Genomic DNA, 48,103 nt, shown 5'->3' with positions numbered 1-48,103 from the left:
TTCAAGAGCCTGGCCGGCAAGCACTCGCTGATGGTGGTGGAGCACGACATGGGCTTCGTCGGATCGATTGCCGATCATGTGACCGTGCTGCACCAGGGCAGCGTTCTGGCCGAAGGTTCATTAGAGCATGTCCAGGCAGATGAGCGAGTGATTGAGGTTTATCTGGGCAGATAAGCCCGATGGAGATTTGTATGCTTCAAGTTGAAAAGCTTCATCAGTACTACGGCGGTAGCCATATCTTGCGAGGGCTTTCTTTCGACGTAACCATCGGAGAAGTCACTTGTCTGTTGGGGCGTAATGGCGTCGGCAAAACCACCTTGCTCAAAGTACTGATGGGACTGCTACCAGCAAAGGAAGGCTCCGTGAACTGGGAAGGTAAAGTCATAACCACTTTCAAGCCGCACCAGCGTGTGCACGCTGGCATTGCCTATGTGCCACAAGGCCGTGAGATTTTTGGGCGACTGACCGTCGAGGAGAATCTGCTGATGGGATTGTCGCGCTTCCCCGGATCAGAGGCAAAGGAGGTTCCAGAGTTCATCTATGAGCTATTTCCTGTGCTTTTACAAATGAAGCATCGACGTGGTGGGGACTTGTCTGGTGGTCAACAGCAGCAGCTGGCAATTGGTCGGGCATTGGCCAGTCGTCCACGACTTTTGATTCTCGATGAGCCCACCGAAGGCATTCAGCCCTCGGTCATCAAGGAAATCGGTGCGGTCATCAAGAAACTGGCCGAGCGCGGCGACATGGCCATTCTGCTGGTGGAGCAGTTCTACGACTTCGCCGCCGAGCTGGCCGATCAGTATCTGGTTATGTCCAGAGGCGAAATTGTACAGAAAGGGCGCGGTGTGAATATGGAGGCTGAAGGTGTTCGAGGTCTTGTAACTATTTAAAAGACGGGGTTGCTAATGCCTCGCTGCAAATTTTCAGGTGAAGCACTATTCGTGCACTGCCTGCGTTGAAATGACTGCCAAACAATATTGGAGCCTTCTATTCCAGGGACGGCTTCGCCCAAAAAACTGTCTCAAGGACTCAGGCGCAATGAATACAGTCAAAAATTCAAGGGCCTTCTATGCATTGCTATTAATTATTGCCATAACGTTCGCATTTTTGGTGTATAGCTTTTACTCGATTTCACGCTCTTCAACCGAATTAATGGCAGTCAACGACAACCGCTATTATTCATACTTACTGGCAGATGAGCTGCGTCAAAGCTCAGATGATCTGACAAGGCTTGCTCGCACCTATGCTGTGACTGGTGACGCTGAGTATGAGCGCGAGTATCTGAAGGTTCTGGATATCCGTAACGGCAAAGCCCCACGTCCGCAGGATTACCATAGAATTTACTGGGACTTCATCGCAGCGGGTATGCCCAGCCCCCGCAATGACGGCGAGACTATTGCTCTTACTGAGCTCATGCGAAAGGCCGGGTTTAGCGAGGGCGAGTTCGGGCGGCTCAAACAAGCTCAGGATAACTCTGACGGGCTTGTTCAACTTGAAGTTAAAGCGATGAACGCGGTGAAGGGTAAGTTCGCTGATAGCCAAGGTAGTTACACGCTGACAGCTACACCGAATCTGGAGCTGGCTCGAAATCTTCTGCACAGCAAGGAATATCATCAGTTCAAAGGGCAGATCATGAAGCCTCTGGATGACTTCCTTGGAATGGTAGAGGCACGTACAAAACAGTCTGTAGTCGTTGCAAGCGACCGAATGCAGTTTTTTCAGGCCCTCTTTGTGGGGATATTGATTGCGCTAATCGCTGAGATTGCATTGCTGATATTGCTGGGCCGTAAGCAGCAATTGGCACAATTGGGCTGTAGCCCAGCTATGTTGGAACAAGTGCTCAATGAGGTCGCTGGAGGTAACTTGGCGATTGCTATCCCGCCTGCACCTGCTAACAGTGCCTTGGGCCGGGTCAACGTCATGAGCCAACAGCTCAAGGTCCTGATCGGGCAGGTGCTCGGGACCAGTCAGCAGTTGCACACCGCCATCGCTCAAGTATCGCAGGTGGTTGAAAATACTGCGCAGAGAGCCAGTCAGCAAAATGAAATGACGGACATGGTTGCCACTGCGGTTCATGAGATGGGCCTTACGGTTCAAGAGATAGCGCGCAATGCTGTCAGTGCAGCAACGGCCTCCCAAGGTGCCCACTCTGAAGCACAAGAGGCCAGTTTAATCGTAAGTAACTCCAGTCGTCATATTGAGCAGATGGCAGGCGGAATCGGCGACGCCGCAAACTCGGTAACAGAATTGGCGGCCCAAATCGCAACCATTGATAAAGTCCTTGCGGTCATACGAGGTATATCCCAGCAAACCAACCTGCTTGCGCTGAACGCTGCGATTGAGGCTGCTCGAGCAGGAGAAATGGGGCGAGGCTTTGCGGTCGTAGCAGATGAAGTACGTACCCTTGCAGGTCGCACTCAAGTATCTACTGACGAAATTCAACAAATCATCCAGGAATTGAAGCAGGGCGCAGACGCGGCAGTGGCGTCAATGGGGAAAGGCCAAGCGGCGACAAGCACCGGTGTGGAAGCGAGCCAGCAGACCAATCAGCTATTGGCGGGCATCTCAAACCAGATTGAACACATCAGTGATATGAACCAGCAGGTAGCTACAGCCACCGAGGAGCAGTCTTCTGTTACCGAAGAAATCAATCGCACAGTCCAGGGGATTGCCGACTTGGCGAACTCAACCAGCACTGATGTTCAGGGATGTCTGAAGGACTGTCGGAAGCTGCGTGAGCTCTCTGATGACCTGACAAAACACATGATGAGTTTCAGGGTCTAGTGTGGTGTTTCAGAAGTGCCAATGAAAATCTGGTTTATGCTCATTTGAAACCAATTCGTCGAGAGCTAAGCACTTATGGGCCGACCAGCGACTGTCATTAGCTTCTGAAACTGAAAACGCGGAGCTTCTACGCCGTCTCAAGCAGTGTAAGGGCACGCAGGATGCCTGTGTTCGTGCCGAAATCATTCTGGTGTGTGCAGAAGGAGAATCTGGAAATTCCATTGCCCAGCGCCTCAACGTCAGCAAGGAGTGGTCTCGCGGTAGCGGACGCGCTTTAGGGAATGTCAGATGGCGTTCTGGGCTGCGACGATTGATCGCAGGCTGGAGTTTTCCCGCGATTGGCCACTGTTAAACCTGGTGGTGCCGGGATATCGGTTGTTATCTGCGGGAGCTTGTCGCACCCGATTGCCCGCTATGTCATTGGTGGGGCGGGCGTGAATAAAGCCTTCGACTCGACTGCAACGGTCGCAGTGCTTGACCAGGTGCTTGCCGCGGTTGAAGGCGACTAATTGCCGTACTCCACGGCATTTACCCCATGTAATGCCAGCAGTGCGACTACCTGATCCCAGACCCATGCGCCTTGCCAGGCACCATGAACCAACAGGACATTCGTTCTTGCTTGCGGGTCCTGTTCTCTCTCGTGTCCAGTCGCGCCGAGCTCCTCTGCGCTGGGCGGCTTATCCGTGCTGGCAAGGGCTGCCTCTTTGCTAAGCGCCATCGCAGCGATAGCAACTCCTGCACTAGCCAGGAATTTGCGACGGGGCAGCATCCATAGCTGTGCATCGTCCAATGCTGCACGTTCCGTTGGAGATCTGAGCTGTTTGTCGGAGTTGAACATGGCCACCTCATTTGCTCAAAGGCAGAAAATCAGCGAATCGTAACGTTGTCGCTGCAGGCTGAGTTACCACTTGATTTCACCTGCTGCTACCTTCGCACCGATGTCCAGTGCTATACCCAGTCCGGCCTCGGGATAGGCCGCTTGCATAGCCTTGATCAGTGCGGCGCTGTTTGCGCCTTCAGACTTTTTCAACTCTATGTCCCAGCGTCGCAGGTACTCTTGCGTGTAACGCACTTGAGAAACGTCCTGCGCAGCTCCTGGTGCAGAGTGGCCTGGCACTACAACAATTGGCTGCAGTGCGGCGATGTCATCGAGCTTTTTCATCCATGCGGCACGATCCTCGGCGCTCGCAGCATCCGCTGTCCAAACATGCAGGCCAGCGAAAACATTGACCCCACCTACCACTGCTTTGATGGCGGGGATCCACACATAGCTTCGGTGAGGTAGACGGTCGTTCAGACCACGGATTTCTAGCGTATGCCCTTCCAGATCAATGGTGTTCCCGGCCAGCGGCTTGGGAATGCTGACGTGTTCGGGAGCGTTGGCTCCCATCCGTGGTAGCCAGAACTTGAGTTTTGTGGCCAATGTGTCTTCGATTTTCTTGATCGTAGGAGCCGTAGCAACCACCTCCGCCTTTGGGAAGTACGACTTCAGGATGTCGATGCCGAAGTAGTAGTCAGGATCAGGCTGGCTAATGTAGATGGTCTTCAAGGTCTTCTGACTATCCAAGACCATTGCAGCGATACGCAGTGCATCGGCTCGGGTAAAGCCGGTATCCAGCAGTACCGCATCCTTCTCCCCGGTCACCAGCACGGCGTTGACGTTAAAGCTGTCAGCATCAGCGTGATAGACCTTGAGATTCAGCGGCGCCGATTGCGCATTGACAACCGTAGTGGCCAGGATGAGAGCAGTAGCAGCGGCGAATCGTCGAAAAGCGCGTGAGATATCCATGATGATTTTCTCTTCAAGCAGCGGTGTGCTGCGTCTAGAGAAACTGTATTGGTTGCTAAACCGTGGATAAACTTCACCCTGCTTAAATGATTGTTAACTATTTCGGTGAAATGGATGGATCGTCTTACCTCAATGCAGGTATTTATCGAGATCGCTGAGCGAGGCAGCATGACTGCGGCGGCTGATGCACTGGAAATGTCCAAGCCGATGGTAAGCCGGTATTTCGACAGCCTGGAGGCGTAGCTAGGTGCGAGGTGCTCCTTGTTACTATTCATTCCTCCACTCCAAAGCATTCTCAAAGTTATCAACAGACATGCTTTCCTCCGTTGATCTGCTGCCCAGCAGATTCTCGATCCGCCCCGCACCACCGGCCAGAAAGCCCCGAGCCTGAAGGTTGCTCCGAACAAACTTTTCCTTGCCCTTTAGCCGTCATATTCGGCATAAAGTGCCACTATCCTCCCAATCAGATGCCCACTCATGATCAAAGCCAGTCTCCGTAGTCACCTGACCTTATGGTGTGCGGGCTTGTCGTTATTTACCCTCGTGAGTGTCGGCTTCTATGTCGGGCATATCGCCACTGAACAGATGAAGCAGGCGAGTGCCCATACGTCGTTGAGTACTGCCAAGTCGGCCGCTGCATTGCTGGGGGCGCAGCTCTATGAGCGGCAACTGGAAATGCACCTGCTCAGTCAGGAAACCCACATGATGAGCGGCAATCTGGACGATCCGGCCATCCTGCGGTCGATGGAGCTGCGCAGTCAGTCCCATTCCGAATATGCCTGGATGGGCGTTGCCGATACGGACGGGCGTGTGCGGCAGGCGGTGAATGGCCTGCTGGTCAATCAGTCGGTCAAGGAGCGCCCGTGGTTCAAGGCGGGTCTGCAAGGTTCCTACACCGGCGATCCTCATGAAGCAGTCCTGCTGGCCAAATTGTTGCCCAATCCCAGCGGCGAGCCTGTACGTTTCATCGATTTCGCTACGCCCATCCGCAATGCCGAAGGCACTGTCATCGGCGTGCTGAGCGCGCATGCCCACTGGAGCTGGATGGCCAGGATTGTCGAGGCGGCCGTCCTGCGCGAGGGCATGCTGGCCAATACCGAAGTGCTGATCGTCGATCAGGCGGGCAATGTTCTTTATCCACAGCAACGGGTGGGGGAAAAACATCCGGAACTGCTGCAGTCTCCGGAGCCGGGATGGTTCGTGGGCGATGGTTTCCTGACCAGTGTTGTGAAAATACCGACCCCGACGATTTCAGGGCTGGCCTGGTATGTCGCGGTTCGTCAGCCGCTGGCTCAGGCACTGCAACCTGCGCACAGCCTTTTTTATCGCTTGCTGGGGCTGGGGGTCATTGCTGCTGTGGCATTTGGTCTGGCGGCCTACTATCTGGCCTTGTACCTCAGCCGTCCGATCGAGCAACTGGCCAAGTCAGCCAGACAAGTGCAGGACCAGCAGCCCCACGTAAGCTTCCCGCTGAGCCATCCGGTACTGGAAATCGCCCAGCTCGGCCAGTCGATACAGAACATGACGCAATCCCTGCTCGGTAAGGAACGCGAACTGCAGGATGCCAACAGCTCGCTGGAAGTCACGGTTGCACAACGTACGGCGGCTCTTACCGAGGCCAATGCCGAGCTGTTGAAACTGGCCACTCACGATGCGCTGACGGGTGTGCATAACCGGCGCATGTTCGATGAGAAACTGATCGAGTGCAGCCAGCGCTTCGAACGGACCGGACGCCCGTTCGCCTTGCTGTTCATCGATGCCGACCACTTCAAGCGCATCAATGACACCTATGGCCATGCCATCGGGGATGAAGTCCTCTACCAACTGGCTCAACTCATCGAACAGAACACCCGCTCCACCGATTTCGTTGCCCGTTATGGTGGTGAAGAGTTCGCAGTGCTGTTGCCGGAGTTCGATAACCTGCGTAGCCCGGAAATCGTGGCCGAGAAGATTCGCGCCACCATTGCCGATGCCGACTTTTCCCTGGTCGGGCAGGTGACCGTCAGCATCGGTATCGGTCTGGCCGAGTCAACCGATGCCAACTCGACAGCGCTTATCAAGCGTGCCGATCAGCAGCTCTATCAGGCGAAGCTGTCGGGCAGGAACCGGGTTGTCTGTAATGCCAGCATGAGTGATTTGCAGTTATCCACATAACGTCAGTACGCAATGTGTTGATTCCTCGCCCGAGCGCTGTGGATAACTTTATCCTCAGCGCTGGGACTTCCGGTTAACGGGCCGCAATGCCCCGCGATAGCCCTTTTTATTCCCTTCCGAAATCCTCGGTTTTCCTGAAGCAGACCTTGCCAGCGCTGCATTCCAGAAATTTTTTCACACCTCTTTTTGACTTTTTGATCAAGTTTCAGGCCCGGTGGGCCGATATGCCTGTGCGCGAGTCTGCTGCTTAAAAAAATAAAACCTTCAGCTTTTGCATGGCCGCATCGAAAGAACATCACGGAGAGTTTTATGAACAGCAGTTTTGCGAATATCAGCGTCAACATGAAACTGGCCCTCGGGTTTGGCCTGGTTCTGGTTTTTACCGCGTTACTGGCTCTTGTCGGCTGGAACAGTCTGGACAGGCTGATTGACCGCACCGACAGAATTGGCGATATCACCGAACTGGGTAACAAGCTGACGGTGCTGCGCGTGGCCCGCTTGCAATACATGCTTGCCGATGGCGACGAAACCGCCGCCCAGAATGTTCAGACTCAACTGGATGCCTTCAAGAGCACCCGGCAGTCCATACTCCATAACTTCACTTCCCCGGTGAATACGCAGCTGCTGGAGCGCTTGGGCGAACAGCTCAATGCTTACGAAAAGGTTCTGAACCAGATGCGTACGGCCTATCGCAACAGTGCCACTGTGCGTGCCGAAATGGGTGTCAATGCGACGCGGGCCAATGAGCTTCTTTCGGCGATCAATGAGTCGGTAATGAAGATGGACTCTTACGATCCCGCGCGCTCCGATCTGCTGCAACTGATTGCCAGTGCCCGTATGGACGTGCAACTGGCGCGTTACGAAGTGCGTGGCTATACCGGCAATCCTGCGGAAAAGACCGAGCAGGCGGCATTCAAGCAGATAGACGCCGCCATCCAGGGTTTCGACAGGCTCAAGGCTGCATTCAATGCGACCCATGGCGACAAGGTTGCCCAACTGGAAACGGCGCTGCGTGCCTACAAGGCTTCTGTACAGGGTTTCAAGGATGCGGACAGCTCTATCAATGCCACGCGCAAGGAAATGACGGTTCTTGGGGATGCGATCTTCAAGGTGGGCACTGAACTCACAGCGCAACAGAAAACCCTAGTTGAAGAGGATACTTCCCAGGCACGCAACCTCCAGATTGCCGGGACTCTGATTGCCCTGCTGCTCGGTGCGTTTGCGGCCGTCATCATCACCCGCCAGATCACCCAGCCCTTGCAGGAAACCCTGGAAGTCGTGAACCGCATTGCTTCGGGTGATCTGAGCCATACCGTGGTGGTCACTCGTCGCGACGAACTGGGTGTGTTGCAACAAGGCATTCAGCGCATGGGTGCCACGCTGCGTGAGCTGATTACCGGGATTCGCGATGGCGTCACCCAGATTGCCAGCGCCGCCGAAGAGCTTTCAGCGGTGACCGAGCAGACCAGTGCCGGGGTCAACAATCAGAAGGTCGAGACCGATCAGGTGGCCACTGCCATGCATGAGATGTCTGCCACTGTGCATGAAGTGGCGCGTAATGCCGAGCAGGCCTCGGTTGCAGCTTCCACTGCCGACAACGAAGCCCGCGAAGGCGACAAGGTGGTGGGTGAAGCCATTCTCCAGATCGAAAAACTGGCCAGTGAAGTCCTGCGTTCCAGCGATGCCATGACGGTACTGGAACAGGAAAGCGACAAGATCGGCAAGGTCATGGACGTGATCAAGGCGGTGGCCGAACAGACCAACCTGCTGGCGCTCAACGCCGCCATCGAAGCGGCTCGTGCCGGTGAGGCCGGGCGTGGTTTTGCGGTGGTGGCCGATGAAGTGCGCGGTCTGGCCCAGCGCACCCAGCAATCGACCGAGGAAATCGAAAGCCTGGTTGCCGGGCTGCAGAACGGTACTCGTCAGGTCTCCGATATCATGCTCGGCAGCCGCAACCTGACCGACAGCAGTGTCGCCCTGACCCGCAAGGCAGGTATCTCCCTGGAAAGCATCACGCGCACGGTTTCCAATATTCAGGCCATGAACCAGCAGATCGCCGCCGCAGCCGAGCAGCAGAGTTCGGTGGCCGATGAAATCAGCCGCAGCATCATGAATGTTCGCGATGTGTCCGAACAGACGGCCGAAGCCAGCGAAGAAACCGCAGCTTCCAGCGTCGAACTGGCGCGGCTGGGCAACCAGTTGCAGATGATGGTGAGCCATTTCCGGGTGTAATCGAACCCTTTCGCTGATCAGTTAAGAGGCAAGGTCACAATCCGTGGGAGGGGCCTTGGCCGCGACGACTTGCTGACAGGCAACACATTTTCAGCGCCTGAAAGCTGGCTGTCGCGGCCAAGGCCCCTCCCACAAGTGTGAACTGCCTTAACTGATCGGCATTACCGTGTAGGAGCTCCGCTCATTCGCGAAGTTCTCCATATACTTTGGTATACGCAACTTATATATAAGTCTGTTAACGGGCTACTTTTGCAGGTTTCAAGTATTTCCCGGTCTTCTATAAACTTTCTCCTCACAAGAGCACAGTTGTTTAACTTATAACTTTTCGCTCAATGCTCACGGCCAGTTCTTTGAACTTTGCCGCCCTTGCCTGTACGCAATAGTTCGAGGTGAGCCATGAACTCTGTCTTTGAATCCGGTAAAAACCTGCCACCTCTCAAATACGGATCGACACGCAGCCATGTGTCCGGTCTGGCCGATTTTATCTGTGTGCTGCTTCTGGCAGTGATCGCGATACTGGTGTTTCACGGTGTCCATGAAATGGCACAACCCCTGGCAGCACTGGACAGTACACCCATGCTGCTCGATCCGGCGCAGTTGCCTGAGTATGCCTTGCGCACCACCCTGCGCATGTTTGCGGCGCTGGCGGCTTCGTTGATTTTCACGTTTGTCGTGGCCACTCTGGCAGCCAAGAGTCGCAAGGCCGAGATGATCATTATTCCGGCGCTGGACATATTACAGTCCGTTCCGGTTCTGGGTTTCATGGCATTTACCGTGACCTTTTTCATGGGCCTGTTTCCCGGTCGGCAACTGGGCGCAGAGTTTGCGGCCATCTTTGCCATCTTTACCAGTCAGGCCTGGAATATGGCATTCAGCTTTTATCAGTCCCTGCGTACGGTACCGAGCGATTTGAATGAAGTCAGTCGCCAGTTCGGTTTTTCGCCGCTGCTCAGGTTTGTCCGGCTGGAACTGCCGTTCGCCATGCCGGGGCTGGTGTGGAACATGATGATGTCGATGTCTGGCGGCTGGTTTTTCGTGGTGGCCTGCGAAGCTATTTCGGTGGCCGATACCCAGATCAACCTGCCGGGCATCGGGTCCTGGCTGGCCCTGGCCATTGCGCACAAGGACCCGGCGGCTGTGGCCTGGGCGGTGGGGGCCATGGCGCTGGTGATCCTGTGCTACGACCAGTTGCTGTTCCGGCCAGTGGTCGCCTGGGCCGACAAGTTTCGTTTCGAGCAGACCGCTTCGCAAAAGCGTCCGCGCTCATGGATGTACAGCCTGTTGGGGCGTTCACGTCTGGTTCCGGCTGTCTGTGCAGCGTTTACAGCGCCCTGGCGTGTATTGATGGCCGTGGACTGGGCGGCTTTGCGGCGCTCCCGCAAGACTGCGCCCAAGCCCGGGGTAAATCGCTTGGCTGACAGCCTCTGGCTGGTACTGGTGCTGGCCGGTTGCGTGGCCGCGAGTGTCTGGCTGATGCATTTCATCAGCCAGACACTGGGGATGGACGATGTGCTGAATGCTTTCGGCCTCGGGCTGGCGACCATGTTGCGTGTGGTCTTGCTGATTGTCATCGCCAGCCTGATCTGGGTGCCGATCGGCGTGTGGATCGGCCTGCGTCCTGTCTGGGCCGAGCGGTTGCAACCGGTCGCGCAGTTTCTCGCGGCGTTTCCCGCCAACGTGCTGTTCCCGTTTGCGGTCATTGCCATTGTCGGGCTGAACCTGAACCCGGATATCTGGCTCTCGCCGCTGATGGTGCTGGGGACTCAGTGGTACATCCTGTTCAACGTGATCGCCGGAGCCAGTGCATTGCCGACCGATCTGCGGGAAGTGGCCGGGATCTTCAACATGCGCGGCTGGCAGTGGTGGCGGCGCGTGGCCTTGCCGGGGATCTTCCCTTACTACATCACCGGCGCACTCACCGCTTCGGGTGGTTCGTGGAACGCCAGCATCGTGGCCGAGGCGGTGTCCTGGGGTGACAAGTCCCTGCAGGCCACCGGGTTGGGTTCGTATATCGCCAACGCTACTCAGGCCGGGGATTTCGCCCGGGTCGCCTTGGGTATCGTCGTGATGTCGGTGTTCGTAATTGCCTTCAACCGTCTGCTCTGGCGTCCGCTGTACGGGTTTGCCGAGCGCCGTTTGAGCCTGGTCTGAGGAGTGGAAAGCATGATGACTATCGAAAAACGCTGCCTGGTGGATGTCCGCGAAGTCCGGCATGTCTACGGCAAGGCCAGCAAGGAACGTCTGGTGCTGGATAACGTGACGCTCCAGCTCAATGAAAACGAGATCATCGGTCTGCTGGGGCGTTCGGGTTCGGGCAAGTCCACGCTGCTGCGCTCCATTGCCGGTCTGGTGGTGCCTACCGCTGGCGAGGTGAGCTTTCCCGCCGGGCCGCAAGGGCGGGCACCGACTGTGAGCATGGTTTTCCAGAGTTTTGCGCTGTTCCCGTGGCTGACGGTACTGGAGAACGTGGAAGTCGGGCTGGAAGCTCAGCGAGTGCCTGCGCATTTGCGCCGCAAGCGCGCCCTGGCGGCCATCGACCTGATTGGTCTGGACGGTTTCGAGAGTGCCTATCCCAAGGAGCTGTCGGGCGGCATGCGCCAGCGTGTGGGCATGGCCCGCGCTCTGGTGATCGACCCCGATGTGCTGCTGATGGACGAGCCGTTTTCTGCCCTCGACGTGCTGACTGCCGAAACCCTGCGCACCGACCTGCTGGACATGTGGTCGGAAGGCCGGATGCCCATCAAGTCGATTCTGATGGTGACCCACAACATCGCCGAAGCGGTGCTGATGTGCGATCGCATCCTGCTGTTCTCCTCCAACCCCGGTCGGGTGGTCAGCGAGATCAAGGTGGATCTGCCGCAGCCGCGCAATCGTCAGGACCCGTCTTTCAGGGCGCTGGTGGAGGAGATCTACGTGCTCATGACTCAGGACAGTGGCGCTGGCGAGTTGCGTCAGGGCGTCTTTCCGGGCACCGGGCTGGGCATGGTGCTGCCACAGGTTTCGATCAATGCGCTGACCGGGTTGATCGAGGCGATTCACGCGCCGCCTTATGGTGCCACGGCTGATCTGCCGGAGCTGGCCAGTGCGTTGCACTACAACGCCGATGAGTTATTCCCGATTGCCGAAGTCCTGCAATTGCTGCGCTTTGCCGAACTCAAGGGTGGCGATATCCGCCTGCTGCCTTCGGCGCGTCGCTATGCGCTGGCCGATATCGATGAGCGCAAGCAACTGTTCGCCCACCATCTGTTGAGTTTCGTTCCGCTGGTGGCACATATCCGTCGCGTGCTGGATGATCGCGCCACTCACACGGCACCGGCGCGACGCTTTCGCGACCAACTGGAAGACTTCATGTCCGAAAGCGATGCGATGCAGACGTTGCGTTGCGTCACCCAATGGGGCCGCTATGCCGAGCTTTTTGCCTATGATGAATCGCTGGATCAGTTCAGCCTCGACAATCCTTCATAAGCTTTGCACGAAACTGGCATATTCAGCCTTCACCCACCAGCGAGACACGGGCAATGCGTGAGTCGAAAACCTTTGGCAAGGCGGCAATGGCCCTTCGACTGGCCGCATTGCTAGCGCTGGCGGTGGCCATTGCGATTGCCGATACGCTGACGGACCTGGAAATTGCGGTAGGGGTTTTCCAGATCGCCGTGGTGCTCTTGGCGGCGCGTTTCATGCCCGCAGGTGGCGTGATCGCTGTCGCGCTGGGGTGTATGGGATTGACGGTCATCAGCTACGAATTGACCACCTCCCGCTCCAGTGAGTCGGGGTTGATCAACTGCGGCATCAGCCTTCTGGCCATCGCCATGACCACCTATCTGGCGTTGCGCCTGGCAGCGGCGATCCGCACGGCTCACGAGGCTCGTACCCAGTTGGCGCAGATTGCGCGGGTCAACATGCTGGGCGAACTGACTGCGTCCATCGCCCATGAGGTCAACCAGCCGCTGGCGGCGATTGTCACCAGTGGCAATGCCGGTTTGCGCTGGCTGGCCAACGAGCCGGCGAATCTGCCCAAGGCCCGGCAGGCCATCGAGCGCATGATCGGCGATGCCAATCGGGCCAGCGATGTGATCGTGCATGTGCGGGCGTTGGCAAAACCGGCCTCGACCCACAAGGAATGGGTGAGCGTGGCCGATGCCGTCGCCGAAATCGTTTCCCTCGCCCATAGTGAAATGAACCAGCAGGGCGTTACCCTGACGGTGGACATTCCCGACGGTCTGCCGCCGCTGCTGGCCGACCGGGTGCAGATCCAGCAGGTGCTGCTGAACATGATGCTCAATGCGATGGACGCCATGAGCGGTCTTGAGCCGGGTCAGGGTCGGTTGCAGGTGATGGTGGACTGGCGTGAAGGCGCGGATGTGCGGTTTTCGGTATCCGACAACGGTATTGGTGTTCCGGCGGAACATCTCGAACGGATTTTCGATGCCTTCTACACGACCAAGGAGCAGGGGATGGGGATTGGCCTGGCAATCAGCCGCTCCATTATCGAGGCCCATGGCGGCCGCATCTGGGTGACCCTCGGCGAACAGGCCGGCTCGACGTTTCACTTCACCCTGCCTACCGCAAAGATGGAGAGCTGATGAAAACAATCGTTCCGGCCCCGCAGGACGAAGAACCGATCATTTACGTGGTCGACGACGATCAGTCGGTGCGTTCGTCTCTGGAGGATTTACTGGCCTCGGTCGGGCTGCGTTCCATGCTGTTCGGCTCGACCCGGGAGTTTCTCGACACCCCGCGACCCGATGCGCCGGGTTGCCTGATTCTGGACGTGCGTATGCCGGGCATGAGCGGCCTGGATTTTCAGGGCGAGATGGCGAAGTGGGGGATCGGGCTGCCCGTGATTTTCATCACCGGGCATGGCGATATTCCGATGTCGGTGCGGGCGATGAAGGCAGGGGCGCTGGAGTTTCTGACCAAGCCTTTTCGTGAGCAGGATTTGCTGGACGCCATCCAGCAGGGGCTGGTGCGGGACCGGGCAAGGCGCCAGACCCGTGCGGTGGAAACCGAGTTGCAGCGGCGTCATGCAAGTCTGAATGCGGGGGAACAGCAGGTGATGGAGCTGGTGGTCAGCGGCCTGTTAAACAAGCAGATTGCGGACCGGCTCAATGTGAGCGAAATAACGGTCAAGGTTCGGCGCGGCTCGGTCATGCGCAAGATGCAGGCCGACTCTCTGGCGGATCTGGTCAAGTTTGCCGAGCGCATCCAGTCCTCGGGCGCGCCGCTGGATCAGTGACTGCTGCTCAGGCTGATGATCTTGGGGAAGTTGGTCAGCCTGATCGTGGTCGAGCAGCGGCTGGCCTGACACTGCCATGACTGCTTGCTGTCGATGCGGCCCTGTTCGGGGTTGATCGTATCGGTCAGCCTCACCGGTCCGCTCATGGGCCGTTCGCTGACGATCTGTTTATCCGTTGGCTGGCCGATGGCCCAGGCCACCAGGACCCGCTCATCACCCTTGTCGAAGTACAGCAGGTAAGTGCTGTCGCTCAGGATGCTGGCCCGGGCATCGTAGCTGTAACTGCTGATGATCGGTGCAATGGCCTGCATCATGTTGTAGGCGGGCTTGGGCGACAGGTCTTCATTGAGTACCCCGAAGTTATGCTCCTGGTCGTAGCGGTTCGGCCCGTCATTGAACAGGTCGTACCACCACAGGCCTTTGACATTGGGGATTGTGCGCGCCAGGAAAAAGATCCGCGCCATGTAGACGGCCTGCGTGATTTCGCTCTTGCCGCACGGGCCTTGATGGCTGGGCCAGCCCATTTCCGTGAGGTAGAGCGGTACAGCACGACCCACACGGGTACGGATGTCCTGCTCGTAGCGGGTCATCCAGCGCACCCAGGCTTCCGGTGTATTGCCGTTGGTGGCGGAGCAATGGGCGTAAGGATGCAGGGAAAGACCGTCCACCAGATCCAGCACGCCGTTTTCGATCAGGCCGTCCGCGAAACCGCCGTTCATGCCATCGCGGGTAATCGCACCTGCCAGAATCTTCGCCGGAGTGCCGTTGACGTTGCGGGTGTTCTGGCGAATCACCGGCACGGTGCTGGTGACCAGATCGGCATAATCCAGACTGAGCTTGCGATCTTTCGGTCCTTCCAGATCCCACTCGTTCCAGACCTCGTAGAAACTCACCTTGTTGCCCAGTTGTCGGCTGACGTAATCGACATACTTCAAGAACGCCGCTGTCACCTCGGGCGTGCGGGGCTTGGCGTTGCCATGAAAAGAGGTGCTGTAACCCAGGATGGCGGTTCGGTTGAGGTTCAGATCACTGGCCATGTTCAGGTAGTTGCGCCATTGCGGGATGATGCGCCACTGGTTGGGGCCGGGCTCGGCGGTGGACCAGAAGATATCGTCCCTGACCGCATTGAAGCCTGCCTGCCCGGCAAGATTCAGCGGTTGCCTCAGAGGTTGATCGAAATTCATCAGATGAGTGCCGATTCCCGTCAGAAAGACCGGCTCGGTCTGGGCCGATGCGTGACCGGCCAGGCAGCCAAGCAGCAGGCATGCAAGGGTTCTCATGGCGTGGCCTCAGTGCGGGACGGGCAGGGTGGTGATCTTCATGTGCGCGGGGCCGCTTGCCTGCGCCTCCTCTTCGCGCCGGGCGAACAGCACATGGCCTGCGGCCAGGCCGATGAACAGGTTGGCCACCGCCACCTCGAAGATATCCGTGGTCCAGCTGATCAGGCAGCAACAGAAACTGATCGCCAGCAACATGCGGCTCAGGGGGCTTTGCTCGTTGATCAGAGCGAAGAACAGGGGAATCTGTAGCGCATACAGCAACAGCCCGCTAATCCCCAGCATCACCCACAGGTAGATGACGCTGCTGTCGAGGGTCATGAACAGATCGGCACCCGGAACCGGAAACATCGTCAGCGTACTGCCGACCATGCCGAACCCCGCTCCGGTCATGCCCCAGCCAGCCAGGGTCATGGCCTCGACGATATTGGGCCAGGTATTGTTCAGCCGGTCGTACAGCGACGCCAGCGAGCTGCCGCCGCTGCTGACCGTTCTGGCATCGAAGTCATGCAGAAGGCCAAGCGTGGGCAGCAGCAGACCGGCCATGACCGCCAGGATGCAGGCCAGTCGGCTGGGCCAGGGCATCCGCTGGATCAGCAGCAGGCCGAGGGTCAGCATAAAGGCGACTGCGGGTGCCTTGCTGGTGGTCAGCACAATCCCATAGAGCGCCACTGCGCTCAGCAGCATGACGAGCGGCCGCGAGCGGATGAACATCAGCAGGTACAGGCTGTAGATGGCAATGATGATCGACAGCAGGCTCGACATCCGGGCGAAACCGGCAATCCGGTCTTCATCGTCCGAACTCCATGACATGTTGGCGCTGAGCTGCGTTTCGCCCACGCTGTAGCTGTAGCCTTTCCAGGGCACCAAGGTGTACTTGTCCAGCGCCAGTCCCGCCAGTGATGCCAGCAGGCAAAAGCCGACGGCCCAGGCGAGCAGCTTTCTGCGCCGGAACAGGTATTCACTGCACACCAGCCCGAAAAACAGCGGGCTCAAGGCGAACAGACTGAAGGCCAGATTGAACGGGCTGGCACCGTGCAGCATCCCCAGCGTCGCGAAAACCAGCCACAGCACCATGCACGTCCAGAACAGCCGTCCGGCCCTGAACGTGCGCAACTCCAGAGCAAACAACAGGACACAGGCCATCTTGGGCAGGTAGAGCAGCGGGCTGATGCCTGCCTTGTCGAAGTAGAAGCGCAGCACGCCGGAAAAGGTTTCGACCAGCATCAGGCCGATGACCACCCACACAACAACGGTCGATTTATCGAATGACAGGATCGACGGTTTCTCGGCCGTCTTGTCCGCAGGGTTCAACTCCATGATGTCGGCCTTCTGAAGAGCGTCAGGAATTTCGGATGGGCAAAGCTACCGCCCTCGACCGCGACAGGCGGGTCGATAAGGGAATAACCGAAGGAGGGGAGAACAGGTCTGGAGCGAATGCTCGCAACGGCGTGACAAGGGATATATCAGACGCAGTTCACGGAGCTGTCAACTCTGGAGGCGATCAAAACCGGATTGGAGGGGCCTTGGCCGCGACGACCAGTTGGAAGGCAACCCGTTTTCAGTACCTTGAACCTGCTGTCGCGGCCAAGGCCCTCCCACAGGAGCGCGCCTGGCCGCGACGGCGGTTTCAGAACATTACGGGTACTTGCGTCTGTCCGGAGCAGGCGGGAAGTACTGGTACAGCCAGGTCTCGCTGAGGGTGCGGTCCCCGGTGCGGATGAACATGCGCATTTCCACCGGCTCTACCGAGTCGCTGTCAGGCAGCCAGTCGAAGGTGATGCGGTAGCCCTTGATGTCTGGCAGCACCAGGATGTTGAAGTCCTGAACCTTGCCATGGGAAACCTTGAGCACCGGCTCGATACCTGTGCCTTCCGGCAGACGGTCCAGGCCGCCACCGTGGAAGTCCACCGCAAAGCGACGTGCCCAGTATTTCGGGTAGTGCTCGCCGGGTGCCCAGCCTTCGGTGAAGCCGCCCATGCCCGAACGGGTTGCGTTGACCTGAGCCAGCGGAGTGCTGACCGGTGGTAGCGGACTCCAGAACAGCTTGTAGCCGTAGTTGAGTGACTCGCCAGCCTTGACCTTGGCCTTGGGAGTCCAGAACACCACGATGTTATCCATCGTTTCGCCCGTGGTCGGGATCTCCAGCAGGCTGATCTCGCCTTCACCCCATGGCGTGGTCGGTTCGACCCACAGGCTCGGACGACGGTGGTACCAGACCACGGTGTCCTGATAGCTGGCAAAGTTGTGATCGTACTGGACCAGACCGAAGCCCTTCGGGTCCTTGTCCGAGAAGGCGTTGAACTGCAGTTTGGCCGGGTTGTTCAGCGGGCGACAGATCCACTCGCCGTTACCGCGCCACATGGACAGCCGGTCGGAGTCGTGCAGTTGCGGGTGAATCGAGTCGCACATGCGGCGCTCGTGGGTGCCGCAACTGAACATGCTGGTCATCGGCGTGATGCCCAGTTGCTCGATGTCGGCGCGGGCGTTGATGTGCGCGTCGACTTCCATCACCACCTGACCGGACTGGCAGTCGATGTCGAAGCGATAAGCACCGGTGGCGCTCGGCGAGTCCAGCAGGGCGTAGACCACGAAGCGGGTGGCATTCTTGTCCGGTGTTTCGAACCAGAACTTGGTGAAGTCGGGAAACTCTTCCTGACGCTTGGCGTAGGTGTCGATGGCCAGACCGCGTGCCGAGAGGCCGTACTGATTGTTGCCGTCCACGGCGCGGAAATAGCTGGCACCCAGGAACGACACGATGTCGTTGACGGCAATTTGCGGGGCCTTGAACAGCTTGAACCCGGCAAAGCCCAGGTCGCCCTTGACCAGATTCTTGTCGATGCCGCTGTTCTCGTAGTTGAACAGCTCATGACGGAAATGCACTTCCCGCGCCTGTTTGGTCTTGGCGTCGAGGCTGTACATGCGCACCGGGGTCTTGAAGCCCATGCCGACGTGGAAGAACTGCACGTCCAGCTGGCCTTTGACGTCGTTCCACAAGGAGTGCGCGGCGTCGTAGCGAATGGCGTTGAATTGCAGCGGCGTCATGTCCGCCAGTACCGGCGGCAGCACCTGCTTGGTGCTGACATAGGCCTTGCCGGCCAGTTGTTTGGCGTGAGCCTGCAATGTCGGGAAATCGAAATGTTCTATCTCGCCGTCCGCAGCGGCGGCAAGCGCTCGCGCAGCAAAAAGCCCCGAGGCCGGCAAGCTGCTGTAGGCGGCCAACGCCATGGAAGCTTTAAGGAGATTCCTGCGATTCATAAAAGTGAAGCCTCTGAGTAATTCTGTGCGTCCTGCACAAGAAAATGGCGCGCCAACGACTCCTTGCCGAACGCAAACTACCCACAACAGATAACAAAGACGAGATGCTGTTCCAAAATAGGTGCAAAAAAATGCCGCTCATCGTCAATGAATACGGCTCGAAAGAGGCTTCTGGCGAGGGATTCGAGAGCTGGGTCGACAGGCCCGTCATGGCCCGCCACCGCTTGGCACAAGGCTTCCAGAGGATTCGGGGGCGGCTGGAGAGCCTGCGGGATGAATTTACAGGGTGTGGGTAAGCTCGTTGCCGTGCAATATTCAGCAATCATTTTGCTAGTATCAGGTAGGCCTTATTCGCGAATGAATTCGCTCCCTCAGCCCTCCGGCAGTAGCCAATTCATTCGCGAAACCTACCTGACGAAAGTTTCACGATAAGCGTTATATCGTAACGCTATCATTCACGGCATTAGTCAGGTTCCGGGGTAGCGATGCGGGTTGATCTGGATGTAGGGCACGCTGACCTCGAAGGGCTGCCGCGCTTTCAACTGGCGGCACAACAGGCCCGACGCCTGAGTCGACTCAGGTACCTGGCTGTCGCCACAGGCATCACGGCGCTGGTGCTGGCGCTGTTCATCGATCTGTTTTCCCCCCGTTCCTTGTGGATGGCGGTGCTGGTCAACGGCGCGGCGGCCTTTTTGCTGCTGGCGGCGGGTCTGCAATCGGCTCTGTCCGTGGCACGCTGGCGCGCCGGGGCCATGGGTACGCTCGCGCCGTCGGAACAGAGCCAGACATTGCCGCAGATCGACGAAAGCGGCTGGTATGAGCGCCTGCTGACCCGCTTCAGCGATGCGGGCGAGTCCTTGCTTGACCATCTGGGCGCTTCGGCATTGTGGCTGGCGGGCTGGTCGCTGCTGGCGCTTATTTGCATCCGTCTGGTCTGGGACTTGAGCTTGCCCGGCACCGAGCTGTCATCTGTCGCCAACATGGTGGGCAGTCTCATGCTGCTGATGGCTTTCGGGTTGCTGGTGCTGGAGCGCCAGTTCAGCCATGAACAGACCGCCCAATGGCCTGAGGCCGGGCAACTGGCGCAACTGACCCGTATGGTGATCGGGGTCTTGCTGCTGGGGGCGCTGTGCCTGTTCTTCGCCAGTGCCGATCGTATCTGGCCGCCTCGGCTGGCCGTGCTGATCGGCATCCTGCCGATGCTGGTGGCCATCGAATTCCTGCTGCGCGCTGTGCTGTCGTTCTTCACGCCACGCAATGAGCGTCTTGAGCCTCGTCTGATGGCCAGCAGTTTCATGGCTGATCTGCTGCGCTGGCCGCCGCGCCCGCTGCTGGTGTTGCAGCACGAACTGCATAACCGCTTCGGTATCGACCTGCGCCAGATCTGGGCGCTGAGTTACATACGACGTGCCTTTCTGCCGGTACTGGCGGTGATTGCCGCGCTGGGCTGGGCATTGACCGGGGTGCATGAAATCCCGATGCAGGGGCGCGGGATCTATGAGCGTTTCGGCAAGCCTGTCGAGGTGTTCGGGCCGGGTCTGCAGGTCGGGTTGCCCTGGCCGTTCGGCAAGGTGCTGGCGGTGGAAAACGGCGTGGTTCACGAGATGGCCACCAGCGTTTCGGAGGCCAGTGCCGTGGAGCAGCTTCTGGACCCTGCCGAAGGTCCGCCGCCGGCCAGCGCCAATCGCCTGTGGGACGCCAGCCACATCAATGAAAAATCCCAGGTCATCGCCAGCAGTGCGGGGGACAAGCAGAGCTTCCAGGTGGTGAACATGGATGTGCGCTTTGTCTACCGTATCGGGCTGAGCGATGCCGCTGCGCTGGCCGCAACCTACAACAGCGCCGATGTACCGACCCTGATTCGCAGCACCGCCAGCCGTGTGCTGGTCCATGATTTTGCTTCCCGCACGCTGGATGAATTGCTCGGTGAACAGCGCACAGGGCTGGCCGATGAGATTGGCAAGGCGGTGCAGGCGGATCTGCAGCGTCTGGACAGCGGTGTGGAAATTCTTGCCACAGTGGTGGAGGCCATTCATCCACCTGCCGGTGCCGCCAATGCCTACCATGCCGTGCAGGCTGCGCAGATCGGTGCTCAGGCCTTGATCGCCCGTGAACGAGGCGCGGCCAGCGCACAAGCCAGTCAGGCGCAACTCAATGCCAGCGTTGCCCATGACCAGGCCAGCGCCAATGCCCGGGAGGTGCTGGCCACGGCACAAGGCGCAGACCTGCGCTTCAGTGCCGAGCGCCAGGCTTACGCCAAGGCCGGGCAAGCCTTCCTGCTGGAGCAATACCTGACCCAGCTCAGCCACGGTCTGAGCAACGCCAGATTGCTGGTTATCGATCACCGTCTGGGCGGCAACAGTGCGCCGACCATCGATCTTCGCACCTTCACCCCACCGGCAGACCCAACGGCGCCGCGTAAAGCCGCTCAGTAAGGAGTCGTCCCTTGAGTCTGTTCCATCATCACCATGATCATCACGACCACAGCGACCATGCCCATGGCGGGCATCATCACCATCATCACGATGAAGCCGCCGTGCCGGGCAAACGCACTTGGCTGCGCATGGGGCTGGCGGGGTTATTGATCGTCTTTGCCCTGGCGGCGGCGAGCCTGGTGCAGGTTCGCTCCGGGGAGGCGACTGTGATTACCCGTTTCGGCAATCCGTCCCGCGTACTGCTGGAGCCGGGCCTGAGCTGGCGCTGGCCTGCGCCGTTCGAAGCGACGATTCCCGTGGACCTGCGCCTGCGTACCACCTCCAGCGGCTTGCAGGACGTGGGTACTCGCGATGGTCTGCGGATCATCGTTCAGGCTTATGTGGCGTGGCAGGTACAAGGCGACGCGGACAACGTGCAGCGTTTCATGCGCGCCGTACAGAACCAGCCTGACGAGGCCGCTCGACAGATCCGCACTTTCGTCGGTTCGGCGCTGGAAACCACGGCCAGCAGCTTTGACCTGTCGAGTCTGGTCAACACCGATGCGAGCAAGGTGAACATCACCGCGTTCGAAAACCAGTTACGCCAGCAGATCGAACAGCAATTGCTCGCCACCTATGGCGTGAAAGTCCTGCAAGTGGGTGTCGAGCGCCTGACCTTGCCCTCGGTGACGCTCAACGCCACCGTCGACCGGATGCGCGCCGAGCGTGAAACCATCGCCACCGAGCGCACCGCTGCCGGCAAACGCGAAGCCGCACAGATCCGTTCGGCTGCCGAGCGTGATGCGCGGATTGTCGAAGCGGATGCCACGGTCAAGGCCGCGGATATCGAGGCGCAGTCCCGGGTCGAAGCCGCAGAGATCTATGGCCGCGCCTATGCGGGTTCGCCGCAGCTCTACAACCTGCTGCGCTCTCTCGACACCCTGGGCACGGTGGTGACGCCGGGCACCAGACTGATTCTGCGCACCGATGCTGCGCCGTTCCGGGTCCTGGTGGACGGACCGCCCACGCTGGACGGCAAGAGTGGATCGCAACCATGAGTGAGCCTTCAAGCCCATGGTTACAGGCCAGCCGCCTGGCGTTTCTGGGGCTGTATGGGGTGACGCTGCTGGCGGCCTTGGGCTGGGCGACATCCAACGTGCGGCAGATCGATCCCCAGAACCGCGCCGTGGTCATGCGCTTCGGTGAGCTGGAGCGGATACAGAACGCCGGTCTGCTGATCGCCTGGCCGCAGCCGCTGGAGCGGGTGGTGCTGCTGCCTTCGGCGGATCGGGTGATCGAGCGCCGGGTGGAAACCCTGCTGCGTTCGCCTCAGGCCCAGAAGGCCGATGAGGTTGCCACCTTTGCCGTGCCCATGAGCGATGCCCTGGCAGGCTCGGGCTTTCTGCTGACCGGCGATGCGGGTGTCGTGCAACTGGATGTGACGGTGTTCTATAAGGTGACCGACCCGTATGCCTTCGTGCTGCAGGGTGAACATGTGCTGCCTGCTCTGGATCGGCTGGTCAATCGCAGTGCCGTGACACTGACAGCAGGGCGTGACCTGGACACCATTCTGGTTGCCCGTCCCGAACAGATCGGAGTCGACAGCAACGCGGCGGAGCGACGTGAACGGTTGCGTGGCGATCTGGTACGCGGCATCAACCAGCGCCTGGCCGAACTGGCCGCGACAGGTTCTGGCGTGGGCATAGAAGTGGCGCGGGTGGATGTGCAGTCCAGCCTGCCCAAGGCCGCCGTCAATGCGTTCAATGCCGTGCTGACCGCCAGCCAGCAGGCGGATCAGGCCGTGGCCAATGCTCGCAATGAGGCGGAAAAACTCACCCAGGCCGCCAACCAGCAGGCCGATCGGACTCTGCAGGTGGCGCACGCCCAGGCGTCGGAGCGACTGGCCAAGGCCCAGACCGATACCGCGACCGTGGCCAGCCTCTCGCAGTCGGTTCAGAACCGTAACGATCCCGGCCTGTTGCAGCGCCTTTACCGCGAGCGCGTACCGAAAATTCTCGGTCAGGCCGGATCGGTCACCACGGTCAATCCCAAAGACGATTCCCGCCTGATCATTCAGGGAGCCGAACAATGAGTGGCGAAGCCGTCCACACCCATGCCAGACCCGAAGCCGCCAGCCTGTTGAGTCGTGCGGAGCAACGCAGCGCAGCACGTCAGTTGACCCTGGCCATGCTGGCCCTGGGCTTATTGGGGCTGGGTCTGATCTGGCGACTGATTGCGCCCGAGCAGACCGGTGTCAGCCAGTTGCTGCTGGGCGCGGCCTCGCTGCTGGTGGCGATCCCGGTGATCAGCGCCGGCTGGCACAGTTTGCGTCACCCGAGTCTGCACGGGATTACCGATCAGTTGATCGCTCTGGCGATGCTGGGCGCATGGGCGACAGGCGATCTCATGACGGCGGCCTTGCTGCCGATCATCATGATCTTCGGCCATGTGCTGGAAGAGCGCAGCGTCATCGGTTCCCAGGAAGCCATTGAGGCACTGGGCCAGTTGACCCGCAGCCACGCCCGGCTGATCAAGGCCGATGGCAGCGTGCAGGAAGTGGATAACTCGACGTTGCAGGCCGGTGATCAGGTCGAGGTCCGGGCCGGTGATCGGGTGCCAGCCGATGGTCGTGTACTTTCCGGTCAGGCCAGCCTCGACACTTCCTCCATCACCGGCGAGTCTGTACCGCTGGAAGCTCAGGCGGGCATGGAAGTCTACGGCGGCGCGATCAACCTCGATGGCCTGCTGCGTATTGAGGTGACGCGCACCGGCGACCAGTCCACGCTGGGCAAGGTCATTGCGCTGATGCAGAACGCCGAGCGCTCCAAGCCGCCTATCACTCGTCTGCTGGAGCGCTATGCCGGCAGTTACATGGTGCTGGTCCTGCTGATTGCGGCGCTGACCTGGTTCATCACTCAGGATGCCCAGGCGATGCTGGCCGTGCTGGTCGCGGCCTGCCCGTGTGCGCTGGTGCTTTCGGCTCCGGCGACGGCGATTGCCGGAATTGCCGTGGCAGCCCGTCACGGGATTCTGATTCGCAGCTCGGCCTTTCTCGAAGAACTGGCGGACCTGACTTCACTGGTTGTGGATAAAACCGGCACCCTGACGTTTGGCACCCTGCGCCTGCAATCGATACAGGACAGCGCAGGGCATGCCGACCTGCTGCCATTGGCGGCCAGCCTCGGCTCGGCCAGCAGTCATCCGGTCAGTCGCGCACTGGCCGGGCTTGTGGACAAGGATCAACTGCTGCCGCTCAGCGATATTCGTGAACGCCAAGGGCTGGGGGTGGTGGCTTCGACGGCCCATGGCGAAGCGGCATTGGGGCGTCCCGAGTTGTTCGAGCAACTGGGAATTGCCACCCCTGAGGTGCCTGGGCATGACGGTCCGCTGGCCGGGCTGGCGCTGGACGGCGTCTTTCAGGCCTGGCTGCTGCTGTCCGACACGCTCAAGCCCGAGGCGCACAAGGCGCTGGCCGAATTGCGTGAGCTGGGCCTGGGACGGCAACTGTTGCTGACCGGCGATCGCCAGACCGTGGCCGACACTCTGGCGCGGGAAGTGGGGATAGCCGATGTTCAGGCTCAGGCCCTGCCAGAGGACAAGCTCAACCGGGTCAAAGGTGAAATTGCCCACGGTTTCAGGCCTATGGTGGTAGGTGACGGAATCAACGATTCGCTGGCCTTGAAGGCCGGTGTCGTGGGCGTTGCCATGGGCGCAGGCGGTGCCGATATCGCCCTGGCTTCAGCGGATATCGTGCTGATCGGCAGCGACTTGCGTCGTCTCGGCACCTGCGTGCGCCTGAGTCGCCTGTGCCGCCAGACCCTGCAAGTGAACGTGATCATTGGACTGGGCTGGACATTGGCTATCGTTGCCCTGGCGGCCTTCGGTCTGCTGGGTGTTGCCGGTGCCATGCTGGCGGCGGTGCTGCATAACCTCAGCACTTTGCTGGTATTGGGCAATGCCGGGCGGTTGCTGCGTTTTCAGGAGCCCTTACTAAAATTGTAAGGCGGTGCTCAAGCCTGAAGAACTCCGTTACAAATTGATGGTCATTCAAGACTAGGGTGATCCATGAAAGGCTGCACGTTTGGCTCGAATCATTGGGCACAAGGCCGTTCCCTGTAATTTTTTCCCTGCCAATAGCCTCGGTTGCGGTTGAAACCGTCTGGACTGCCTTTTCCAGCTTCTGGACAGGGGAGCAATTGATATGAACGTGCAACTTCCATCGGCCTTGCAGAATCTTCACCTGCCATTGCGTCTCAAGCTCTGGGACGGTCATGAGCTGGATCTGGGGCCTGCGCCCAGCGTCACGATTTTCGTCAAGGACCCGCAACTGGTGTCCGACTTCAGTCACCCCAGCCTTGGCCTGCTCGGCAGCGCTTTCGTGGAGGGGCGGCTGGAGCTGGAGGGCTCCATTAGTGAGGTCATCCGGGTCTGCGACGAGTTGACCCGCGCTCTGCTGGACGATGAAGACTCCAGCTCTCCAGTACGAACTCGACACGACAAGGCCACCGATGCGGCATCGATTGCCTATCACTACGATCTGTCCAATCGCTTTTACCAGCTCTGGCTCGATCGGGAGATGGTCTATTCCTGCGCCTACTTCAAGACTGGCAGAGAAACGCTTGAGCAGGCGCAGCAGGACAAGTTCGAGCATCTGTGCCGCAAGCTGCGTCTCAAGTCCGGTGAGTATCTGTTGGATGTCGGGTGTGGTTGGGGCGGTCTGGCGCGTTATGCCGCCCGTGAGTACGGCGTGAAAGTGTTCGGTATCACCCTGAGTCAGGAGCAACTGGTGCTTGCCCGTGAACGGGTCAATGCCGAGGGACTGCAAGACAGGGTCGAGTTGCAATTGCTCGATTACCGCGATCTGCCTCAGGACCAGCGATTCGACAAGGTGGTCAGTGTGGGCATGTTCGAGCATGTGGGCCATGGCAACCTGCCGCTTTATACGCAGTGTCTGTTCGGCGCAGTGAAGGAGGGTGGGCTGGTGATGAATCACGGCATCACTGCCCGGCATACCGATGGCCGACCGGTGGGGCGGGGGGCCGGCGAGTTTATCGACCGTTACGTGTTCCCCAATGGCGAGCTGCCGCATCTGGCAATGATCAGCGGGCATATCAGCGACGCCGGGCTGGAAATCGTCGACGTCGAAAGTCTGCGCCTGCATTACGCCAGAACCCTGGAGCACTGGAGCGCTCGCCTCGAGGCGCGCTTGAGCGATGCCGCTGCTTTGGTGCCTGAAAACACCTTGCGTATCTGGCGTCTGTATCTGGCCGGTTGTGCCTATGCTTTCGCCAGGGGCTGGATCAATCTGCACCAGATTCTGGCGGTCAAACCCTTTGCCGATGGTGGGCATGGACTGCCGCTGACCCGTGAAGACCTTTATCGCTGAGGCTACAGGATCGGCGAGATCAGCCTTGCCACGCGCATGCCCAACTGGTGCAGGTGGCGGGTTTCACGGCTTTCCTCAAGGGAGATCTCGTGACTCAGGTTGAAGTCGTCAATCAGCATGGCTTCAACCTCGCGAGCGAAATTCGTATCGACGGTCAGCAGCATCAGCTCGAAATTCAGCCGGAAGGAGCGGTTGTCCAGGTTGGCGCTGCCGATGGCGGTGATTTCGTTGTCCACCAGCACCACTTTCTGATGCAGGAAGCCCGGTTTGTAGCGAAACACCCGCACGCCAGCCCGCACGGCATCGAAGGCGAACAGGGTGGAGGCGGCATACACCACGTAATGATCGGGACGCGAGGGCAGCAGCAGTCGAACATCGACACCGCGCAACACCGCCAGGCGCAAGGCAGCCGTCACGGCTTCGTCGGGGATGAAATAAGGGCTGGTGATCCAGACCCGTTCGGTCGCGGCGTGGATGGCTTCGACAAAGAACAGCGAACAGGTTTCCTGCGCGTCGGCGGGGCCGCTGGCCAAGAGTTGGCACAGCACGCCCTGTTCGGGAAAGGATTCGGGCAGGTTCATGGGCGGCAGCTCACGGGTGGCCCAGAACCAGTCTTCGGCAAACGACTCCTGCAGGCAGGCCACCACCGGGCCTATGACCTGCACATGGGTGTCGCGCCAGGGTGACAGCGGCGGCTTGAGGCCCATGTATTCATCCCCGACGTTGTGTCCACCCAGATAACCTTTCAACCCATCGACCACCACAATCTTGCGGTGATTGCGGAAGTTGATCTGGAAGCGATTGAGCCAGCCGCCATGGGTGGCAAAGGCTTTGATTTTCACACCGCCTGCGCGCAGCTTTTCGCTGTAGGAAGCGGGCAGGGCATGGCTGCCTATCCGGTCATAGAGCACGAAGATCGCCACGCCTTCGGCGGCCTTTTTCAACAGCAGGTTTTGCAGACGACGTCCGAGCTCGTCGTCATGAATGATGAAGAACTGCACCAGGATCGTCTGCCGGGCCTGCTCGATGGCAGCGAACATGGCATCGAAACTTGCCTGGCCATTGATCAGCAGTTTGACTTCGTTATTGGCCAGAGCCGGCATGCGCCCGAGTCTGGGCATGGCGCGCAGCGAGGCATAGGCATCCGAGCGCCGTGCTGCCACGGCCTCTTCGATCCAGGGCCGCCAGTTCAGGTTGGCAATGGCGTTGCGCATTTCACTGTTGGCGTCGCGCCGTGCCTTGATATAGGCATCGAACGAACTGCGGCCAAAGACCAGATAAGGAATCAAAGTGAAGTACGGAATGAAGAACAGCGGCATCGCCCAGGCAATTGCGCCTTGTGCAGTGCGCACGGTCAGCAATGCATGGATGGCAGCAGCGGTGCCCACCAGGTGAATGAAAGCCAGGACGTAGCCAAAGAAATACGGGCTATGGAAATCCATACGTAAACAATGCTCCTCACTTTTGCGCCTATAACAGACCACAGCCGCTCGGGATTGTCGCTATTTTAATCGCGGTGCAACTGGTCAACGCTTCTGTCGTCTAAGATGCGTCGGCCCGCTCAGGCTTGTCTGGGCAATGTTCTTACGAGGATTTTTTGAATGAACAAACGCGCGTTGGCGTTGATGTTTTGTCTGGCTGCACCCATGGCTCATGCCCAGATGCTGCAACCGGGCTTGTGGGAACTGACCTCCAGCAACATGCAAGTCGATGGTCAGGCGCTGCCGGATCTGCAACTGATGCTGGGCCAGTTGAAGAACCTGCCGCCTGAGCAGCGCGCCATGATGGAACAGATGATGAAGAAGCAAGGCGTCACTCTGGGTGGGCAAGGCGTGCGGTTCTGTCTGACCGAAGCCCAGGTCAAGTCGGACGATATTCCCCTGACCGATCCCAAGTCCGGCTGCTCGCAGAAGATCACCGCTCGCAACGGCCAGACCTGGAACTTCCAGTTCAGTTGCCCCAAGGCTCAAGGCACCGGGCAGGCACAGTTTCTCAGTAATCGCGAGTTCACCACCAAGGTGGTCGGCACCTTCAATGCGACCGGCCAGCAACAGAATGGCAGCATGGATACTCGCGCCGTCTGGCTAGGTCCGCAGTGCGGTGCTGTGGCTCCACGGACCTGATAACGTTCCACGTGGAACATTTTTCTTTTCGGTCATGGACTTACTGTCCGTAATTGCAGGATTTTCGGTAGTGCCAATCTTCATGTAAGGCTTCAAGTTTCACTTGTAACATGGTGTTATGTTATTACTATTGTTGCGGTGATACTTTCATGAGCCGGGATGCTCGCCTTGTTTCGTGAGACCTGCCATGCACCGACGTCAAATCCTGCTCAACATGCTTCTGGCCAGCGCTGCGCTGGCCTTGCCTTTTGGGGCCAGTGCCACTCAGATTCGCAATGCCCGGCTTTGGCGCAGCGATGACAAGCTGAGGCTGGTACTCGATCTGAGCGGGCCTGTGCAATACAAGACCTTCACCCTGGTTGCGCCTGACCGCTTGATCATCGATGTCACTGGCTCGCGGCTGACCGGGGATTTCAGCCAACTGGCGCTGGATCGTACGGTGATCAAGTCGATCCGTTCCGGGCATTACGGCCATGGCGACGATACCCGCATCGTGTTGGACCTCACGGCTCCCGTGCAGCTCAACAGCTTTCTGCTCGGGCCGGAAGGGGGGCAAGGCCATCGTCTGGTGCTGGACCTGAGCTCCACCGCCAGCGCGCCGGTGCAGATGGCTGCTGTCGCGCCGCCGCCTCCGGTTCAGGCTCAGGCTGTGGATAAGGCTCACCCCAAGCGGGACATCATGGTGGTGGTCGATGCCGGGCATGGTGGCAAGGACCCTGGTGCAGTCGGCTCCCGGGGCGAGCGTGAGAAAGACGTTGTGTTGTCTATCGCCCAACTGCTGGCCAAGCGTCTGAAGCGTGAAAAAGGCTTCGATGTACGGCTGGTGCGCAACGATGACTTCTTCGTGCCTCTGCGCAAGCGCGTGGAGTTTGCCCACAAGTCCAAGGCCGACATGTTCATCTCGGTGCATGCCGATGCTGCGCCGCGCCTGACGGCTTCCGGCGCTTCGGTGTTTGCTCTGTCCGAAGGCGGCGCGACATCGGCGACGGCGCGCTTCATGGCTCAGCGGGAAAATGGTGCCGACCTGCTGGGCGCTACTTCGCTGCTCAACCTCAAGGACAAGGACCCGATGTTGGCGGGTGTCATTCTCGACATGTCGATGAACGCCACCATCGCCGCCAGCCTGCAACTGGGTCATACCGTGCTGGGCAGTCTGGAAGGCATCACCACGCTGCATCAGAAACGCGTGGAACAGGCCGGGTTCGCGGTGCTCAAGTCACCGGATGTGCCGTCGATTCTGGTGGAAACCGGTTTCATCTCCAATAGCCGCGACAGTCAGCGACTGGTCACTGCTCGGCATCAGCAGGCCGTGGCCGATGGCTTGTTCGAGGGCTTGCAGCGTTACTTCCAGCGTAATCCGCCGCTGGACTCCCACATGGCCTGGGTTCAGGAGCAGAAGAAACAGGCGCAGGTCTGATGCGGCTCAGTGGCAGCCGCTCAGGCGGCTGCACGTGATCTTGCTGCGTGTGCCGTCTGAACTGGACACCCGGGTGATGGTGGTCCAGCCGACGCGCTGAATGGTGCCGATCCAGGCATCGCCGTTGGAGGCCACGCCAGTGAAGAAGGTCAACTGATCGTATCGGCTGTTGGTCTGCGCCCAGCGTTTTTTGCCTGTCACTTCATAGCCCCGTAAATACGTTGTCGAGCCTGCCGTCGCGACGCTGTAGCCATTGCCTTGCGCATCGCTGCACGCCAGCAGGTTCGCACTGCGGGTGCAGGTCGCCATATCCACGCTGGGCGGCCGCGGGCCTGCCGCCAGGGTTTGCCCGCTGATCACTATCAATAACGTGCACAAGCCTTTTGAAATGTGTTTCACGCAGACGCCCTTTGTCGAACGGGTTGGCAATTTTGCATCGTTATACTATAACATTGTCGGGTGATTAGAGCTGGCTGCCAAGGTGTCGCCAACAGACCCGGTGCAGCCTACATCAACAAGGCGCAAGCCTTGCAACCTGGCCCGAGAATCCTGATGCCGAATCGTCTGCCTGTTACCGTCCTGTCCGGTTTTCTTGGAGCCGGGAAAAGTACCCTTCTCAATCATGTGTTGCGCAACCGCGAGAATCTGCGGGTGGCCGTTATCGTCAACGATATGAGCGAGATCAACATCGATGGCGGCGAAGTCCAGCGCGATGTCAGCCTGAACCGGGCTGAAGAACGGCTGATCGAGATGAGCAACGGCTGTATCTGCTGCACCTTGCGCGAAGACCTGCTCGAAGAGGTCAGCCGCCTGGCTCAGGATGGACGTTTCGATTACCTGCTGATCGAATCCACCGGCATTTCCGAACCCCTGCCGGTGGCCGAGACCTTTACCTTTCGCGATGAAGCGGGCAACAGCCTGGCCGATATGGCGCGTCTGGACACCATGGTGACCGTGGTCGATGGCGTCAACTTCATGCTCGACTATCAGGCTTCCGAAAGCCTGGCGACCCGTGGTGAAACCCTGGGCGAAGACGATGATCGCTCGATTACCGATCTGCTGATCGAGCAGATCGAATTCGCGGATGTGATTCTGCTCAGCAAGATCGACCTGATCAGTTCCAGTGAACGCGAAGAACTGATGGCCATTCTCAAGCGCCTCAACGCCCATGCCGAGATCGTGCCGATGGTCATGGGTCAGGTGCCGCTGTCGACCATTCTCAACACAGGCCGTTTCGATTTCGAGCGCGCTTCCCAGGCGCCGGGCTGGCTCAAGGAGATGCGCGGCGAACACATACCGGAAACAGAAGAATACGGCATCGCTTCCACTGCTTACCGGGCGCGTCGGCCTTTCCACCCGGAGCGTTTTTTCAGCTTTATCGACCGGCCCTGGACCAACGGCAAACTGCTGCGTTCCAAGGGCTTCTTCTGGTTGGCGAGCAAATACAAGGATGCCGGTAGCTGGTCCCAGGCCGGCGGCCTGATGCGCCATGGCTTTGCCGGGCGCTGGTGGCGCTTCGTGGCGCGGGCGCACTGGCCTCAGGATCAGGAGAACATTACGTCGATCATGGACAACTGGTCGCCTGAAACCGGCGATTGCCGTCAGGAACTGGTTTTCATCGGTCAAGACATCGACTTCGCCCTGCTCACTGCAGAGCTGGATGCCTGCCTGCTCACCGATGATGAACTGGCCATGGGCGTGGAAAGCTGGCGCTTGCTGCCCGATCCGTTTGGCGACTGGCATGCCGAGGAGGCCGCCTGATGCTCGCTCCGGTCTTGAAATTCCAGCCCCGCGCCCGTCAGGTGCAGGGCAATACCCCAGAAGTGTTGGGGCAGGTGCTGGAAGATGGCGTCAATCTGTCGGTCTGGCAGCGCCAGTTGCCTGCACATATCGAGGACTTCGGTGCCTTGCTGTTGTCCCTGAACGAGCCGCTGGCGGAGTCCATGACCCTGGATGTGAAGGGCGGTGATGTCGAACCGAATCTGCAAGGTCTGGCCTCAGGCTATGCCGACTTGCAGGGTTACGACGGATTCATCGCGGATGTGTCGTGGCTGGTCAGCGCCTATGCGTGTCTGCTCGGGGCCGAATGCGTCGGTCTGCGTCTGCGAGCGCTGGACAAGGCCATGTGCCCGCGCTTTCACGTCGACCACGTGCCGGTGCGGCTGGTCACTACCTATGCCGGGATCGGCAGCCAGTGGCTCAAGGAAAACGCCATCGATCGCAAGCAGCTTGGCAGCCCTGAAGCCGAACCGCAGGACCCGGATCGTATCCAGCAGATCGATTGCGGCGCAGTGGCCTTGCTCAAGGGCGAGCGCTGGAGCGGCAACGAAGGGCTGGGGCTGGTGCATCGTTCGCCGCAACTGGAGCGCAACGAGCGTCGCCTGATTCTGACGCTGGACTGGCTGGCTTAATCGGGCGTCAGCCACTTGCCCTTGCTTTGCCCTTCGCAGAACGGCTTGAGATAAAGCGCGTCGCTGGCGATGCCGTAATAGTGGATATTCTCGTGATAGGGCATATTGGCAACCTGTGCGTTGCTGCAGATGCCAAAGGCACCGGCCGGGCAGCTTTCCGAGAAGGTCACTTCTGTTTTCTGACCTGCCAGTTGCGGTTTGCAGAAGCCGTCGCGGAACAGGTCTTTCGGGATGTTCAGGTTTTCCTGACAGACCTTGACGTCTAATCTCTCGGCCTGGCTGTGCACCAGACAGGCTTGAGCCCATACCTCGCCGGATGTCACTGTCAGCAGCATCAACGCCAATCGAACGGGCAGCCTCAGGGCTCGCATTGTCAGCTTTCCTTCATCATTGTTTGCAAACGACACTCTCCAGAAGCGACCCCAGATGCTGCAGAACATCCCGACCCATGTGATCGGTGGCCCGCTGGGCGCCGGCAAGACCAGCCTGATCAAGCACCTGCTGGGCCAGAAACCGGCCGATGAACGCTGGGCAGTGCTGATCAACGAGTTCGGCCAGATCGGTCTGGATGCTGCGCTCCTGACCGTGGATGCCGATGGTATCGCACTTGGCGAAGTGGCTGGCGGCTGCCTGTGCTGTGTCAACGGCGTGCCGTTCCAGATCGGTCTTGGGCGGCTGCTGCGCAAGGCACGGCCCGACCGGTTGTTCATCGAGCCTTCGGGCCTTGGCCATCCGCTGCAACTCATGGCTCAGTTGCGACAGGCGCCATGGTTGGGTGTGCTCAGTGTTCAGCCTGGCGTGATGGTGCTGGATGCTATGAGCATGGCGGCAGGTCAGCCGCTACCGGACACCCAGCAGGATGCGCTGGTGGAAGCGGGGCTGGTGGTGATGAACAAGGCACAGAATGTCGATCAGGCGTCACGCCAGCGGCTGGCTGAGGCATTGTCGGAACATTCGCTGGTCTGGGTCGAGCAAGGGCAGCTTGAGTTGGCGCACTTGCCGGGCTTTGAGGTGCGAGGGTCTGTGGATAACCGAGTTGTGGATAACCTCGTTCTGCCCCCCAGCCTCGGTCAACTGCCGGCTGTCTGGGCTGATCCGAAGGAACCGATCTGCCTGAGTCAGGAGAATGTGGACGGTTGGAGTATCGGTTGGCGCTGGCATCCTTCCCGGCAATTTGACCTGGAAAAGCTCCGTCAGTGGCTGGAAAGCCTGGCATGGCGGCGTGCGAAGATGGTTATCCACAGCCCGGAAGGCTGGTTTTCAGCCAATGGGCTGGAGGGTTCGCGCCTGGAATGGCAGGGCAGCGAGTGGCGCCGGGATTCACGTCTGGAGCTGATCTTCCAGACGCCGGAGGACAGCGCCACGCTTCAGAATCGACTGGCTCACTGCTTGCGCTGTTGATGAGTCTCGCGCCATTTGTGCATTTCGATTATTTCAGCGCCAGGTGGTGGCGTTTTAATTTCAAACGGGTAGGGTGCGAGTTCGATCTGCGCTGAATGAGCACCGAACATGGTGATTGTGCCGGGATGACGCTGTTCGCCGGTGACCGTGAACTCGAAGCCATAGACACGTGCCAGACGCTTGTGGCCCTGGGCATCGCGGATGAAAGCCAGGCGGCGCAGTGCGACATTGCCGTCCAGCAATTCCAGATCGAGCCGGGCACAATGCTGTTTGACGCGCTCCAGCGCTCGCTCGCGCAGACCGTGGGCATGCCACAACCAGGCTGCTGCACTTGCGAACAGCATCAGCACGAAAATGTTTCCCAGGGTCAGCATGGCAGAGTGCTCCTACTCAGGAGTCTTCAGCTTAACTGCCCAAAGTGATTTACAGCCATACTGCGCGACTTAAATTTCTTATTACTGCATTTGCATCGTGTTCAGGATCCTCCCATGAAACGTACACCTCACTTGCTCGCCATCCAGTCCCACGTGGTCTTCGGCCACGCAGGCAACGGCGCAGCGGTGTTCCCCATGCAGCGTATCGGGGTCAATGTCTGGCCGCTCAACACGGTCCAGTTCTCCAATCACACCCAATACAAGCAATGGACGGGCGAAGTGCTGGCTCCGCAGCAGATCCCGGCGCTGATCGAAGGTATTGCGGCAATCGGTGAGCTGGGCAACTGCGATGCCGTGCTGTCCGGTTATCTGGGCAGCGCGGCGCAGGGCAGGGCGATTCTGACGGGGGTGGCGCGTATCAAGGCGGCCAATCCCAAGGCGCTGTACCTGTGTGATCCGGTCATGGGGCATCCCGAGAAAGGTTGCATCGTTCCGGCCGAGGTCAGCGATTTTCTCTTGGAAGAAGCCGCAGCCGTTGCGGATTTCATGTGCCCGAACCAGCTGGAACTGGACAGCTTTGCCGGTCGCAAGCCCGAATCCCTGCTCGATTGCCTGGCCATGGCGCGAGCGCTACTGGCACGAGGTCCCAAGGCTGTGCTGGTCAAACACCTGGATTATCCCGGCAAGGTGGCCGATGGTTTTGAAATGCTGCTGGTGACCGCCGATGCCAGCTGGCACCTGCGCCGCCCGCTGCTGGCCTTTCCGCGGCAGCCGGTGGGCGTGGGCGATCTGACGTCGGGGCTGTTCCTGGCGCGGGTGCTGCTGGGTGACGATCTGGTCGCGGCTTTCGAGTTCACGGCTGCGGCAGTGCATGAAGTGCTGCTGGAAACCCAGGCGTGTGGTAGTTATGAGCTGGAGCTGGTGCGGGCACAGGACCGGATTGCTCATCCGCGGGTGCGATTCGAGGCGGTACGCTTGTAAGCGGGCCTGTCGCGAATGAATTCGCTCCCTCAGGCAGGAGCGAGTTCATTCGCGAAAAAGCGCGATTACGGCGCTTCTTCCTTGATCTCCTGATAACGCTTCTCCAGTTCCTGGCGAATCTGGCGGCGTTGCTGGGCCTGGATGAAGCGGCGTTTGCCTTCGGCGGTTTCCGGCTCCAGTGGCGGGACGCTGGCCGGTTTGCGGTTGTCGTCCACCGCAACCATGGTGAAGAAGCAACTGTTGCTGTGGCGTACCGAGCGCTCGCGGATATTCTCGGTCACAACCTTGATCCCGACCTCCATCGAGGTATTGCCGGTGTAGTTCACCGAGGCCAGGAAGGTTACCAGTTCGCCGACGTGAACCGGCTCGCGGAAAATCACCTGGTCCACGGACAGCGTCACTACGTAGCGCCCGGCATAACGGCTGGCGCAGGCGTAAGCGACTTCATCCAGGTACTTGAGTAACGTTCCGCCATGCACATTGCCAGAGAAGTTGGCCATGTCCGGGGTCATCAATACAGTCATCGACAGCTGGGCGTTTCCGGGTTCCATAGCGTACTCACACGGTCAAGGTCATCATGAGTGGCGCCTTGTGCCAGCGCTCACGAGGGTGGTTCAACTACCTGCAACAGACAGTTATCGGGACGCTGGCGGATTGAATGCCGTCACGCTCGGGGATCTATCTGTTTCCATATATTGCACCGGCTTTCTCTCGACGGGTGCAGTGTTATTCTCCCAAAACCCGTGGATCGGGTTTTTTCTTACGCTTTTAGCAGCGTTTTCTTGATGCAACTTCCGGTTTTTCAGCTTCGCTGGCTATTTGGAAGAGTCAGGCATCATTTATCAATAAGGAGCCACACCCATGCATGCCGTCAATTTTATCCAGGACTTGGCAGTGATCATGCTGGTGGCGGGTGTGGTAACCATCCTTTTCCATCGCCTCAAGCAGCCGGTGGTGCTGGGCTATATCGTTGCGGGTTTTATCATCGGCCCGCATACGCCGCCAGTCGGGCTGATCCATGATGAAGGCACCATCAAGACCCTCGCAGAGCTTGGGGTGATCTTCCTGATGTTCTGCCTGGGGCTGGAGTTCAGCCTGCGCAAACTGTTCAAGGTCGGGGCCACGGCGTTCATCGCGGCTTTTCTGGAAATTGCCCTGATGATCTGGATCGGCTACGAAATCGGCCAGTTCTTTGGCTGGAAAACCATGGATTCGCTGTTCCTGGGCGCAATTCTGGCGATTTCCTCGACCACCATCATCGTAAAGGCCCTCAATGACCTGAAGATGAAGAACCAGCACTTTGCCCAGTTGATTTTCGGGGTGCTGATCGTCGAAGACATTCTGGGCATCGGCATCATCGCCTTGCTGTCGGGGATCGCGGTCAGTGGCGCGGTGAGTTCCGGCGAGGTCTTCTCCACGGTCGGCAAGCTGTCGCTGTTCATGATCGTGGCCCTGGTGATCGGCATTCTGCTGGTGCCGCGACTGCTGTCTTACGTCGCGAAGTTTGAAAGCAACGAAATGCTGCTGGTGACGGTGCTTGGCCTGTGCTTCGGTTTCTGCCTGTTGGTGGTGAAGCTGGAATACAGCATGGTGCTGGGTGCATTCCTGATTGGCGCGATCATGGCTGAATCCCGCCAACTCATGAAAATCGAGCATCTGATCGAGCCTATTCGCGACATGTTCAGCGCCATCTTTTTCGTGGCAATCGGGCTGATGATCGATCCCAAGGTTCTGCTGGACTATGCCTGGCCCATCGCGCTCATCACCGTCGCCGTAGTGCTGGGCAAGATGCTGTCCTGCGGGCTCGGGGCTTTCATTGCCGGTAACGATGGGCGAACCTCGTTGCGTGTCGGCATGGGGCTGTCACAGATTGGCGAATTTTCCTTCATCATCGCAGCGCTTGGGATGACCCTGCAGGTCACCAGCGATTTTCTGTATCCCGTGGCTGTGGCGGTTTCGGCCATTACCACGCTGCTGACCCCTTACCTGATTCGCGCCGCTGACCCGCTGTCGCTGCACCTGGCGTCGATCGTGCCCGGGCGCGTGGCGCGGGTATTCAACATGTACGGCGAATGGCTGCGCAGCATCCAGCCTCAAGGGCAGGGCGCGGTGCTGGCGTCCATGATCCGGCGGATATTGCTGCAGGTCGGGGTCAACCTGGCGCTGGTGATAGCGATCTTCTTCAGCGGCGGTTATTTCGCCGGACGCATTGGCGCTTACATGAATGAGTGGGTCAGCGATGTGGGTCAGCAGAAGGCCTGGATCTGCGGAGCCGCCTTGCTGTTGTCGCTACCGTTCCTGATTGCGGCGTACCGCAAGCTCAAGGCGCTGTCGATGCTGTTGGCCGAGATGGGCGTGAAGCCTGAAATGGCCGGGCGACATACCGTGCGGGTCCGCAAGGTGGTGGCTGAAGTGATCCCGCTGCTGTCGCTGGTGGTGATCTTCATTCTGCTGGCTGCCTTGTCGGCAAGCATTCTGCCGACAAGTGAGCTGCTGCTGGTGATCGTGCTGATTGCGGCAGTGGTTGCAGCCTTGCTGTGGCGCTGGTTCATCCGGGTGCATACGCGGATGCAGATTGCCCTGCTGGAAACCCTGGGCAACAACAATCAGGAGTCGTCCGGGCATTGAGCCCGGCGATACCTGCTTGCGGGATGTCTCAGCTTTCCAGCCAGACGTCCCGTGCCCAGTGCCAGACCGATTCCCAGTTCTCTTCGGTCACCAGTTCTTCTTCGCCGGACCACAGCACGACGGTGCCATCTTCTTCGACGCAGTAATAATCGTCGCCGTCCTGGCAGATCGGGATCAGTTCACGGGGCACACCCAGATCCCAGGCGGTCGCGGCGACATCCGGCAGATAGGTGTGTGACTGAGGGTCGGTAACGGTGACTGGCTCAAGGCTGCCATACACGACGTCGCTGACGGTCAGCAGAAATTCCTTGAAGACGTAAGGAATATTGATAAACAGCTGTTCCTCGATCTCGACGAGCTGGTCTTCGTCAGGCAGTTCGAGGGGAACCGGGACCGGCTCGTTTTGTTCACGCAATTGTTCGATGACTTCTTCCACGACATGGGTCCTCTAAGCTTGATGGCGCGGGTTATACAGTAGCCTAAAGCTTTTCTCAAAATAACTACCCGATCGGATAGGCTCTGTACGAAAAATCCTGGTCTGCCTGCTTTCAATTCACATCAACCGTGGGACCTTTCAGACTTGGGTTTGTTAGCTGCAGGCGACCAAAAATAAAAAACCCCGGAACAAGTCCGGGGTTCTGTGCTGCCGGGTGTGCCTGATGATCAGCCGTTCTGGCGAATACCGGCAACCAGCCAGGGTTGGTTGTCACCCTGAGCGCGTTCCATGTTCCAGCTTTCGCTGAACACTTCGCCCTGATCAAAGCGCGAAGTCTTGGAGACGCCGGAGAAAGTCAGGGTTGCGATGGTCTTGTCGGCACGATCATCCACACCTTCCAGTTGAACGTTCAGGTTGTCGATGTAGGTCGACTGGAAACCGTCGCCCAGATCGGCACGTTCCTTTTTCAGGAACTGCAGCATCTGTGGTGTCACGAACTCGGCGATCTTGTCCATTTCGTTCGCATCCCAGTGCTGCTGCAGCGCCTGGAAGTGGTTGCGGGCGGCTTCCAGGAAGCGCTCTTCATTGAACCAGGCCGGAGCGTTGATGACCGGAGCTGCAGGAGCCGACGAAGCGCCACCGAAGATCGGGTTTTGCATTGGCTGGCTGGTTTCACGCTGGTAAGGAGCACCGGCACCGGCCATTTTCGGCTGTTGCTGCTGACGACGACGCGCAATGAAGCGGAAGATCAGGAAGGCGATGAGGCCCATGATCAGGATGTCGAAGATCTGCAGACCGTTGAAGCCGTCACCCATGAACATTGCAGCCAGCAGGCCACCGGCAGCGATACCGGCCAATGGGCCCAGCCAGCGCGAAGCGCCACTGGCAGCAGGGGTAGGGCGAGCCGCTGCATTAGGTGCTGCTGCCGGAGTGGCAGGAGCTGCCTGGCGTGCCTGATGCGATGGTGCCGAGCCCATGCTCTTGCCACCACCAAAACGTGCGGCGTTTACATCCAGACTCATGGTGAGTCCGATGCACAGCGCCATAGCCATGCTTAGAAAACGTTGCATAAGGGTATTCCCGTTGTATGAATGCATGCGCGCCATGTTGCACAGGAGGGCAGTCGATGGCTAGTGCGTTAATGTTTCGGACTTTTGCATAAGGTCCGTAAGACCTGTCTATTTGGGCTGTAGGCGGGGAAATAAAGAGGTGTAGGAGTTTTCTTCTTGTGGGGGGCAGCTTGCTATCGACTTCAGCGTACAACCGCAGAATATCTGCCGGTTTTCAGGCCTTTTTCGCCAGCAGGCTGCCTCCCCCAAGTTTTTTGTGCCTTGACTGATCTGCATTACTCGGTAGGAGTGAACTTCAGATCGGCACCAGCTTCGCATAGCCCATCATCAGCCACTTGCTGCCTTCGGAGAAGTTGACCTGCACCCTGGCCTGAGCGCCGGAGCCCTCGAAGTTGAGGATCACGCCTTCACCGAATACAGCGTGCTGTACGCGCTGGCCCAGAGTGAACTGGGTTTCGGGGATGCCGGTGCCATTGAACAGGCTGCTGTTGCTGACCTTCTGGGTGCCCCCGAAAGGACGGCTGACGCTATTGGACAGGCGCACTTCCTGGATCAGGGTCGGCGGAATCTCGCGAACGAAGCGCGACACCTTGTTATAGGTTTCGCTGCCATACAGACGGCGGGTTTCGGCATAGGTGATCACCAGCTGTTGCATGGCGCGGGTGATGCCGACGTATGCCAGACGGCGCTCCTCCTCAAGGCGACCCGGCTCTTCCAGGCTCATCTTGTGCGGGAACAGCCCTTCTTCCATGCCGACCAGGAACACATAAGGGAATTCCAGGCCCTTGGCGCTGTGCAGGGTCATGAGCTGAATGCTGTCTTCATGCTCCTGGGCCTGGGTGTCACCTGCTTCCAGCGACGCATGACCGAGGAAGGCCGCCAGCGGGGTCAGTTCTTCGTCATCTTCGGTGTTCTCGAAGTTGCGCGCAGCGCTGACCAGTTCCTCAAGGTTTTCTACCCGGGCCTGACCTTTTTCACCCTTTTCCTGCTGGTGGTAAGTGATCAGCCCCGACTGCTCGATGACGGTCTGGGTCATCAGGTGCAAAGGCATTTCCATGACCTTGGCCGACAGGTTTTCGATCAGTTCCATGAACACGTTCAAGGCACCGGCAGCGCGCCCGGTCAGGCCTTTGTTGGCAACCAGCTGACGCATCGCTTCCCACATGGAGATGTCGGTGTGGCGCGCATGTTCGCGGATCGCCTCGACAGTCTTCTCGCCAATGCCACGTGCCGGAACATTGATCACCCGCTCCAGCGCAGCATCGTTGCCACGGCCTTCGAGCAGACGCAGATACGCCATGGCGTTCTTGATCTCGGCGCGTTCGAAGAATCGCTGGCCGCCGTAGATGCGGTAAGGAATACGTTCGCGCAGCAAGGCTTCTTCCAGCACCCGCGACTGTGCGTTGGAGCGATAGAGGATGGCGATATCGTTGCGCGACAGGCCGGTCTTCAAGGCGCTTTCGATGGTTTCGACCACGTAGCGCGCTTCGTCGTGTTCGTTGAAGGCTGCATACAGGTTGATCGGCTCGCCGTCGCCCACATCTGTCCACAGTTCTTTGCCCAGACGACCGCTGTTATTGACGATCAGGCCGTTGGCAGCCTTGAGGATGCTGGCCGTCGAACGGTAGTTCTGTTCCAGACGGATGACTTCGGTATCCGGGAAGTCCGACGAATACTGATGAATGTTCTCGATCTTCGCGCCACGCCAGCCATAGATGGACTGATCGTCGTCGCCCACCACCATCAGACTGTCGCCGTCCTGGGCCAGCAGTCGCAACCAGGCGTACTGAACGGCGTTGGTGTCCTGGAATTCGTCCACCAGCACATGGCGGAAACGCCGCTGGTAGTGCGCCAGCAGGCCGGGATGATCACGCCACAGGTCCAGCGCACGCAGCAGCAGTTCGGAGAAGTCGATGACGCCGGCACGCTGGCAGGCGATTTCATAGGCTTCGTAGATCGACTTCATGGTGCCCAGGAACAGATCGCCGCCGGCCTGGATGTGTTTGGGGCGCAGGCCTTCGTCTTTCTGGCCGTTGATGAACCACTGGGCCTGGCGTGCCGGCCAGCGCTGTTCGTCCAGCCCCAGCTCGCGGATCACGCGCTTGACCAGACGCTGCTGGTCGTCGCTGTCCAGAATCTGGAAGGTCTGGACCAGTCCGGCTTCCTGCCAGTGTGCCCGCAGCAGTCGATGTGCCAGGCCGTGGAAGGTGCCGACCCACATGCCTGCCGGGCTGATGCCCATCAGTTGCTCGATGCGGTGACGCATCTCGGCAGCGGCCTTGTTGGTAAACGTCACCGACAGGACCGAATGCGGGGAGGCTTGCTCGACCTGCATCAGCCATGCGATGCGATGCACCAGCACACGGGTTTTGCCGGAACCAGCGCCGGCCAGGACCAACTGACGACCCAGGGAGGCAGCTACGGCCTGACGCTGGGCATCGTTGAGGGAATTGAGAAGGAGAGAGAGATCATCGCGCATCGGCGCATTCTAGGGTGCCGGGCCATGGCGGGCAAACCATGCTTTGTCATGGGTAATAAAAAAGCCGTCGCTGCTGACGATCGGTCATGTCTTGCCGCCAATGGCGTCCCTTGTGCCGAAGTTGCGCAGAACAGCGCTGAAAGTCACAGTTTTATGATGGTGGCTGTTTGGTCTGGCCCGGCGCTTGTGTATGCTCGGCACACGCCAAGGTCTTCTCAAATACAAGAACCCCGACATGCCTTTCAGCTTCAGTGCCCACGATGCTTCTGACACCAGTCGGCGGGACATTCGCAAGAAGTTCGCGACCCAGCTGAGAGTCGAGCGCACACGCCTGCTTTATCAAGGCTCGTTGCTGCCGACCTTGTTCATGTTCATCAGTGGTCTGGTCTGCGCATGGCTGCTCTGGAGTCCTGAGCGCTACGTGCTGGTCAGTATCTGGCTGGTCTGGCTGGCGTTGCTTGTGGGCTTGCGGATCATTCAGGTTGCAGCGTTTCGGGCTGCATCCCCCGAGCGTCAGGCGCAACCGGTCTGGCGACGGATGTTTCTGCTCGGTGCGGTTGTCAGCGGCCTGACGCTGGCCTGTGCGGCCATGGCGCTAGTGCCCGTGACCAGTTTCGAGCAGCAGGCCTGGGTGTTCGGCATGATCGGCGGCGCGACGCTGTGTGCCAGTGTGGCCTATGCCGTCAGCCTTACGGCGTTCCTCACCTTCAGCCTGTCATGCCTGTTACCGCCCATCGTTTATCTGTTTCTGGGCGGCGATGTGCCCTTGCGTGGCTGGGGCTGGCTCGGTCTGATTCTGCTGTTTGCCCTGATTGTGGTCGCCTGGCAGATCAATCGTCTGATCCTGCGCAGCCTGTTGCAGCGCTTCCAGAACCAGGCCCTGATCGAGCATCTGCAGCAGGCCCGTGCCAAGAGCGATGAACTCAATGAAATTCTGGGCCGTGAGGTCGAGCAGCGCCGCCAGGCCGAACACAGTCTGCGCGAGGCGCAGGCGGGGCTCGAGGAGCGTGTTGCACAGCGCACCCTGGAGCTGGAAGCCGCCAATCTGGCTTTGAGTAAAAGCCCGCCGCGTCTGGCCGAAAAGGTTTTCGATGCGGTCAGCGAAAGCATCATGATTTTCGACCCGCAGTACCGGATTCTCACCATCAATCAGGCTTTCTCCCGGCTGACGGGCTACACGCCCGAAGACGTGGTGGGGCGTCAGGTCATGGATATTGCCAGCAGCCTCGATGCTCGGCGTCACTTCCAGGCCATTCATCATGCCCTTGAACAGACCGGCAGCTGGCAGGGCGAACTGGTCGAGACGCGCAAGAACGGTGAGTTGTACCCGCAATGGCTGCAGATGAGTGTCGTGCGCGATATTGCAGGCAATGTCAGTCATATTGTCGGCTTCTTTACCGATCTTTCCGCCAATCGCGAATCCGAGGAACGCATGCGTTACCTCACGCATTTCGATGAGCTGACCGGTCTGGCCAATCGCTCGCAGTTCAAGGAGCGCTTGCGTGAAGCGAATCAGCGGGTACGTCAGGGCGGAAGAAGCCTGGCGCTGCTGCATATCAACCTGGATCGTTTCAAGCTGCTCAACGAGAGCCTGGGGCATGAAGTCGCCGATCAGTTGCTCAAGCACGTTGCCCGGCGCCTGATCAGCGCCATGCCGGAGGCGGACACCATTGCCCGTCTGTCCGGCGATGAATTTGCCGTGCTGTTCGATGCTTATGCCAATCTGTCCAGTCTGGCGCGTGTCACCAGCCGCTTGCTGAGCAAGCTGCGTACGCCTCTGTCGGTGGCGGGCAACGAGCTGGTGATCAGTGCCTCGGTGGGCATCAGCCTGCTGCCTGACTCTGCCCGTGAAATTTCGGCCCTGGTGAGCCAGGCCAATATGGCGATGAGGCATGCCAAGCATCTGGGCGGCAACAACTTCCAGTTCTTCACCGAAAGCCTGCGGGCCAGCACTCTGGAGCGTCTGCAACTGGAAATCCAGCTGCGCAAAGCCATTGAAGAGCAGCAACTGCAAGTCTTCTATCAACCCAAGATGCTGTTGGAAAATGGCCATCTGGATGCCGCCGAAGCACTGGTGCGCTGGAAACATCCGACACGTGGCATGGTGCCGCCGGGCGAGTTCATTGGTCTGGCCGAAGAAACCGGCCTGATTGCCGATATCGGCGAGTTCGTGCTGCGCCAGGCCTGCTGGCAGGCTTGTGAATGGCAGCGCCAGGGGTATGAGCCGATCCGGGTTTCGGTCAACCTGTCGGTGCACCAGTTGCGTCAGGGCAAGCTGGTCAGTCTGGTCCGGCAGGTGCTGGACGAAACGGGGCTGGCTCCGCAGTTGCTGGAGCTGGAGCTGACCGAAAGCCAGTTGCTGGACAGCGTGGAACACATCATCGCGACCTTTCAGCAGTTGCGCGAACTGGGCGTGAAGCTGGCCATCGACGACTTCGGCACCGGCTACTCTTCATTGAGCTATCTGAAACGCTTCCCGGTGGACTACGTAAAGATCGATCAGGCGTTTATTCGTGGCCTGGATGACGGCACGGAGGATGCCGCAATCATTCAGGCGATCATTGCCATGGCCCACAGCCTGGGGCTCAAGGTCGTGGCAGAAGGTGTGGAAAACGAGAAACAACTGGAATTTCTGAAGGCGCAGGGTTGCGATGAGGTTCAGGGCTACCTGATCAGCCGACCGATCGAAGCGTCAATGATGCCGGGTATGTTGAGTCTGGCCCGGTGAGGCTGGCAGCGCTGCAAAATGTAGGATTATTCCCACAAAAAAGGAAGATTTGTCATTCAATCGCTTGTGTATGACGTTCAGGGCTCGTTTAACTGGGCGTCACGCAGGTCATGTAGTATAACTACAAGAAAGCTACAACCCGCCCACCGCATCATTAGCGAGTCTGCCTCTTGAATCTGCTGCAACACATCGCCCAGTCACGTAATCTGCTGCGCAAGTCGGAGCTCAAGGTAGCCGACCATGTGCTGCTTGACCCTGCGGCCGTGATGCACAGTTCCATGGCTGATCTGGCCCACAGCGTCGGGATCAGTGAGCCGACCATCGTGCGCTTCTGTCGTGCCATTGGCTGTACGGGCTTTCAGGACCTCAAGCTCAAGCTGGCGCAGAGCCTTGCAGCCGGAGCGAGTTTCGGTCAGTTCGCGATTCACGAAGACGATTCGGTTGCCGATTACAGCCTGAAGATTTTCGACACCACCCTGCACACCCTGATGGAGGTGCGCGAAAACCTCGATCCCCATGCCTTGCAACTGGCTGTGACCGCCATGGCGGGTGCCAATCGTGTGGAGTTCTATGGGTTCGGTGCGTCGGGTGCGGTAGCGGCCGATGCCCAGCACAAGTTCTTTCGCCTGTTGTTGAGCGCTGCGGCCTATTCCGATCCGCACATGCAGGCCATGTCGGCGGTGACCTTGAAGCCAACCGACGTCGCGGTGTGCATTTCCCAGTCAGGTCGCTCCAAGGATCTGCTGATTTCGGCGAACATGGTTCGCGAAAGCGGCGCGACGCTTATCACGCTATGTCCGAGCCAGACACCTCTGGCCGAGCTGTCGTCGATCAATCTGGCCATCGATGTGCATGAAGACACCGAAATCTACACGCCGCTGACTTCCCGTATCGCGCATCTGGTGGTCATCGATGTGCTGGCGATGGGGGTTGCCATGGCTCGCGGTCCAAGCTTGGTCAATCACCTCAAGAGCGTCAAGCGCAGTCTGCGCAGCCTGCGGTTGTCTCCCAAGTCGGTGAAAGCGCACGAGGATTGAGGGGCGAACCTTCATCAACTTGTCACGCATTCGCCGTCTGACCGTCATGCTTCAGCGCCACTCTGTACTCCCGCAACGTATTGGGAGACAGGATATGGCTCGGCATTACGATGACTTACCCAACAGCGCCGTCAAGACTCGCCGTCAGCAGGAGGATCAGCGTCGAATGGAGTTTCGACGGGCGATTGAAAGCTACTGCGAAGCACGGCAGCTCAATCAGGATCTCTGCGATTACATGGACAGCATGACCGACAGTCACTGGCAGGCTAGCCGGCCGTCCCTGGACGACCGTCGAAACGTTCGACCAGCTGGCTGATCTGCGCACGTTCGGTGCGGATGAACGCAAGGAAAGCGTGAGCCACGGGAGACAGGCGTTTATCTCGGCCTTGTACCACGCACCAGCTGCGATAAAGCGGCAACTCGGCCACCGGCAACTCCTTCAGGGCACCGGTGGCGAGTTCCATGCAGACTGCGTGACGGGTAAGCAGGGCCAGTCCGAGTCCTGCCACCACGCATTCGCGTTGTGCTTCGCTGGATGACACTTCCTGTGTCTGGGTGAAATGCACGCGCTTTTCCTTGAAGTATTCCTCGCACGCTCGTCGTGTTCCTGAACCTGTTTCGCGAATCAGCAATGGCCAGGGCTCCAGGTCTTTGAGGCTCAGTTGTTCGCGGTCGCAGAGCGGATGGCTGGCCGGCGCCACGGCCACAATCGGATTGTTGAGAAACGGCAGGAATTCCAGCCCCATGTCCTGAGGCACCATAGACATCACCACCAGATCGTCGCGGTTGTCCGACAGGCGCCTGATGACCATGGCACGGTTGACCACGGTCAGGTTGAGGATGACCTCTGGGTGCTGGCGCTTGAAAGCTGCGAACAGGTGCGGAATGAAATATTTGCAGCTCGACTCGATGGCCAGTTTCAGCTGGCCCTGCAGCGAACCCTGCATGTCGGAAAGCTGCATGTCCAGGCTTTCCAGGCGACCGAAGATGTCACGGCTGGCCAGTTGCAACGCTTCAGCGGCTTCAGTCAGGTACAGTTTTTTGCCTACATACTCGAAAAGCGGCTGTCCGATCAGCTCTTCAAGCTGGCGGATCTGCAGGCTGACAGCCGGTTGAGTCAGAGCCATTTCCTCGGCGGCACGGCTGTAGGAGCGCAGGTCGCACACTTCATTGAAAATTCGTAACTGACGCAATGTCATACGCATCAATGACTTACGCATCTTCAATAACTCCTGCTGGTGATTTGAGCACCAACTATAAGCTTTTGCTTATGCCTTTCCCAATTTTTACTCATTTTTATTAATCGCTGATCAGGAATAGGGTGGCCCTGCGTCATTCAGTCACATACGCAGTTACAAAAAGCCAGTAACTACACTGCGTATGCGGCCCTGCGCCGACCGGCTCTGCCGGTTCGATAGTCCTTATGGTCGAGGAAATGCCAGTGATAACAAAAATCCTGATCGCCAACCGTGGAGAGATTGCCGTCCGTATCGTGCGTGCATGCGCCGAAATGGGCATCCGCTCGGTTGCGATCTTTTCAGACGCCGACCGGCATGCCCTGCATGTCAAACGTGCCGACGAAGCCTATAGCATTGGCGCCGAACCTCTCGCCGGTTACCTGAACCCGCGCAAGCTGGTGAACCTGGCAGTGGAAACCGGATGCGATGCACTGCATCCCGGTTACGGTTTCCTCTCGGAAAACGCCGAACTGGCGGAAATCTGTGCAGAGCGCGGGGTGAAGTTCATCGGCCCGTCCGCAGAAGTCATTCGCCGCATGGGCGACAAGACCGAAGCGCGGCGCAGCATGATAAAGGCCGGTGTTCCGGTCACGCCGGGCACTGAGGGCAACGTTGCGGATATTCATGAAGCACTGATCGAAGGTGACCGTATCGGTTATCCGGTGATGCTCAAGGCGACTTCCGGTGGTGGCGGTCGCGGTATTCGCCGCTGCAACAGCCGCGACGAACTGGAGCAGGCATTTCCGCGAGTGATTTCCGAGGCCACCAAGGCTTTTGGTTCGGCGGAAGTCTTTCTGGAAAAGTGCATCGTCAATCCCAAACACATCGAGGCGCAGATACTGGGCGACAGCTTCGGCAATGTGGTGCACCTGTTCGAGCGCGACTGCTCCATCCAGCGCCGCAACCAGAAGTTGATCGAAATCGCTCCAAGCCCGCAACTGACGCCAGAACAGCGCGCCTATATCGGTGACCTGTCTGTGCGTGCCGCCAAGGCGGTGGGTTACGAGAATGCCGGAACCGTGGAATTCCTGCTCGCCGATGGCGAGGTGTATTTCATGGAGATGAACACCCGGGTTCAGGTGGAACACACCATTACCGAAGAGATCACCGGCATCGATATCGTGCGCGAGCAGATCCGCATCGCGTCCGGCCAGCCGCTGTCGATCAAGCAGGAAGACATCATTCATCGCGGTTTTGCCCTGCAATTCCGGATCAATGCCGAAGACCCGAAGAACAACTTCCTGCCCAGC

The 48,103-nt window shown here is 59.0% G+C and carries 39 protein-coding genes and 3 pseudogenes (1 of these 42 only partly in view); 28 read left to right on the top strand and 14 right to left on the bottom strand.

Features of this window, described 5'->3' with window-relative positions:
* The 4 genes and pseudogenes from JSY17_RS20870 to JSY17_RS25755 all read left to right on the top strand — a co-directional run.
* Positions 1–174, top strand: a 174-nt coding sequence (locus JSY17_RS20870; RefSeq protein ID WP_455567005.1) for an ABC transporter ATP-binding protein C-terminal domain-containing protein, incomplete at its 5' end; no start/stop codon positions are given.
* A 17-nt stretch (positions 175–191) separates the two neighbouring features.
* Entirely contained in the window at positions 192–890 is a 699-nt protein-coding gene (gene urtE, locus JSY17_RS20865) for an urea ABC transporter ATP-binding subunit UrtE (protein WP_206402819.1), read from the top strand.
* A gap of 70 nt (positions 891–960) precedes the next feature.
* Entirely contained in the window at positions 961–2,784 is a 1,824-nt protein-coding gene (locus JSY17_RS20860; RefSeq protein ID WP_206402820.1) for a methyl-accepting chemotaxis protein, read from the top strand.
* Positions 2,785–2,859: 75 nt separating this feature from the next.
* Positions 2,860–3,034 (top strand): annotated as a pseudogene (locus JSY17_RS25755) (IS630 family transposase); the annotation flags it as partial.
* A gap of 255 nt (positions 3,035–3,289) precedes the next feature.
* On the opposite strand, the gene JSY17_RS20855 reads toward JSY17_RS25755, so the two are convergent.
* Positions 3,290–3,622 (bottom strand): hypothetical protein, encoded by a 333-nt coding sequence (locus tag JSY17_RS20855; RefSeq protein ID WP_206402821.1) that lies wholly within the window; start codon positions 3,620–3,622, stop codon positions 3,290–3,292.
* 63 nt (positions 3,623–3,685) lie between these two features.
* Positions 3,686–4,573: an MBL fold metallo-hydrolase gene (locus tag JSY17_RS20850; RefSeq protein WP_206402822.1), complete on the bottom strand. Its 888-nt coding sequence runs from the start codon at positions 4,571–4,573 to the stop codon at positions 3,686–3,688.
* 114 nt (positions 4,574–4,687) lie between these two features.
* Between JSY17_RS20850 and JSY17_RS20845 the strand changes: the two genes are divergently transcribed.
* The 8 genes and pseudogenes from JSY17_RS20845 (at position 4,688) to JSY17_RS20815 (ending at position 14,195) form a co-directional block, all read left to right on the top strand.
* The gene (locus tag JSY17_RS20845; RefSeq protein ID WP_206402823.1) at positions 4,688–4,816 is read left to right on the top strand and encodes a helix-turn-helix domain-containing protein; all 129 of its coding nucleotides are present in this window, start codon (positions 4,688–4,690) and stop codon (positions 4,814–4,816) included.
* A 234-nt stretch (positions 4,817–5,050) separates the two neighbouring features.
* Complete coding sequence (locus JSY17_RS20840; protein ID WP_117180608.1) at positions 5,051–6,727, top strand: sensor domain-containing diguanylate cyclase; 1,677 nt, start codon at positions 5,051–5,053, stop codon at positions 6,725–6,727.
* Between the two features lie 309 nt (positions 6,728–7,036).
* Positions 7,037–8,056 (top strand): annotated as a pseudogene (locus JSY17_RS26150) (methyl-accepting chemotaxis protein); the annotation flags it as partial.
* A gap of 39 nt (positions 8,057–8,095) precedes the next feature.
* On the top strand, positions 8,096–8,959 hold the full coding sequence (locus tag JSY17_RS26145; RefSeq protein ID WP_408636106.1) for a methyl-accepting chemotaxis protein: 864 nt from the start codon (positions 8,096–8,098) through the stop codon (positions 8,957–8,959).
* 396 nt (positions 8,960–9,355) lie between these two features.
* A complete protein-coding gene (locus JSY17_RS20830; protein WP_206402827.1) occupies positions 9,356–11,110 on the top strand; it encodes an ABC transporter permease in 1,755 nt (584 codons plus the stop codon).
* A 12-nt stretch (positions 11,111–11,122) separates the two neighbouring features.
* A complete protein-coding gene (locus JSY17_RS20825; protein WP_117180611.1) occupies positions 11,123–12,424 on the top strand; it encodes an ABC transporter ATP-binding protein in 1,302 nt (433 codons plus the stop codon).
* A 53-nt stretch (positions 12,425–12,477) separates the two neighbouring features.
* Positions 12,478–13,542, top strand: a complete 1,065-nt coding sequence (locus tag JSY17_RS20820) for a sensor histidine kinase (RefSeq protein WP_206402828.1) — start codon at positions 12,478–12,480, stop codon at positions 13,540–13,542.
* Positions 13,542–14,195: a response regulator transcription factor gene (locus JSY17_RS20815; protein ID WP_117184700.1), complete on the top strand. Its 654-nt coding sequence runs from the start codon at positions 13,542–13,544 to the stop codon at positions 14,193–14,195. The genes JSY17_RS20820 and JSY17_RS20815 overlap by 1 nt, the downstream gene beginning before the upstream one ends.
* Here JSY17_RS20815 and JSY17_RS20810 read toward each other — a convergent pair.
* From JSY17_RS20810 to JSY17_RS20800, 3 genes are all read right to left on the bottom strand, one after another.
* Complete coding sequence (locus JSY17_RS20810; RefSeq protein WP_206402830.1) at positions 14,189–15,475, bottom strand: glycoside hydrolase 5 family protein; 1,287 nt, start codon at positions 15,473–15,475, stop codon at positions 14,189–14,191. The two genes, JSY17_RS20815 and JSY17_RS20810, sit on opposite strands and share 7 nt — an antisense overlap.
* Positions 15,476–15,484: 9 nt before the next feature.
* Positions 15,485–16,792 carry a hypothetical protein gene (locus tag JSY17_RS20805; RefSeq protein WP_206402831.1) on the bottom strand — a complete coding sequence of 436 codons (1,308 nt, stop codon included), beginning with the start codon at positions 16,790–16,792 and terminating at the stop codon, positions 15,485–15,487.
* A 318-nt stretch (positions 16,793–17,110) separates the two neighbouring features.
* Positions 17,111–18,730: a glucan biosynthesis protein D gene (locus tag JSY17_RS20800; RefSeq protein WP_117180616.1), complete on the bottom strand. Its 1,620-nt coding sequence runs from the start codon at positions 18,728–18,730 to the stop codon at positions 17,111–17,113.
* 485 nt (positions 18,731–19,215) lie between these two features.
* Here JSY17_RS20800 and hflK (JSY17_RS20795) point away from each other — a divergent pair, with 485 nt between their 5' ends.
* From hflK (JSY17_RS20795) to cfaB, 5 genes are all read left to right on the top strand, one after another.
* The gene (gene hflK / locus JSY17_RS20795) at positions 19,216–21,165 is read left to right on the top strand and encodes a protease modulator HflK (protein WP_206402832.1); all 1,950 of its coding nucleotides are present in this window, start codon (positions 19,216–19,218) and stop codon (positions 21,163–21,165) included.
* An 11-nt stretch (positions 21,166–21,176) separates the two neighbouring features.
* Positions 21,177–22,202 (top strand): protease modulator HflC, encoded by a 1,026-nt coding sequence (gene hflC, locus JSY17_RS20790; RefSeq protein ID WP_206402833.1) that lies wholly within the window; start codon positions 21,177–21,179, stop codon positions 22,200–22,202.
* Positions 22,199–23,236: a protease modulator HflK gene (gene hflK, locus JSY17_RS20785; protein ID WP_122372819.1), complete on the top strand. Its 1,038-nt coding sequence runs from the start codon at positions 22,199–22,201 to the stop codon at positions 23,234–23,236. Before hflC ends, hflK (JSY17_RS20785) begins: the two co-directional genes overlap by 4 nt.
* Positions 23,233–25,146 (top strand): cation-translocating P-type ATPase, encoded by a 1,914-nt coding sequence (locus JSY17_RS20780; protein ID WP_206402834.1) that lies wholly within the window; start codon positions 23,233–23,235, stop codon positions 25,144–25,146. Before hflK (JSY17_RS20785) ends, JSY17_RS20780 begins: the two co-directional genes overlap by 4 nt.
* A gap of 199 nt (positions 25,147–25,345) precedes the next feature.
* The gene (gene cfaB, locus JSY17_RS20775) at positions 25,346–26,530 is read left to right on the top strand and encodes a C17 cyclopropane fatty acid synthase CfaB (RefSeq protein WP_206402835.1); all 1,185 of its coding nucleotides are present in this window, start codon (positions 25,346–25,348) and stop codon (positions 26,528–26,530) included.
* 2 nt (positions 26,531–26,532) lie between these two features.
* Here cfaB and cls read toward each other — a convergent pair whose 3' ends face one another.
* A complete protein-coding gene (gene cls, locus JSY17_RS20770; RefSeq protein WP_200977134.1) occupies positions 26,533–27,972 on the bottom strand; it encodes a cardiolipin synthase in 1,440 nt (479 codons plus the stop codon).
* A 159-nt stretch (positions 27,973–28,131) separates the two neighbouring features.
* Here cls and JSY17_RS20765 point away from each other — a divergent pair, with 159 nt between their 5' ends.
* Together JSY17_RS20765 and JSY17_RS20760 are read left to right on the top strand one after the other, a co-directional pair.
* The gene (locus JSY17_RS20765) at positions 28,132–28,653 is read left to right on the top strand and encodes a DUF3617 domain-containing protein (RefSeq protein ID WP_206402837.1); all 522 of its coding nucleotides are present in this window, start codon (positions 28,132–28,134) and stop codon (positions 28,651–28,653) included.
* A gap of 187 nt (positions 28,654–28,840) precedes the next feature.
* Positions 28,841–30,070, top strand: a complete 1,230-nt coding sequence (locus tag JSY17_RS20760; protein WP_117180623.1) for an N-acetylmuramoyl-L-alanine amidase — start codon at positions 28,841–28,843, stop codon at positions 30,068–30,070.
* Positions 30,071–30,076: 6 nt separating this feature from the next.
* On the opposite strand, the gene JSY17_RS20755 is transcribed toward JSY17_RS20760, so the two are convergent.
* Entirely contained in the window at positions 30,077–30,469 is a 393-nt protein-coding gene (locus JSY17_RS20755) for a glutamine synthetase (protein WP_404823076.1), read from the bottom strand.
* A gap of 153 nt (positions 30,470–30,622) precedes the next feature.
* On the opposite strand from JSY17_RS20755, the gene zigA reads away from it, so the two are divergent.
* Complete coding sequence (zigA, locus tag JSY17_RS20750; protein ID WP_117184693.1) at positions 30,623–31,831, top strand: zinc metallochaperone GTPase ZigA; 1,209 nt, start codon at positions 30,623–30,625, stop codon at positions 31,829–31,831.
* Positions 31,831–32,481 carry a DUF1826 domain-containing protein gene (locus JSY17_RS20745; RefSeq protein ID WP_117167882.1) on the top strand — a complete coding sequence of 217 codons (651 nt, stop codon included), beginning with the start codon at positions 31,831–31,833 and terminating at the stop codon, positions 32,479–32,481. The genes zigA and JSY17_RS20745 overlap by 1 nt, the downstream gene beginning before the upstream one ends.
* Here the strand turns inward: JSY17_RS20745 and JSY17_RS20740 are convergent.
* Positions 32,478–32,852, bottom strand: coding sequence for an NADH:ubiquinone oxidoreductase (locus JSY17_RS20740; RefSeq protein WP_117167881.1), 375 nt, complete (start codon positions 32,850–32,852; stop codon positions 32,478–32,480). The genes JSY17_RS20745 and JSY17_RS20740 overlap by 4 nt on opposite strands.
* Before the next feature lie 55 nt (positions 32,853–32,907).
* Between JSY17_RS20740 and JSY17_RS20735 the strand changes: the two genes are divergently transcribed.
* Complete coding sequence (locus JSY17_RS20735; RefSeq protein WP_206402838.1) at positions 32,908–33,882, top strand: CobW family GTP-binding protein; 975 nt, start codon at positions 32,908–32,910, stop codon at positions 33,880–33,882.
* On the opposite strand, the gene JSY17_RS20730 is transcribed toward JSY17_RS20735, so the two are convergent.
* On the bottom strand, positions 33,864–34,256 hold the full coding sequence (locus JSY17_RS20730; RefSeq protein ID WP_117167879.1) for a DUF3301 domain-containing protein: 393 nt from the start codon (positions 34,254–34,256) through the stop codon (positions 33,864–33,866). The genes JSY17_RS20735 and JSY17_RS20730 overlap by 19 nt on opposite strands.
* 114 nt (positions 34,257–34,370) lie before the next feature.
* Between JSY17_RS20730 and pdxY the strand changes: the two genes are divergently transcribed.
* Positions 34,371–35,237: a pyridoxal kinase PdxY gene (gene pdxY / locus JSY17_RS20725; protein WP_117167878.1), complete on the top strand. Its 867-nt coding sequence runs from the start codon at positions 34,371–34,373 to the stop codon at positions 35,235–35,237.
* Between the two features lie 65 nt (positions 35,238–35,302).
* On the opposite strand, the gene JSY17_RS20720 is transcribed toward pdxY, so the two are convergent.
* Entirely contained in the window at positions 35,303–35,788 is a 486-nt protein-coding gene (locus JSY17_RS20720; protein WP_117167877.1) for an acyl-CoA thioesterase, read from the bottom strand.
* Between the two features lie 310 nt (positions 35,789–36,098).
* On the opposite strand from JSY17_RS20720, the gene JSY17_RS20715 reads away from it, so the two are divergent.
* Positions 36,099–37,865, top strand: a complete 1,767-nt coding sequence (locus tag JSY17_RS20715) for a cation:proton antiporter (protein WP_117180628.1) — start codon at positions 36,099–36,101, stop codon at positions 37,863–37,865.
* A 28-nt stretch (positions 37,866–37,893) separates the two neighbouring features.
* On the opposite strand, the gene JSY17_RS20710 is transcribed toward JSY17_RS20715, so the two are convergent.
* From JSY17_RS20710 to uvrD, 3 genes are all read right to left on the bottom strand, one after another.
* Positions 37,894–38,301, bottom strand: coding sequence for an SMI1/KNR4 family protein (locus JSY17_RS20710; protein WP_025262580.1), 408 nt, complete (start codon positions 38,299–38,301; stop codon positions 37,894–37,896).
* Positions 38,302–38,528: 227 nt separating this feature from the next.
* On the bottom strand, positions 38,529–39,371 hold the full coding sequence (locus tag JSY17_RS20705) for a Tim44 domain-containing protein (protein WP_117184688.1): 843 nt from the start codon (positions 39,369–39,371) through the stop codon (positions 38,529–38,531).
* A gap of 295 nt (positions 39,372–39,666) precedes the next feature.
* Positions 39,667–41,850: a DNA helicase II gene (uvrD, locus tag JSY17_RS20700; RefSeq protein WP_117180630.1), complete on the bottom strand. Its 2,184-nt coding sequence runs from the start codon at positions 41,848–41,850 to the stop codon at positions 39,667–39,669.
* Between the two features lie 235 nt (positions 41,851–42,085).
* Here uvrD and JSY17_RS20695 point away from each other — a divergent pair, with 235 nt between their 5' ends.
* From JSY17_RS20695 to JSY17_RS20685, 3 genes and pseudogenes are all read left to right on the top strand, one after another.
* Positions 42,086–44,578, top strand: coding sequence for an EAL domain-containing protein (locus tag JSY17_RS20695; protein WP_117184686.1), 2,493 nt, complete (start codon positions 42,086–42,088; stop codon positions 44,576–44,578).
* 170 nt (positions 44,579–44,748) lie between these two features.
* Positions 44,749–45,656 (top strand): annotated as a pseudogene (gene hexR / locus JSY17_RS20690) (transcriptional regulator HexR).
* A 53-nt stretch (positions 45,657–45,709) separates the two neighbouring features.
* Complete coding sequence (locus tag JSY17_RS20685) at positions 45,710–45,931, top strand: PA3496 family putative envelope integrity protein (RefSeq protein WP_117180633.1); 222 nt, start codon at positions 45,710–45,712, stop codon at positions 45,929–45,931.
* Here the strand turns inward: JSY17_RS20685 and JSY17_RS20680 are convergent.
* A complete protein-coding gene (locus JSY17_RS20680; RefSeq protein WP_200977125.1) occupies positions 45,882–46,835 on the bottom strand; it encodes a LysR family transcriptional regulator in 954 nt (317 codons plus the stop codon). The genes JSY17_RS20685 and JSY17_RS20680 overlap by 50 nt on opposite strands.
* 221 nt (positions 46,836–47,056) lie before the next feature.
* On the opposite strand from JSY17_RS20680, the gene JSY17_RS20675 reads away from it, so the two are divergent.
* Positions 47,057–48,103, top strand: the 5' portion of a protein-coding gene (locus JSY17_RS20675; protein WP_117167896.1) for an acetyl-CoA carboxylase biotin carboxylase subunit. The gene runs 369 nt beyond the window's last position; 1,047 of the gene's 1,416 nt are visible here — the first part of the coding sequence; the start codon lies at positions 47,057–47,059; the stop codon falls past the right edge of the window.

The sequence above is a fragment of the Pseudomonas capsici genome (assembly GCF_017165765.1).
In the GTDB taxonomy this organism is placed as follows: Bacteria; Pseudomonadota; Gammaproteobacteria; order Pseudomonadales; family Pseudomonadaceae; genus Aquipseudomonas; species Aquipseudomonas capsici.
This window is presented reverse-complemented; position numbering and strand designations above follow the sequence as displayed.

Bases quoted from the DNA above. Each gene is read 5' to 3' on its own strand.
- JSY17_RS20680 (WP_200977125.1), bottom strand. From the start codon at position 46,835: ATGCGTAAGTCATTGATGCGTATGACATTGCGTCAGTTACGAATTTTC.
- urtE (WP_206402819.1), top strand. From the start codon at position 192: ATGCTTCAAGTTGAAAAGCTTCATCAGTACTACGGCGGTAGCCATATC.
- JSY17_RS20765 (WP_206402837.1), top strand. From the start codon at position 28,132: ATGAACAAACGCGCGTTGGCGTTGATGTTTTGTCTGGCTGCACCCATG.
- JSY17_RS20800 (WP_117180616.1), bottom strand. From the start codon at position 18,730: ATGAATCGCAGGAATCTCCTTAAAGCTTCCATGGCGTTGGCCGCCTAC.
- JSY17_RS20695 (WP_117184686.1), top strand. From the start codon at position 42,086: ATGCCTTTCAGCTTCAGTGCCCACGATGCTTCTGACACCAGTCGGCGG.
- JSY17_RS20715 (WP_117180628.1), top strand. From the start codon at position 36,099: ATGCATGCCGTCAATTTTATCCAGGACTTGGCAGTGATCATGCTGGTG.
- JSY17_RS20815 (WP_117184700.1), top strand. From the start codon at position 13,542: ATGAAAACAATCGTTCCGGCCCCGCAGGACGAAGAACCGATCATTTAC.
- JSY17_RS20810 (WP_206402830.1), bottom strand. From the start codon at position 15,475: ATGAGAACCCTTGCATGCCTGCTGCTTGGCTGCCTGGCCGGTCACGCA.
- JSY17_RS20845 (WP_206402823.1), top strand. From the start codon at position 4,688: ATGGATCGTCTTACCTCAATGCAGGTATTTATCGAGATCGCTGAGCGA.
- JSY17_RS20840 (WP_117180608.1), top strand. From the start codon at position 5,051: ATGATCAAAGCCAGTCTCCGTAGTCACCTGACCTTATGGTGTGCGGGC.
- hflK (WP_206402832.1), top strand. From the start codon at position 19,216: ATGCGGGTTGATCTGGATGTAGGGCACGCTGACCTCGAAGGGCTGCCG.
- uvrD (WP_117180630.1), bottom strand. From the start codon at position 41,850: ATGCGCGATGATCTCTCTCTCCTTCTCAATTCCCTCAACGATGCCCAG.
- JSY17_RS20860 (WP_206402820.1), top strand. From the start codon at position 961: ATGACTGCCAAACAATATTGGAGCCTTCTATTCCAGGGACGGCTTCGC.
- JSY17_RS20745 (WP_117167882.1), top strand. From the start codon at position 31,831: ATGCTCGCTCCGGTCTTGAAATTCCAGCCCCGCGCCCGTCAGGTGCAG.
- JSY17_RS20760 (WP_117180623.1), top strand. From the start codon at position 28,841: ATGCACCGACGTCAAATCCTGCTCAACATGCTTCTGGCCAGCGCTGCG.
- JSY17_RS20820 (WP_206402828.1), top strand. From the start codon at position 12,478: ATGCGTGAGTCGAAAACCTTTGGCAAGGCGGCAATGGCCCTTCGACTG.
- JSY17_RS20735 (WP_206402838.1), top strand. From the start codon at position 32,908: ATGCTGCAGAACATCCCGACCCATGTGATCGGTGGCCCGCTGGGCGCC.
- JSY17_RS26145 (WP_408636106.1), top strand. From the start codon at position 8,096: ATGGGTGCCACGCTGCGTGAGCTGATTACCGGGATTCGCGATGGCGTC.
- cfaB (WP_206402835.1), top strand. From the start codon at position 25,346: ATGAACGTGCAACTTCCATCGGCCTTGCAGAATCTTCACCTGCCATTG.
- JSY17_RS20825 (WP_117180611.1), top strand. From the start codon at position 11,123: ATGATGACTATCGAAAAACGCTGCCTGGTGGATGTCCGCGAAGTCCGG.
- JSY17_RS20685 (WP_117180633.1), top strand. From the start codon at position 45,710: ATGGCTCGGCATTACGATGACTTACCCAACAGCGCCGTCAAGACTCGC.
- cls (WP_200977134.1), bottom strand. From the start codon at position 27,972: ATGGATTTCCATAGCCCGTATTTCTTTGGCTACGTCCTGGCTTTCATT.
- JSY17_RS20740 (WP_117167881.1), bottom strand. From the start codon at position 32,852: ATGCGAGCCCTGAGGCTGCCCGTTCGATTGGCGTTGATGCTGCTGACA.
- JSY17_RS20705 (WP_117184688.1), bottom strand. From the start codon at position 39,371: ATGCAACGTTTTCTAAGCATGGCTATGGCGCTGTGCATCGGACTCACC.
- JSY17_RS20805 (WP_206402831.1), bottom strand. From the start codon at position 16,792: ATGGAGTTGAACCCTGCGGACAAGACGGCCGAGAAACCGTCGATCCTG.
- hflK (WP_122372819.1), top strand. From the start codon at position 22,199: ATGAGTGAGCCTTCAAGCCCATGGTTACAGGCCAGCCGCCTGGCGTTT.
- JSY17_RS20730 (WP_117167879.1), bottom strand. From the start codon at position 34,256: ATGCTGACCCTGGGAAACATTTTCGTGCTGATGCTGTTCGCAAGTGCA.
- pdxY (WP_117167878.1), top strand. From the start codon at position 34,371: ATGAAACGTACACCTCACTTGCTCGCCATCCAGTCCCACGTGGTCTTC.
- JSY17_RS20720 (WP_117167877.1), bottom strand. From the start codon at position 35,788: ATGGAACCCGGAAACGCCCAGCTGTCGATGACTGTATTGATGACCCCG.
- JSY17_RS20850 (WP_206402822.1), bottom strand. From the start codon at position 4,573: ATGGATATCTCACGCGCTTTTCGACGATTCGCCGCTGCTACTGCTCTC.
- JSY17_RS20780 (WP_206402834.1), top strand. From the start codon at position 23,233: ATGAGTGGCGAAGCCGTCCACACCCATGCCAGACCCGAAGCCGCCAGC.
- JSY17_RS20830 (WP_206402827.1), top strand. From the start codon at position 9,356: ATGAACTCTGTCTTTGAATCCGGTAAAAACCTGCCACCTCTCAAATAC.
- JSY17_RS20855 (WP_206402821.1), bottom strand. From the start codon at position 3,622: ATGTTCAACTCCGACAAACAGCTCAGATCTCCAACGGAACGTGCAGCA.
- zigA (WP_117184693.1), top strand. From the start codon at position 30,623: ATGCCGAATCGTCTGCCTGTTACCGTCCTGTCCGGTTTTCTTGGAGCC.